Here is a 56,011-nt window from a genome sequence, read left to right on the forward strand (position 1 = left end):
ATTGCGAAAGATACCGCAGACTGCGCGGCAATTCTGGAGACGATCGCTTCCTATGATAAAAAGGACAGTACCTCTGTCAAGCGGGAGGCGTATAATTTTACCGCTGCTCTGACTGGAGAGGTAAAAGGGATGAAGATTGGAATTCCGTCCGATTATCTGGGCGAAGGACTCGATGAAGATGTAAAAAAAGCTGTTCTGGCGGCAGCTGAGGCGTTAAAAGAACGCGGGGCAGAAGTGGAGTTTTTTGATTTAGGCATGGTTGAGTATGCGATCCCAGCATATTACGTCATTGCATCGGCGGAGGCAAGCTCCAACCTGTCCCGGTTTGACGGTGTGAAGTACGGTTACCGCACACCGGAATATGAAGATTTACATGAAATGTATAAAAAGAGCCGTTCCGAGGGCTTTGGACCAGAGGTAAAACGCCGTATCATGCTCGGTTCGTTCGTTTTGAGTTCCGGCTACTACGATGCATATTATCTGAAAGCACTCCGCACAAAAGCATTGATTAAACAGGCATTTGACAAGGCGTTTGAGAAATACGATGTCATTCTGGGACCGGCAGCGCCGTCCACGGCACCGCTGCTGGGCGACAGCCTTTCCGATCCGATGAAGATGTATCTGGGCGATATTTATACTGTTTCGGTCAACCTGGCAGGTCTTCCGGGCATTTCAGTTCCGTGCGGGCTGGATTCGAAGGGACTTCCGATCGGGCTTCAGATGATTGCAGACTGCTTTCAGGAAAAGAAGCTGTTTGGCGCGGCATCTGCATACGAAAAGGCGAGAGGTGCATGGAAGCTTCCGGTTATGACAGACAAGGAGGGCAGATAAGATGAAGAAAGAATATGAGACAGTCATCGGCTTGGAGGTACACGTAGAGCTGGCGACGAAAACCAAGATTTTCTGCGGCTGCTCCACCGAATTTGGAGCAAAACCAAATACTCATACCTGCCCGGTTTGTACCGGTATGCCGGGTTCTCTGCCGGTTTTAAATAAGAAGGTTGTTGAATACGCGATGTCTGTCGGTCTGGCGGCAAACTGCGGTATCAACCAGTTCTGTAAATTTGACCGGAAAAACTATTTTTACCCGGATAACCCGCAGAACTACCAGATTTCCCAGCTGTATCTCCCGATCTGCCACGACGGCTATATCCCGATCGACACGCCTGCCGGTGAAAAGAAAATTCGTATTCATGAAATTCATATGGAGGAAGATGCCGGAAAGCTGATTCACGACGAGTGGGAAGACTGCTCGCTGGTTGATTACAACCGAAGCGGCGTGCCGCTGATCGAGATCGTTTCCGAGCCGGATATGCGGAGTGCTGATGAGGTTATTGCCTACCTCGAACGCCTGCGCCTGCTGGTACAGTATCTGGCGCATCCGATTGCAAGTTGCAGGAAGGTTCGATGCGTGCCGATGTCAACTTATCGGTTCGTGAGGTGGGAAGTGAGACATTTGGTACGAGAACCGAGATGAAGAACTTGAACTCTTTCAAGGCGATTGCCCGTGCGATCGACGGCGAGCGCGCCCGCCAGATTGAGCTGCTGGAAGAGGGCAGGAAGGTCATCCAGGAGACGAGACGCTGGGATGACAACAAGGAATACTCCTATGCGATGCGTTCCAAAGAGGATGCGAAAGATTACCGTTATTTCCCGGATCCGGATCTTCCGCCGGTCTGCATCAGCGATGAGTGGCTGGAATCTGTCCGCGCCGCCCTGCCGGAATTGCAGCCGGAAAAAATGGCACGTTACCAGAGTGAATATGGTCTGTCTGAATATGACAGCCGCATTCTGACTGAGTCTAAGAAGATGGCGGATATGTTTGAAAAGACCACCACCCTCTGCCAGAAACCGAAGAAGGTGGCAAACTGGCTGATCGGCGAGGCAAGCCGCCTGCTCAAGGAAAAAGGAGAGGACGCTGAAAGCCTGTGGTTCTCCCCGATGCATCTGGCACAGCTCATCGATCTGGTCGATGCCGGAACGATCAATAACAACACGGCAAAAGAAGTATTTACAGCTGTTTTCGAGCAAGATGTCGATCCGTCCGCCTATGTCGATGCACACGGACTTGGCATGGTCAATGACGACAGTGCCCTGGAACAGGCAGTTTCCGATGTGCTCGCCGCAAACCCGAAGACGGTGGAAGAGTACAAGAGTGGAAAGACAAAGGTACTTGGATTTCTGGTTGGTCAGGTGATGAAAGCGATGAAGGGCAAGGCAAATCCGGGTAAAGTGAATGAAATGATGACGGAGAAGCTGAACGCGTAAAAACGCCTTTTTATAAATGAAAATTATAATTAGCTTTTAAAGAAAACTAAAAAGAAACTGTCTACAGATGCTGGCTTTCTGGATGATTCGTGATTTGTAATCGGAATTACCAGAAATACCATCTGTAACAGTTTCTTTTTTATAATCGTGTTATAAATGATGCGATGTGATTACTCTACAATATCCAGCTCCTTGCTGAAGGAGTTCAGAATCTCGCATCCATCCTCAGTAATCAGCACCAGATCCTCGATTCTCACGCCAACTTCGCCTTCTACATAAATACCTGGTTCGATGGAGAAGATATTGCCAACCTCAGCGACCTTGGTGTTCGCAGAAGAAACATCGCCGTACTCATGTACTTCCAGACCGATGAAATGTCCCAGCCGATGGGTAAAGTTCGGACCATATCCGGCATCCTCGATGATCTGGCGGGCAGCTTTATCGACTTCGCAGAGCGGAACGCCCGGTTTCAGAATTGCTTCTGCGGCAGCATTTGCACGGCGGACGGTCTCATAAATAGCGCGGTGCTTCTCAGACAGTACTTTTTTATAGAAGAAAGTACGTGTCATATCGGCACAATAGCCATCCTTCCTGCATCCAACATCAAACAGGACGGTGTCGCCCTCTTTCAGAACAGTATTGTCCGGACCGTGGTGTCCAAGCGCGCAGTTTGCACCGAAGCCAACCAGTGGTTCAAAGGAATATCCGTCTGCACCGAGACTCTTATAAATATCTAACATCTTGGAAGCGATCTCTTCCTCAGTCACGCCCTCATGGATCAGACCTCGGAACTGTGCCATCGCCTTATCATTGATTGCGGAAACCGCACGCATTTTTTCACGTTCTTCGTCATCCTTGCACGCACGGACCTCATCGATGCAGATGGAGCTGACCTTGTAGGAGGAAGCGCCCGAATGATCGATGACCGGAATCAGGAAACGGGCAGCAAATGTTTTATCAATACCGAGCGGTTTGCCTGCCTCAACACAGTCGCACAGAGGAGTCAGGTAATCGTCTGTATCCGAGAAGCGGAATTTCTCTACGCCCAGATCTTCCGGAACGGTAAAGAGGTTATTGATAAAGATCTTATTCTTGCCGGACTGGTTAATGTAAAGCGCCAGCAGACGTTCACCCGGATCAATAAAACGACCCGTCAGATAATAGATCGCATAAGGATCGGAAATAATCATCTGCTCGAGTCCCTCTGTTTCCATTTTCTTTAAAACTTTCTCAAGTCGCTGTGTGTTCATCATGATGTCCTCCTTATAAGTAAAGTGGCTGTAACTGTGAAGATGCCAGACAGTTTACGCCGTAAATTATCTACCCTTATTATAAAACGCGCCGGGAAAAAGTCAACGATTAAAAGAACGCTTGAAAAGCGCATGGAAAGGGGGTAGAATAGTATCAACTGACCAGCCTTCGAAAAATGAAAGGACTTTTATTTTTAAGATACGAAAGGATGAAAAACATGGCGAAATCCTATGAAATGGATATGTGCAATGGTCCGATTCTCGGAAAGGTACTTACATACTCCATTCCGCTGATGCTTTCCGGTGTGCTTCAGCTTCTTTTCAATGCGGCAGATGTGATCGTGGTGGGGCGTTTTGCAGGCAGCCAGTCTCTGGCTGCAGTCGGCTCGACCAGTTCCCTTATTAATCTTCTCATTAACGTCTTTATCGGTCTGTCGATCGGTGCGAACGTCCTGGTGGCACGCTATTATGGCGCGAAGAATGACCGCGACATGAGCGAGACAATCCATACGGCGATCACGGTCAGCCTGATAAGCGGGCTGTTTCTGGTCTTTTTGGGTTTGTTTACCTCACGTTTCTGGCTGGAACTGATGGGGACGCCGGACGATGTCATCGATAAATCGACGATCTACATGCGGATTTATTTTGCCGGTATGCCGGCAACGATGGTGTACAATTTCGGAAGTGCAATCCTGCGCGCGATCGGCGATACGAAACGTCCGCTGTATTTCCTGACCGTGGCAGGTGTTATCAATGCGGCACTGAACGTATTCTTTGTTACCCAGCTCCAGATGGATGTAGCAGGTGTCGCGCTGGCAACCGTGATTTCCCAGTGTATTTCCGCATTTCTGGTTATCCGCTGCCTGATGCGTTCAGATGGCGCGATGAAACTGTCGCTTTCCAAGCTGGGAGTCAACCGGAGAAAACTTCTTCTTATTATAAAGGTAGGGCTTCCGGCTGGTATTCAGGGAGCGATTTTTGCTATCTCCAACGTACTGATTCAGTCGTCTGTCAATTCCTTCGGTTCGATCGCGATGGCAGGCAACACGGCATCGCAGAATATCGAGGGATTTGTGTATACCTCGATGAATGCGCTGTACCAGACCAATTTAAGCTTTACGAGCCAGAATATCGGAGCGGAGAAATACACGCGGATCAAAAAGATCCTTGCCACCTGCCAGGGCGTCGTTGTGACAGTAGGACTGGTGCTTGGATTTGCAGCATACCTCGGCGGTCCGTGGCTGTTGCAGATATATTCAGAAGACGCCGACGTTATTTCCTATGGACTGCTCCGGATGTCGATCATCTGTACGACGTATTTCCTGTGCGGCGTGATGGATACGATGGTCGGAAGCATCCGCGGACTTGGGTATTCGATCCTGCCGACGCTAGTCTCTCTGACCGGCGCCTGCGGACTGCGAGTGATTTGGATCTTTACCATATTTGCAGCGCAGCGGTCGCTGGCGATCCTGTATCTGTCGTACCCAATCTCCTGGGCGGTCACTGCGACGGCACATATGATCTGCTTCTGGCGGGCGGCGAAGAAGATGCCGAAGGAAGATGGCCATCCGGTGCGGGGATAGAATTTGAAAAACATAAACAGAACGTCATTAAAAAATAATTCGATTGATAATCTGATTGGTGTAAAGAAAAAATACTTGACACCAATTAGATTATCGTGTATGATAACACAGGTGATGAGGAATGGAAAAAATTGTTGAACAGGGTCTTTTGTATGATTTCTACGGAGAACTCCTGACAAAGCATCAGCAAAGTGTATATGAGGATGTGGTATTTAACGATCTATCCCTCAGTGAGATTGCAGATGAACAGGGCATTACCCGTCAGGGTGTGCATGATCTGATCCGGCGTTGTGACCGTACACTTCTTGGTTATGAGGAAAAGCTTGGGCTGATTGCCAAGTTCCAGAAAACCAAGGAAAAAGTAACTGAGATTCATCGGTTGACGGAAGAATTCAGCCGGACTCGGAATCAGGCGCTGATTGAGGCAATCGGGCGAATCTCAAACGAGATATTGGATTTATAATGCGGGAGGTTTTTGATGGCATTTGAAAGCTTGGCAGACAAACTGCAGAATGTGTTTAAAAACCTGACAGGCAAGGGACGACTCAGCGAGAGCGACGTAAAAGCCGGGCTCAAAGAAGTCAAGATGGCCCTTCTGGAAGCGGATGTAAGCTTCAAGGTAGTAAAACAGTTTATCAGTTCTGTACAGGAACGGGCGATTGGAACAGACGTTTTAAATGGCCTGAATCCTGGACAGATGGTAATAAAGATTGTCAACGACGAGCTGGTCAAGCTGATGGGCTCCGAGATGACAGAGATTGCGTTAAAACCGGGCAATGAGATTACCGTCATCATGATGGCAGGTCTCCAGGGTGCTGGTAAGACGACCACGACGGCAAAGATTGCCGGAAAGCTCAAGGCAAAGGGAAGAAATCCATTGCTGGTAGCATGTGATGTCTACCGACCGGCGGCAATCGAACAGCTGCAGAAAAATGGTGAAAAACAGGGTGTTCCCGTATTTGCGATGGGAACGAACCACAAACCGGTCAATATCGCAAAGGCAGCGCTTGAGCACGCAGCGAAAAATGGCAACAATGTGGTTATCATCGATACAGCCGGTCGTCTCCACATCGATGAAGCGATGATGGATGAGCTGGTTGAGATTAAAGAGAATGTGGATGTTTATCAGACACTTCTCGTTGTAGATGCCATGACTGGTCAGGATGCAGTCAATGTAGCGAGCATGTTTAACGACAAAATCGGCATTGACGGTGTGGTTCTGACAAAGATGGATGGCGATACGCGAGGCGGTGCGGCCCTTTCTATCAAGGCGGTAACCGGAAAACCGATTCTCTATGTCGGTATGGGCGAGAAACTTTCCGATTTGGAACAGTTTTACCCGGACCGTATGGCTTCCCGGATCTTGGGCATGGGCGATGTCCTTTCCATCATCGACAAAGCATCTGCTGTGATCGACGAGGAGAAGGCAAAAGAACTCGGTCGCAAGATTAAGAAGGCAGAATTTGATTACAATGACTTCCTCGATCAGATGAACCAGATCAAGAAAATGGGCGGTATGGCGAGCATCATGAGCATGATGCCGGGTATGGGACAGCTTAAAGGTCTGGATTTAGATGAAAATGAGAAGACGATGGGACGCGTGGAGGCGATCATCCTTTCGATGACAGCCGAAGAGCGGCGCAACCCGGATCTGATGAATCCGTCCCGCAAGAAACGAATCGCACAGGGCGCAGGCGTGGACATCGCAGAAGTCAACCGCCTGGTAAAACAGTTCGGAGATATGAAAAAGCTGATGAAACAGCTTCCGGGTATGGCAGGCGGCGGAAAACGCAAGGGTCTTGGCGGACTCGGCGGTATGCTTGGAAAGATGAAGCTGCCGTTTTAAACAAGTGTTAGTAGATGCAGTGTGCATTAGCTATATTTTATAATTTAAGGAAATAAGGAAAATTTCAGGAGGTAATTTAAAATGGTAAAGATGAGATTAAGAAGAATGGGTCAGAAGAAAGCTCCTTTCTATAGAATCGTTGTTGCAGATTCCAGATCCCCGAGAGATGGCAGATTCATCGAGGAGATCGGTATCTACGATCCGAACACAGAGCCGAGCACTCTGAAATTCGATGAGGAAGCTGCTAAGAAATGGTTAGCAACAGGCGCTCAGCCGACAGAGACTGTTGGTAAACTCTTAAAGATCGCTGGTATCCAGTAAATCAAGCATACTGACCTGTGAGGTGCAAAGGTATGAAAGAATTAGTAGAAGTTATCGCGAAAGCACTTGTTGAGAACCCGGACGAGGTAGTGGTTACAGAATCGGTCAAAGACGACGAGACTGTAATCGAGCTTTCCGTTGCACCGGCCGATATGGGTAAGGTAATTGGAAAACAGGGTCGTATCGCGAAAGCGATTCGCTCGGTTGTCAAGGCGGCTTCATCCAAGGAAGACAAGAAAGTTATTGTAGAGATTCAGTAATACAGACGAAGCTGAAAAGCCGGCTGCCTGAAAGGGTGTCCGGCTTTTTTATTTCATAGGAAATTGCGTCCTATGAAATAAAAAAACGCTCCGCGAGGATGCGCACTCGCGCGAAGCAGAAACATGTCGCAAGCGACCGCGCTCGGCGCGAGAATGTGCCAAGGCACATTCTTTTTCATGTATTTTATACAGGAGGATTACAGAATGGTTGATTATCTGAGAGTTGGTGTGATTACGTCCCCGCATGGCCTGCGAGGAGATGTGAAAGTATTTCCTACCACCGATGATGTGAATCGTTTTAAAAAATTAAAAAAAGCGTATATCGACACTGGAAAAGAAAAAATGCCGGTGACCGTGGAACAGGTGCGTTTTTTCAAAAATATGGTCATTCTTAAATTTAAAGAGATGAATCGGATTGAGGACTGCGAGCCGTTCCGTAATAAGGATATTCTGATCACCCGCGATCAGGCGGTGAAACTGAATCCGGATGAGAATTTCATTGCCGATCTGATAGGTCTGAAAGTGCTGACGGACGAGGGTGAGGAGTTCGGTACGGTGAAGGATATCCTTCAGACAGCGGCTAACGACGTATACGTGATCGAAGGACCTGAGGGCAAAGAATACCTTTTCCCATCCATCAAGGAATGCATCCTGAATGTTGATCTGGAGGCTGGCACTGTAACGGTTCATATCATGGACGGTCTGCTGGATCTGTAAATGGAATGAAAATCCTAAAATGAAAGTACCGTTGTGAAAGTGCTGTATAAATATAGGAGAAACGGATGAATTTTCATATTCTGACCCTGTTTCCGGAGATGGTAATGGGGGGACTGAACACAAGTATTACGGGGCGTGCGATTGACAAAGGGCTGATCTCGGTTGAGGCGGTCAATATCCGCGATTACTCGAAGGACAAACACCATCATGTAGACGATGCGCCCTATGGCGGCGGCGCCGGTATGGTGATGCAGCCGGAACCGATTTACGATGCATATGAAGACCTGGCGGCGCGCACCGGAAAACGTCCGCGCGTGATCTATCTGACTCCGCAGGGGCAGGTTTTCAACCAGAAAATCGCGGAAGAACTGGCGGAAGAAGAGGATCTGGTGTTCCTCTGCGGGCATTATGAGGGGATCGATGAGCGCGCGTTAGAGCTGGTTGTAACTGACTATCTCTCCATCGGCGATTATGTCCTGACGGGCGGTGAGCTTCCGGCGATGGTTATGATCGACTGCATTTCCCGTCTGGTGCCTGGTGTGTTAAATAATGACGTATCCGCGGAATTTGAGTCATTTCACGACAATCTGCTGGAATATCCACAATACACCCGCCCGGTTGTATTTATGGATAAGGCGGTCCCGGACGTACTTCTGACCGGGCATCACAAAAATATCGAGACCTGGCGCCGTCAGAAATCGATCGAACGGACGCTGGAACGCCGCCCGGATCTTTTAAAAGATGCGGTTCTGGATAAGAAAGAGAAGAAATATCTGGAAGAGCTGATTCGTCAGAAAGAGGAAAAAGAAACAAAAAAACTCTAAAAAAGAGAGCAGAAAGTCCTTGCAAATCAAGGATTTCTATGATAAAATCATATTCTGTGAAATAAAGAGATGTTCCGCTGTTACAGAAAGCACGTTTTTACGGGATAAAAGATCGTATTAAGAACATCAAAGATTTTAAAGGAGGTTCACAAAGATGAACGAGATTATTAAGAACATTGAAGCAGCTCAGTTAAAGGAAACCGTTCCGAGTTTCAACGTAGGCGATACAGTACGTGTATCTGCTAAGATCAAAGAGGGAAACCGCGAGAGAATTCAGGTTTTCGAGGGAACTGTTATTAAAAGACAGAACGGCGGCGTTCGCGAGACTTTCACTGTTAGAAAGAGCTCCAACGGTGTTGGTGTAGAGAAGACCTGGCCGTTACATTCTCCGTCTGTAGAGAACGTTGAAGTAGTAAGAAGAGGTAAAGTAAGAAGAGCAAAACTGAACTACCTGAGATCCAGAATCGGCAAGGCAGCGAAGGTAAAAGAGTTAGTAAAATAATTTCTGAAGCGGATGGGGCTGCTGTACAGGTCAGCCCGCTGTGCATCCGGATATGCGGTTATGTGTGTCCGGCGCGGCGGGAGGAGCTGTGCAGCAGCTTTTTTCGTATAATAGGAAATTCCTTGTGATTTCCTATTATAAAAAAGAATGTGTCCTGGCACATTCTCGCGCCGAGCGCGGTCGCTTGCGACATGAGCGATGATTCATGGGGAACGGATAGAGAGGGAGTGACATATGGAGCTGAAAGAGGATAAAAACCGCATCCGTCTGGTGGTTGGATGGATCGTGGATATCGCGGTGGTAATTTCGATCGCGTGGTTCGCCGTGTTTGCGATGGGGACACAGATACGGGTGAGCGGTCAATCAATGGAACCGGTGTTGTCGCAGAACGAAAAGGTTCTGATGAACCGCCTGAGTTACCGCGTGATGCGCCCAAAGCGCTATGACATTATTGTATTTGAAAAAGAAACGGGAAATTACAATATAAAACGCGTCATTGGACTGCCAGGTGAGACGGTGCAGATCAAGGACGGTTATATTTACATTAATAATGAAAAATCAGACGCCCCGAACGACTTGGGTAAGGCGGCTTTGGCTGGACTGGCGGAATATCCGATTAGTCTGGATAAAAACGAATATTTTCTGCTGGGTGACAACCGCTCCGGCAGTGAGGACAGCCGCTTTTCCAATGTGGGAAATGTGAAGTTCCGGCAGATCAAAGGAAAGGTCTGGCTGCGGATCCAGCCGGTTAGCCGGTTTGGGTTGATTTCGTCGAGATAGGTTCTAAGAAAGGAAGAAAATTTCATGCAGATACAATGGTACCCTGGACATATGACAAAGGCAAAAAGAGCCATGAAGGAAGATATCAAGCTGATCGATCTGGTGATTGAGCTGGTGGATGCGCGCGTGCCGCTCGGCAGCCGCAACCCGGATATTGATGAGCTTGCGAAGGGAAAGGGACGGATTGTCCTTTTAAATAAGGCGGATCTGGCGGACGACGGCTGTACAGAGCGCTGGATCGCATGGTTTAAGGAGCAGGGCATCCATGCACTCCGCATCAACGCGCGCAGCGGCATGGGAATGAAGCAGATCCAGCCGCTGGTGCAGGAGGCATGCAAGGAAAAAATTGAGCGTGACCGCCGCCGCGGTATCAAAAACCGCCCGGTGCGGACGATGGTAGTCGGCATTCCGAATGTCGGAAAATCGACCTTTATCAATTCCTTTGCCGGAAAAGCCTGCGCCAAGACTGGAAATAAACCGGGTGTTACTAAGGGAAACCAGTGGATCCGCTTAAATAAGACACTGGAACTTCTCGATACGCCGGGAATCCTCTGGCCGAAATTTGAAGATCCGAATGTGGGACTGTGCCTTGCATTTATCGGCTCGATCAACGATGAGATTCTGGATAAGGAAGAGCTGGCAGCCGAGCTGATCAAAAATATGTCCGGACGTTACGGAAAGCGCCTGGAAGAGCGGTATGGTGTGACGCTGGTTGAGAATACGGCTGGGGACGGCGAAGATACAAAAAAAGCCTGGGAAATTCTGCGTGAAATCGCAAGGGCACGTTCCTGTCTTTTAAAGGGCAGCGAGCTGGATACGAAAAAAGCGGCTGGCTTCCTATTAGATGACTTCCGCAGCGGCAAACTGGGGCGCGTGACGCTGGAAGTGCCGGAGGTATAGGAAAACATGAGAAAACTAACAGGAGAAAAACTGGAAGCAGAACTGGCGCGTCTCGAAGGAATGCGCGCCTATGAACATCAGTACGAAAGTGCAGGGATCGTCTGCGGCATTGATGAGGCGGGCAGAGGTCCATTAGCCGGTCCGGTGGTGGCGGCGGTCGCGGTACTTCCGAAAGACTGTACGATTCTGCGGCTGAACGATTCCAAAAAATTGTCGGAAAAATGCCGGGAAGAATTATTTCTGGAAATCAAAGAAAAGGCAGCTGCCTACGGAATTGGAATTGTAAGCCCGGAGGTGATCGATTCCATCAATATTTTGCAGGCGACCTATGAAGCAATGCGTCAGGCAGTCGCACAGCTTCCGCAGGAGCCGGATATCTTTTTAAATGACGCGGTCATCATTCCGGGGATTTCGGAGGAAAAGCAGATTAAGATTATCAAGGGCGATGCAAAAAGTGTCTCGATCGCGGCAGCCAGTATCCTGGCAAAAGTGACGAGGGATCATATGATGATGGAGTACGATAAAATCTATCCGGAATACGGGTTTGCGAAGCATAAAGGATACGGAACCAAGATGCATAACGAGGCAATTTTAACCTATGGTCCATGCCCGATCCACCGGAGAACCTTTTTGAAGAAGCTGCTGGGCGAGAAAGCCGCGATGCAGGGGATGAAATAACAGAAAGGGAGCTGAATGGGAGAAAGAAACTTTCATCTTCATGGAAATTCATTCAACCGCCGTGCCATCGGAACTGAATATGAAACTCTGGCGTGTGAATATCTCACCCGGCACGGTTATCAGATTCTCTGCCGGAATTTCCGCTGTCGCCAGGGTGAAATTGATATTATCGCAAGAGATAGAGACTACCTGGTTTTTATCGAGGTCAAATACCGCCGCGATGAACACGAAGGCGATCCGGCGGAGGCAGTGGATGCCCGCAAGCAGGCGAGGATTCTTCGTACCGCCCGGTATTATATGACGCGTTATCATATTTCCGAGGACACGCCGTGCCGGTTTGATGTGGTGGCGGTGCTTGGCAGTAACGTGAGATTAATTCGGGACGCGTTCTGGTGCGGATAATTACAAATGAGAGAATTCAAAAACTGCACAACGAGATTTGAGCAAGAGACAGAAAAAGGATGTGACAATCATGGCGCTTACCTATATACAAAAAACAGTTCATCCGGCACCAATTACCCTTCATGAGTCAAAGGGAGTGGCTTATTTTACCTTTCCGCTCTTAGAGCAGACCAGGATGGTGCGCCACGCATTTTCTACCCGGCTTGGCGGGGCGAGCAAGGGATATTTCGGGACGATGAACTTTTCGCTGACGCGTGGCGACAACCGGGACGATGTGCTTGAAAATTACCGGAAAATGGCGCGGATTTTGGGAACGGATGTGTCAAAGATGGTGCTCAGCCATCAGACGCACACGACGAATATCCGTCTTGTTACGGAAGCGGACGCTGGAAAAGGAATCTGGCGGGAACGCGATTATGAAAACATCGACGGGCTTATCACAAACGTGCCGGGGATGACGCTGGTTACATTTTTTGCGGACTGTGTACCATTATATTTTGTAGATCCGGTGCATCATGCCATCGGACTGTCGCATTCCGGCTGGAAGGGAACCGTTCACCGGATGGGACAGAAAACGATCGAGGCGATGGGAGAGGCGTTCGGCACGAAGCCGAAGGATCTGTGCGTCTGCATCGGACCGAGCATCTGCCGGGACTGTTATGAGGTCAGTGAGGATGTGGCAGACGCATTTAAAGAAGAATTTGGAGCAGAAATCAGTCAGGATGATTCAACATCCTGTTATTCCTGGAATGGGAAATCGATTCTCATGAATAAGGGGAATGGCAAGTACCAGCTTGACCTCTGGGGCGCGAACCGCCTGGTGCTCCTGGATGCCGGAATTTTGCCGGAGCATCTGGCTGTGACGAATGTATGTACGAAATGCAATCCGGATCTTTTATATTCACACCGCGTGATGGGAGATAAGAGGGGGAATCTGGCGGCATTTTTATCGCTAAAGTAAGTATACAATCTGTCTGTCAAACAAGTGAATGAATGTTTTGCAGAAAAGAACAGCAGCATGATTGAAAATCGGTCGTTCAAGTCCGGTTTTGTCAATCATGCTGCTGCCGTTTTTTCCGCCGTTTCAGCGAAGATTCAGAAGAGCCCTACGATGCCTTATTTACCAGCCATCTTTTTTTCCTGTTCCTCAATCATCTTTTTGACCATATAGCCGCCGACGGAACCAGCCTGTGCGGAGGTCAGGTTACCATTGTAGCCCTCGCTTAACGGAACGCCAATCTCATTGGCAACCTCCATCTTAAAGCGGTTCATCGCTTCCTTGGCTTCCGGTACATTGGTTTTGTTAGTGTTGTTGGAACTAGACATAACAGACGCCTCCTTTTTTGCGTGTGCCCCTTCAAACTTTCGTTTGTCCGGGTGTCTCTTTTTGTTACATTCTCAGTATGCGGATCTTAAAAGTGAAATACACTAGAAGGTTTTGTGCAAATTGACATTTTGGGGCAAAACACCCACAATGTAGGGAAAAAAGTTAGTATTGATCCGATTTTATGCTTGTATATCAGTAAAACTCATACTATAATAGAACAGATGTAGTGTTAAAAAATACGCAAACTGTTTGGTGAATTTTACGGTTGCAGTTCAAAATACATTAATATTTCTAGTAAGATGGAGAAAAATCCATGCGGGTAATAGCAGGAAGTGCCAGAAGGCTTACTTTAAAGACGATCGAGGGAATGGATACGAGACCGACGACGGACCGTATCAAAGAAACTCTTTTTAATATGATTCAGAATGATATCTATGGATGCACATTTCTCGATTTATTCAGCGGAAGCGGGGCGATCGGGATCGAAGCTTTAAGCCGCGGGGCAAAAGAAGCTGTTTTTGTGGAGAAGAATCCGAAAGCGGCGGACTGCATCCGTGACAATCTGAAAGCGGCCCGCCTAGCTGATAAGGCGACGCTGTTAAACTGTGATATTTCGGATGCATTGAAACGGATAGAAAACCGGAAGAGTGCGTTTGATTTCATTTTTATGGATCCTCCGTACAACCATCTCTGGGAGAAAGAAGTGCTTACTTATCTGGCGCATTCGTCCCTGGCAGATGAACATACGATGATCATCACAGAGGCATCGAAAGAGACCGGGTGCGGCTACCTTTCAGAACTGGGATACCATCTCGAAAAAGAGAAGATATATAAGACGAATAAACATCTGTTTATCCGAAAAGCTTGAATACCAAAGGAGAAAAAAAGATGAAAACAGCCATTTATCCGGGCAGCTTTGATCCGGTGACGCTCGGACATTTTGATATTATAAAGCGATCCTCCGAAATTTTTGATCAGGTCATCGTGGGAGTTTTGTGTAATAACGCAAAATCTCCGTTGTTTTCTGTCGAAGAACGTGTTAAGATGTTAGAGGAAGTGACAAAAGACATTCCTAACGTGGAGGTGCAGTCGTTTGACGGACTTCTGGTCGATTTCATGCGCCAGAATCACGCAAAGGTCATCGTGCGTGGTCTGCGTGCGATCACGGATTTCGAATATGAGCTGCAGCTCGCGCAGATGAACCGGGTGATTGCACCCGAAATAGATACCCTGTTTCTGACAACGAACCTTAAATACGCGTATTTAAGTTCCAGTATGGCAAAAGAGGTTGCGATGTACGGCGGAGACATTTCCGAATTTCTCGATCCGGTCATTGCAAAACAAGTACAGGAGAAATACCAGGCGCTTCAGGAAGACAGGGAATGTAAGTAAGGAGAAAAGCTATGAGCAGAATTGAACAGATCATCACAGAAATTGAAGATTATATCGACAGCTGCAAGTTTCAGCCGCTGTCCAACACGAAGATTTTAGTAAATAAAGAAGAGATTGAAGAACTGCTCGTGGAACTGCGTCTTCGCATTCCGGAGGAGATCAAGAAATATCAGAAGATCATCAGCAACCAGGATGCGATTCTGCAGGAGGCACGTTCCCAGGCAGACGCGATGGTAGCCGAGGCGACCGCCCAGACCAATGAGCTGGTTAATGAGCATGAGATCATGCAGCGTGCATATGCAGAAGCAAACAGCATTATTGAGCAGGCAAATGCACAGGCACAGCAGATCGTAGACAACGCTGTCACAGAGGCAAACAATATCCGCCAGGGTTCCGTTCAGTACACGGACGACATGCTCCGCAGCCTGCAGACCATCATCAAGCATTCGATGGAGGGCGCGCAGAGCCGTTTCGAGTCTTACATGAGTTCGATGCAGTCCAGCTACGATGTCGTATCTTCCAACCGTAATGAGCTGGCTGGCAGTGTCGTGACCGAGCCGGAGGAGAACACAGGCGCCGAGGCAGCAGCGGCCGCTACACAGGCGGCATCCGGCGAAGCAGCAGAATAAAGAGAACGAACGAGAGACTGGCGTGAACCAGTTTCCACAGTACATAATGCCGGATGGAAAGTCCGGCATTTTTTTCTCTGTCTTTTCGGCTGTCCCGTATGACTGAATTTGTCTGGGCGATCCCGGATAACCCGCCGAACGCAGCACATGCCGCCATCGCGCCGGATTGAACCGGGATACTGAATATGGCACCAGAACGGGCGATCGCATCGATGCCGGTTGTCATTTCAGCCGTCCCGATCAGAACCAGACGCAGCGTGCCGGAACAGAAGGCGTCGACAAAGGCAGCGAGGATCGAATACAGCATGATCAAACCGCCGATGCGGACCTGCAGTTCGATGCAGTCCATCAGGATGGTGTCGAAGGAAGCGGGAACGGAGACAGATGTGGATTTTGTGCGGGCAGGCTTGACAGAGCCGGTTTCTTTCGAAAAAAATCGGTTTTGAAGGCTAAAAGAAGTTACTTTATTATAAATGCATAGGAGACTTCCAACCAATAAAAGCGGCGTATATAGTGCCAGAACCAGATAGTTTGACGGAACTGCCGGGTTCAGCCTAGGTGCAGCATATCCGGCGATAAACATGGGGCTTGGCGAAGCGCTGATGGCGGTCAGAAGCCGTTTTTCATGTGCCGAAAGCAGCGATTTCCGGTTAAAATCGGCGGCAGTTTTCATTCCCATCGGGTAACCGCAGAGCAGCCCGGCAAGCAGGGCATAGCCGCTGTAGACAGACATCCCAAGATGTTTCAAAACCGGGTGAAATGGCGCTAGAAGCAGCCGGACGCCGCCGTGTTCAGCTAAAAGCTTGAGAAGAGCATAAAGGGAAATAACGTCGGAAAGACCGTATTGAACCATAAAAGAAGTCCTTTCTGTGCCCCATCCGCAGAGAGACGCGGATGCGAGAGCAGAAGCGACAGGATAAGTGCTGGGAACAGGGCGGATAATATTTTTTTTATATATGGCATGGGAGCGCCTTTCTATCATTAAAAAGTAATATAAAGATAGATTATATATATGTAGACAGAAAATGGCTCATTCCTTTTGGAAGCCTGAAAACCGGCATACCGAACAAAGAAAGAACGAATGAGCGCGAAGAAAAAGTCTTTAGAATCACGATTATAAATGGATATACAGAGCAATAGACAAAAACAGGAGGAAAACGATTGGATTACCGAGAACTGCCGGAAGAATTTCTTGAAAAAATGAAACAATTTCTGGGGGAGGAATACCCGGAGTATCTGGCTTCGTATGAGGAAGAGCCGCGTTCAGGGCTGCGCGTCAACACGGGCAGGCTGACACCGGAACAGTTTTTAGAGATGGCACAGACGGCGGACTGGAATTTGAAACCAGTGCCGTGGACGAAGAACGGTTTTTATTATCAGGGCGAACGCCCATCCAGGCATCCGTGGTACTACGCGGGACTCTACTATTTGCAGGAACCGAGTGCGATGTCACCAGCGGCATGGCTGCCGATCAAGCCGGGCGACCGGGTTCTGGATTTGTGCGCGGCACCGGGCGGTAAAAGTACGGAACTGGCGGCGAAATTAGCCGGTACAGGTGTCCTGTTTTCCAATGATATCAGCAATTCGCGCGCAAAAGCGCTTCTTAAAAATCTGGAAATGTTCGGAGCGGGAAATATCTGTGTAACGAGCGAGGCACCGGAAAAAATGGCTGGCATCCTGCCGGAGTTTTTTGATAAGATTCTGGTCGATGCGCCGTGCTCCGGCGAAGGTATGTTCCGCCGCGATCCGTCGATGGTAAAGAGCTGGAACGAAAAAGGTCCCGATTATTATGCGCCGCTGCAGCGCCAGATTCTCGACTGTGCCGTGCAGATGCTTGCGCCGGGCGGGAAACTGGTTTATTCGACCTGTACCTTTGACAGGGACGAGGACGAGGGAACGATCGAGTATATTCTGGAGAAATATCCGCAGATGGCGGTCGTGCCGCAGAAACCGGAATATGGCTTTGAGGGAAGCCGTGGCATTGAGGGCTGTCTGAGATTGTTTCCGCACCGTCTGGAGGGCGAAGGACATTTTGTTGCGCTGTTGGAGAAGCGGACGGAGAAACCAGACGCAAATGTCAAGAATTTGGAAAATGCCGGTGAGAAAGCATTGAGCGATCCACTTTTGGTAGAGAAAATAGAAGCGCGGTTGTGCCGTGTGGCGGAAGACGGTAAGTCCAGACAGATGGCTTCCGGAAAAGCGAAAGGGAAAATGTTTGGAAAGGGAAAAAACGTGGCGCAAAACCAGACCGCCGAGGATTTTTCCCCCCTGTTTGAGCTTCTGCGCCAGCTTCCGGTAAGAACCTGGAATCCGGAGCAATTCTACCGTGACGGCGAGCGCATCTATTACCTCCCGGCAGCGCTGGCAGGCGACAATACACGTTATTTTAAGCCGCTCCGCTGTCTGCGTACCGGACTTCTGCTCGGAGAACTGAAAAAAGGGCGGTTTGAACCATCCCAGGCGCTGGCAATGAACCTGCGGATGCAGGAATTTGTAAATTACTTAAATTTTAATGCCTCGGATGAGCGCACGATCCGCTATTTAAAGGGCGAGACATTGACAGCCGCAGAGGAAGAGGCAGCAGATGGTCTTGTACTAATCTGTGTGGATGGATTTCCGCTTGGCTGGGCGCAGAAACGGGGCGGTCAGCTTAAAAATAAATACAATCCCGGATGGAGGTGGCAGTGATGGGACAAGGTAAAAGTATACGTTTAGACCGTTTCCTGGCAGAGATGAAGCAGGGAACACGCAGTCAGGTAAAAGAGATGATCCGCAAAGGGCGGGTTCTGGTCGATGGAACCGTCTGCCGCGAGTCTGACCGAAAAATATTCCCGGACGAAACCCGGGTTACACTGGATGGACAGCCGGTTGGCTGGGCAGACACGGAATATTATATGTTAAATAAACCGCAGGGCGTCGTTTCCGCAACGGAAGACGGGCGCTATCAGACTGTCATTGACCTTATTGATGAAGCAAAGCGAAAAGACCTCTTCCCGGTCGGACGCCTCGATATTGATACGGAAGGACTGCTTCTCATCACAAACGACGGTGCGCTGGCGCATGAGCTTCTGGCACCGAAAAAACACGTGGATAAGGTCTATTTTGCACGCGTAAAGGGAACACTGAAAGAAGGAATCGAAGCGCGCTTTCAGGCAGGACTGACGCTGAAGGATGGCACACCGGTACGGCCGGCAGAGCTTGTGATCGAGAAAAAATGGAACGACGCAGGAGAAGACCTCTGCGAGGCGCGCCTGACCATCCATGAAGGAAAATTTCATCAGGTAAAGCGGATGTTTGAGGCAGAGGGCGGCGAAGTCATTTACCTGAAACGCCTTTCGATGGGACTGCTTGCCCTGGATGAGGCACTGGCGACGGGAGAGTACCGGGCGCTGACGGAAGATGAAATTAGAGCGTTAAAAGAAAGAATGCTAACCTCACAAAATTGTGTATCGAATGACGAAAATTTGTCAGACACCCAAAATAACACACCTCCTGAAATCAACTGGAACACAGTAGACGCCGTCCTCTTCGATCTCGACGGCACCCTGGTCGATTCCATGTGGATGTGGAAAGCGATCGATGTGGATTTTTTAAAGCGTTACGGCTATGACTGTCCGGAAGATCTTGAGAAGGTGATCGAGGGCATGAGCTTTTCCGAGACAGCAATCTATTTTAAAGATCGCTTCCAGCTGCCGATGACCCTGGATGAGATCAAGGCGATCTGGATTGAAATGTCGATCGATAAATACCGCCATGAGGTACCGCTGAAATCAGGTGTTGCGGAATTTCTTTCATTTTTAAAGAAAAAAGGAATCCGCATGGGAATTGCAACGAGCAATGCACAGGATATGGTAGCAGCCGTGCTGGATTCTCTGGATATCCGTTCCTATTTCGGTGTGGTGGCAACTGCCTGTGAGGTGGCAGCAGGAAAACCGGCGCCGGATATCTATCTGAAAGTAGCGGCGGATCTGGGCGTACAGCCGGAAAAATGTCTGGTATTTGAGGACGTCCCGGCGGGGATTCTGGCTGGAAAACGGGCTGGTATGCGCGTTGGCGCGGTCGAGGACGTATTTTCACTTTCCATGACCGAAGAAAAGAAAGAATTAGCTGATTTTTATATCCGGGACTACCGGGAAGTGATACAGGGGGCAAGATAAAATGATACATGATTTTTTACCGATCTGCCGGGCGGATATGGACAAGCGCGGCTGGGAGAGCTGCGATTTTGTCTACGTGTGCGGGGATGCGTATGTCGATCACCCGTCATTCGGCCACGCGATCATCAGCCGTATGCTCGAAGCGCACGGCTATAAAGTAGGCATCATCGCCCAGCCGGACTGGAAGAATCAGAAATCCATCCAGATTTTGGGTGAGCCGCGTCTAGGATGGCTGGTCAGTGCCGGAAATATGGATTCGATGGTGAATCATTACTCTGTTTCCAAAAAGCGCCGCGCAAAGGATTCCTACACACCGGGCGGCGAGATGGGAAAACGTCCGGATTATGCGACGATCGTCTATTCTAACCTGATCCGCACCTGGTCGAAAAAGCCGATCATTCTCGGCGGTATCGAAGCCAGCCTGCGGCGTCTGGCACATTATGATTACTGGTCCGGAAAAATGAAACGGTCCATTCTGCTGGATTCCCAGGCAGATCTGATTTCCTACGGAATGGGTGAGCGCTCGATCGTGGAGATCGCGGATGCACTGGCCAGCGGCATCGAGGCGAAGGATATCACCTTCATTGAAGGAACCGTTTATAAGGCAGACAATCTGAATTCCGTTTACGATGAAATCCGTCTGCCGTCTTACCGCGAGGTTTCCTCTGATAAAAAGACGTATGCGGAAAGTTTTTACACCCAGTACAGCAATACGGATCCATTTTCAGGAAAACGTCTCGTTGAGCCGTACAGCGACCGCCTCTATGTGGTCCAGAATCCGGCGGCGAAGCCGTTGACGCAGGAAGAGATGGACGATGTCTACGCACTTCCATACATGAGAACCTGGCATCCGTGTTACGATGCAGCGGGTGGTATTCCGGCGATTACGGAAGTAAAATTCAGCCTGATCAGCAACCGTGGATGTTTCGGCGGATGCAGCTTCTGTGCGCTGACCTTCCATCAGGGACGCATCGTGCAGACCCGCAGCCATGAATCAATTATTCAGGAAGCAGAACTTTTGACCCAGGAACCAGATTTCAAGGGGTATATCCACGATGTCGGCGGTCCGACGGCAAACTTCCGTCACCCGGCATGCGAAAAACAGATGACCTACGGCGCCTGTCCGCACAAACAGTGCCTGTTCCCGCAGCCGTGCAAAAATATGAATGCCGATCACAGCGATTATATTTCCCTGTTAAAGAAACTGCGGGCGATTCCGAAGGTGAAGAAAGTTTTTATCCGTTCGGGCATCCGTTTCGATTATCTGCTGGCGGAGAAAAACCGGGCATTTTTGCGGGAACTTTGTCGGTACCATGTCAGTGGACAGCTCAAGGTAGCGCCGGAACATATATCGGATAATGTATTAAAACGGATGGGAAAACCGGAGAATAAGGTCTACCGCCAGTTCATGAAGGAATATACTGCAATGAATGACTCGCTGGGAATGAAGCAGTACCTTGTTCCGTACCTGATGTCCTCCCATCCGGGTTCCACGCTCAAGGAGGCGATCGAACTGGCAGAATATCTGCGGGACCTCGGCTACATGCCGGAGCAGGTGCAGGATTTCTATCCGACACCATCCACACTGTCTACGTGTATGTATTACACGGGATATGATCCGCGCACGATGGAAAAGGTGTACGTGCCGACCAACCCGCATGAGAAAGCGATGCAGCGTGCGCTGATCCAGTACCGCAACCCGAAAAACTATGATCTGGTGCTGGAAGCACTCCGTCTGGCAGGCAGAACGGATCTGATCGGTTTTGATAAGAAATGCCTGATCCGTCCGCGGCAGATCAAAGGACGCGATTTCGCGGCTGGCGGATATAAAGGGACGCATCATGGCAGCCAGACGACAAAACCGGCTGCTGCCAATCGTGCAAAAGACGCCAAAAGACCGGCTGTGGGCGGTATGACCGGGCACAAACAGACCGGCGTAAATGAAAATGGACGAAATGCGGGGGGATTTGGCGGCGCTGTAGGTGGAAAGAGCAGCGGAAGCGGAAAGAAAAAAACCATCCGGAACGTGCACAAGAAGAAATAAAACGTATGTACGCTCGGAATGCAGGAACGACTCCGAGCGTACATACTTGAGACGGGAGGAATTTCTCATGAAAATTGCGATAATTACAGGTGCCTCTTCCGGCATGGGGCGCGAGGCAGCCAGACAGCTGGCGGATCGCTTTTCGGGACTTCAGGAAGTCTGGCTGATTGCCCGCCGGATGGACCGGATGCAGGAGCTGGAACGGACGCTGCCCATCCCGGCGCGGTGTTTCGCCATCGATCTGACGGATGCATCCCAGCGGGAGACGCTGGAAAACGAGCTGGCGGCGCGCAAGCCCAACGTAAAGCTTTTGGTAAATGCTTCCGGCTTTGGTAAAATCGGAACGGTCGGGAACCTGCCGCTTGACGATGAAACGGGAATGGTAGAGCTCAACTGCGAGGCGCTGTGCGCGGTCACGCATATGGTGCTTCCCTATATGAGCGAAAACAGCCGGATTCTCCAGTTCGCGTCAGCAGCCTCCTTTCTGCCGCAGCCGGGATTTGCCATCTATGCGGCAACCAAGGCATTTGTCTTAAGCTACAGCCGCGCCCTGCGGGAAGAACTCCGCCCGCGCAGAATCGGCGTGACGGCGGTCTGCCCCGGACCGGTCAAAACCGAATTTTTCGACATTGCCGAGACAACCGGGGAGATTCCTCTTTATAAGCGTCTGGTGATGGCAGATCCGCACAAAGTTGTAAAACTTGCCATCCGCGACTGTATGGCGGGAAAAAGCGTGTCGATTTACGGTGTATGGATGAAGGCATTCTTTGTGCTCTGCAAGATAGTTCCGCATGAGTGGATTCTGCGCGCGATGCAGGCGTTAAACCATTAAATCAGACAAAAAGCTAGTATCATTCAATAAAAACATGATAGAAAGGATTTTTACACCGTGAAAAAGATAAAAAAAGGCGATTACGGCTACCGCAATCATTTCAAGCGGAAACAGCTTTTTATCATCGCACTTCTGGCGTTATTTATCATCGCACAGCTGGTTGGGCGATCTTTTACAGACAATGATTCCATCAAAAAAATTCTGACGGTCATGGCGATCGTCACGGTACTTCCGGCGGCGAATCTCGCTTCCCCGCTGATTGCCATTTTCAAATACCATACGCCGGAGCAGGCGTTTCATGAGGCATATATGCCGTATGAGGAAAAATTTGAAGTTCTCTATGATCTGGTTCTGACGACACCGGAAGATGTGATTCCGTCCGATGTGACCGTCGTTCACCCGACCGGCATCTATGTGTACTGCATTAATCCAAAGCTGAATGTAAAGCGCGCGGAGGCAGGTTTAAATGAACTGTTAAAGGCTAACAAACTGGATCCGAACCTGAAAATCGTGACCTCACGCAGCACCTTTGACAAGCGGATTCACAGCCTGAAACCGGCGTCAGAGTATGAGGACGATGGAACTGTAGAGTACGGTGTGCGCGTAATAAAAGGATTATCGATGTAAAAAAGGGAGGCGGCAGCCATGCGGATGCTGACAGTATCTAAAAATGAGGCGGGGCAGCGCCTGGACAAGCTGCTGGCAAAATATCTGAATCTGGCGGGAAAAAGCTTCATTTATAAAATGATGCGGAAGAAAAATATTACCCTGAACGGAAAAAAATGCGACGGTTCCGAACATCTGACCGAGGGCGATGAGATCAAGCTGTTTCTGGCAGAGGAGACGATCGAGAAGTTTTCGGAAGTGAAGATTCAGAAGGTTCAAAAGAAAAAGCTCGATATCGTCTATGAGGACGAACATATTTTACTGATCAATAAGCCATCTGGAATGCTGTCCCAGAAAGCGAAAGAGACGGATGAATCGCTGGTCGAATACCTGATCGACTATCTGCTGGATTCCGGCAAATTAAAGAAAGAGGACCTGGCGTGCTTCCGTCCGTCCGTCTGCAACCGCCTCGACCGCAACACAAGCGGCATCGTGGCAGCTGGACGTTCCCTGCCGGGACTGCAGATCATGTCCGAAGTCATCAAGGATCGGAGTCTGGGAAAATATTATGTCTGCGTCGTGCGGGGAATCGTAAAAGGCGAAGCCCGCATCGAGGGATGGCTGACGAAAAATGAAAAGACGAATCAGGTGTCGATCCGAAAAGAGGAGACCCCTGGAAGTCTGCCGATCCGGACTGCATACAGACCGCTGATATCTGGAAATGGATATACCCTTCTGGAGGTTCATCTGATCACCGGACGATCCCACCAGATCCGCGCCCACCTGGCTTCCATCGGACACCCGATCGCCGGGGATCCAAAGTACGGCGATCCCCGGGTCAATGAGGAAGTGAAAAAACGCTTCGGCGTCCGTTCGCAGATGCTTCACGCATGGCGGCTGGTAATGCCGGAAACGATCTCCGGGCCGCTTTCATATCTGGCGGGCAAAGAATTTACCGCGCCTATGCCGGCGGAGATGAAGCGGATGGAAGAGATGATGAAATCAGCTCCAAAACGCCCAGCCAATCATCGCCTATAAATTTTAAATTGTGCGAAAAATCAAAAAAATAAGTGGAGGAGCAACAACATGGGGACTTGGAACAGCCGGGGACTTCGTGGTTCAACCCTGGAGGATATGATAAACCACACAAACGATCTTTACCGTGAGAAAAAGCTGGCATTGATCCAGAAAATCCCGACGCCGATCACGCCCGTCTCGATCGATAAAACCAGCCGCCATATCACGCTGGCGTATTTCGACCAGAAGAGTACCGTCGATTACATCGGTGCGATTCAGGGCGTCCCGGTCTGCTTTGATGCGAAAGAATGCGCGGCAGATACATTTCCACTGCAGAACGTCCATCCGCATCAGGTCGCATTTATGCGGGAATTTGAAGAGCAGGGCGGGATTGCTTTCTTAATTATGTATTTTTCACAGAGGGATGAACTTTACTACCTGCCATTTTTCCACCTGGACGCATACTGGGAGCGGATGCAGCAGGGCGGACGAAAGAGTTTTACATATGAGGAAATGGATAAAACGTGGCGCATCAAAAGCCACCGGGATATATTAGTCCATTATCTGGAACCGCTGAGCCGGGATTTAGGAGAAAGAGAGGATGATTTTTCATGACAACAGTCGTAGAACGTTTTTTGAAATATGTATCATATGATACGCAGTCAGACGAGGCATATGACACCTGCCCGAGCACGGAAAAACAGCTTCTGTTAGCCAATGAGCTGAAACGCGAGCTGGAAGAAATGGGTGCATCCGATGTGCGGATGAGCGAGTACGGATACTTGTTTGCACGCATTCCGGATAATACAGGCAGTACCTCTGCACCGCAAGAAGCGGAAGCTTCTTTTAGCACTGCGTCTGCTCACGGTGCATCCGGCGTTGGACAGAAAACCACCATCCCGGCACTTGGCTTCATTTCCCACATGGACACCGCGCCGTCCTTAACCGGAACAAATGTAAAGCCGCGCATCGTCCAGGCATATGACGGCAAAGATATCGTATTAAATGCAGAAAAACAGATTGTCATGAAAGTTTCAGAATTTCCGTTTTTAGCCGACTTAAAAGGTCAGGATCTGATCGTAACCGACGGAACCACGCTTCTGGGCGCCGACGATAAGGCAGGCGTGGCGGAGATCATGACGATGGCAGAATATTTCCTGAGCCACCCGGAGATCCCGCACGGCGAGATCTGCATTGGATTTACGCCGGACGAGGAGATCGGACGCGGCGCGGATCGTTTCGATGTGAAAGACTTCGGTGCAGCGGTTGCTTATACGGTAGACGGCGGTCCGATCGGCGAGATCGAATATGAAAATTTCAATGCCGCTTCCGGCAAAGTCCGGATTCAGGGAGCCAGCATCCATCCGGGTGATGCGAAGCTCAAGATGAAAAATGCCCTTCTCATCGGCATGGAATTTCAGAGCCTGCTGCCGGTCTTCGAAAATCCGATGTACACAGAAGGTTACGAGGGATTCTATCACCTGGATGAAATGAGCGGAAATGTAGAAGAGGCGCAGTTAAATTATATCATCCGCGATCACGACCATGAAAAATTTGAACAGAAAAAGAAATTTTTCGCCGAAGCCGCCGATTTCCTGAACCGCAAATACGGTAAGGGCACCGTGATCGCCGAAGTAACGGACAGCTACTACAACATGAAAGAAAAAATTGAGCCGTGCATGTACCTGATCGATACCGCCAAAGAGGCGATGACAGCCTGCGGTATCGAGCCGGAGGTCGTTCCGATCCGCGGCGGCACCGACGGCGCCCGCCTCTCCTACATGGGGCTCCCGTGCCCGAACCTCTGCACCGGCGGATATAACTATCATGGAAAATATGAATTTATTCCGGTGGCGTCATTGGAGAAGACGTCCAGGGTTCTAGTGGAGATTGGGAAAAAGTTTGCTGTCATAAGAAGCAGTGTAGAGTGATTATGAAATAAAGACAATCCTTTAAACAGGCAAATTGCCCTTATATAATAGTGCAAATTGCCTGTTTACTTTCATGACTGGTAAGTCAATATCAATTTTTCTGTTAAATGGAATCCATTTCATTATTTCTATTATAAAATTTATTATGGAAACAGGATGAGCTTCATACTGGATATTTTATATTTTTTAGACTTCTATGGAATCGGATATTTTTGTGCTAAAAAGCTAACGAAAAAAACGGATACAATTCCGCTTGATTTTTCGCTCTCAAACAAAGCATTTCTGTTTGGTCTGGGTGGTGCGTTTGCTGGGGTGTGTTTGAATCTATTTTTTAATCGGAATTTTCATGTAAACTTTTTCAGATGGCAGTCGTTTATGATTTGTTTTGGTGGATTCACTCTCATGTACCTTATTACCAGTCATACCAGTAAAAATAGAAGCGTCAGCGCAAATGAAACATTGTCACAAAAAGCGTTATCCAATATGCAGCCTATAAACAATGTATCCGCAGCAGAGGAAACGGAGCAGCCACTAACCAGAGCAGCGACAGAAATACCCATCAATCTGGAACATTTTTTTGTTGCAGACATTGATAACGAACTAGATTATGTTTTTTTAGATGAAATTTTATATCAATCATTTAATGGAACTGGCTTAAAGATAGTTGCTATTTTCCCCTTCCCCCGCTACCAGGTTTAAAATCTCCAAGTGTATACAAATATGTTTATGCATAATATGGTTTTGAAAAATATTTCCTTATTTTTGCACAAATATATAGAATCGCTTTTAGCTATATTGTATGTATCATTTCACATACAGGAAATACACCCGTTATATGTTTGTGCGTATTTACAGAATAAATAGTTGCAAAATTCGTACTTGCATATCCGAACCAGATGTGTTACATTTGACTCATCAAGCATATATATTTCTTTATCTGCAATTCAAGCAATCTTATATTCTAATTATTAATCTGAGAAATCTTATGCTTATCCAAATTGGCAATACGAAAGAGCAGGGGATTCTCAGAAAAGCCAGATTCTCCTGTCAGAAAGGGGAGAATTATGGGGAATTTAATGAGGGTGCGGAGAAATCACAAGGACACGCTGTTCCGGATGCTGTTCAGCACAAGGGAGAATCTGCTGAGTCTGTACAATGCAGTGAATCATTCGCATTATACAGATCCGAAAGAATTGGAGATTGTGACGCTGAAAAATGCTGTATATATGAATATGAAAAACGATCAGGCATTTTTGCTGGATATGCAGTTAAACTTATATGAACATCAATCGACATGGAATCCGAATATGCCACTGCGTTTTCTGTTCTATGTGGCAAAAGAGTACCAGATGCTGGTCCGGAACCAGACCTTGTACGCATCGGCATTGGTGGAATTGCCGACACCGCATTTTGTAGTATTCTACAATGGAGAAAAAGAGCGGGAGGCGGAGGGTCTGCTTAAATTGTCACATTCGTTCATGCAGAAGACAGAACATCCTGAGCTGGAATTGCTTGTGAAGGTTTTAAATATCAATCTGGATAAAAATCTGGAGATCCTGGGACCTGCCGGTTGTTGAAAGAGTATATGCTGTTGGTTCATAAAATACGGCGGTATGCGATTGAATACAAAGATATCAATCAGGCAGCTGAAAAGGCTGTGACGGAATGTATTGATGAAAATATATTGGCAGAGTTTCTGAGGAAGAATCGAGCGGAGGCGATAGAGGTGTGTATTTTTGAGTATGACGAGAAGAGGGAAACGGAATTGATACGGAAGGCGGAGTTTGCAGAAGGGGAGAAGGTTGGTGAGGCTAAAATACTTTTAAACCTGATTGAAAAAGGCATACTAACAAAGGAACAAGCCCTTGAACAATTTGGTGGTACTTATGAGGACTTGGAAAAAGCAGCTTTATCCGTAACACTGGTTTAAAATTTTCTCCTAAATTCAAGAAAAAACCGTTGACAGATCCATATTCCGATGCTAGAATATCTAAGTGTGCCGCACAGCGAGGCTAAAAGTGCGTAAGCCGCCATAGCTGGCGAGTAATGATAATAGGAGGTGCCATCAGATGTACGCGATTATTGCAACAGGTGGTAAGCAGTATAAGGTTGCCGAGGGCGATGTAATCAAAGTTGAGAGACTCGGTGCTGCTGCAGGTGAAGCTGTTACTTTCGATCAGGTTCTGGCTGTTAACAACGGTGAGATGAAGATCGGATGCCCGACCGTTGAGGGTGCTACTGTATCCGCAACAGTTGTTAAAGAAGGCAAAGGCAAAAAAGTTATCGTTTACAAGTATAAGAGAAAAACTGGCTACCATAAGAAAAATGGTCACAGACAGCTCTTTACAGAAGTTAAGATCGAAAAGATCAACGCTTAATTGAAATGATTCAAGTAGACGTATACTCCGATTCCAAAGGATGTACCACGGGAGTGGAAGTAAAGGGACATGCTGGATATGATGAGTACGGCAAAGATATTGTCTGTGCGGCTGTATCCGTTCTGACTGTCAATATGGCTAATTCGGTGGAGAAATTTACCGATGACAGTTTTAAGGGCAGTGTGGATGAAAAGACAGGTCAGTTTATTTTTCATTTTACCGGTACTGTAAGTGCGGAATCAAAACTCCTGATGGATTCGCTGATACTTGGACTTACCGATATCGCGGAGAGTTATGGAGATAAATACATTAAAATTCGATTCAGGGAGGTGTAACGCATGTTTAAAATGAACCTTCAGTTATTCGCTCATAAAAAAGGTGTTGGTTCCACAAAGAACGGTCGTGATTCTGAGTCCAAGAGACTTGGTGCGAAGAGAGCAGACGGACAGTTCGTATTAGCTGGCAACATTCTTTACAGACAGCGCGGAACCAAGATTCATCCAGGTGTGAACGTAGGACGCGGTGGAGATGATACATTATTCGCTATGGTTGACGGCGTCGTAAAGTTTGAAAGAAAGGGCAGAGACAAAAAGCAGGTTTCTGTTTACCCGAGAACAATTAACGAATAATTATAAAGAAGCTCCATACGGATTGTATGGAGCTTTTTTCAGATCAGAAGGAGGTATTTATGTTTGCCGACAGTGCAAAAATTTATATCAGATCCGGAAAAGGCGGCGACGGTCATGTCAGCTTCCGCCGGGAACTTTTCGTAGCTGCTGGCGGTCCGGACGGCGGCGATGGCGGTCGCGGCGGCGATGTCATTTTTGAAGTGGACGACGGACTGAATACCCTGACCGATTTCCGTCATGTCCGCAAATATGTGGCTGGCGACGGAGAGCAGGGCGGAAAGCGCCGCTGTCACGGAGCAGACGGCGAGGATCTGATTGTCAAGGTTCCGGAAGGAACCGTTATCAAGGATTTTGAATCCGGTAAGGTAATCGCGGATATGTCCGGCGAGAACCGCCGAGAAGTGATTTTAAAAGGTGGCAAGGGCGGTCTTGGAAATATGCACTTTGCGACCTCGACGATGCAGGTTCCGAAGTATGCACAGCCGGGACAGCCGGCACAGGAACTCTGGATACAGCTGGAATTAAAGGTAATCGCAGATGTTGGTCTGGTTGGTTTCCCGAACGTCGGTAAATCGACCTTGCTTTCACGCGTTTCCAATGCACGTCCGAAGATTGCCAATTATCATTTCACGACGCTGAACCCGCATCTTGGCGTGGTTGATCTGCAGGATGGACAAGGCTTTGTCATGGCAGATATTCCGGGGCTCATCGAGGGTGCTTCCCAGGGAATCGGTCTGGGACATGATTTCCTGCGCCATATCGAGAGAACCAAGGTTCTCGTTCATGTTGTGGATGCGGCATCCGTCGAGGGACGTGATCCGGTTGAAGATATCCGTACCATCAATGCGGAGTTAAAAGCATATAATCCGTCGCTTTTAGAGCGTCCGCAGGTGATTGCTGCCAACAAGGTAGATTCGATTTACAATACCGGCGAAGAGAACTGGGAAGACCCGGTAGAGCGCTTAAAACGCGAATTTGAGCCGGAAGGCATCCAGGTATTTGCCATTTCTGCAGTTACCGGACAGGGTGTAAAAGAGCTCCTTTACCATGTAAATGATCTGCTGAAAACGGTTGACCGCAAGCCAGTTATTTTCGAAAAAGAATTTGAGTACCAGTATCAGGGCGAGAATCTTCCGTATACCGTGGAACGCAATGAAGATGGTATTTATGTGGTAGAAGGACCGAAGATCGAGAAGATGCTTGGTTACACAAACCTTGATTCTGAGAAGGGCTTCCAGTTCTTCCAGAAATTCTTAAAGGACAGCGGTATTCTGGCTGAGCTGGAAGAGGCTGGCATCGAAGAGGGCGATACAGTTCGTATGTATGGTCTTGAATTTGATTACTATAAATAATTGACATTTACGTAACTGTTCAGTACCTTCACAGTCACGCGCAAAAATCCATTAAAAATTGCCTACGGCAATGGGATTTTTGCCTGCTGGTCCATGTTTTCGTACGGTCAGCGCAGTAAATGCGCAGACCTACTGAATAGTTACACATTTACAATATTTCAAACTCAGAAATCCACACTGGATCTGAGTTTGAATTTTAACAGGAGATAGATTTTATGACAAGCAAACAGAGAGCTTATTTAAAAGGTCTCGCGATGACCATGGATCCGATCTTCCAGATCGGCAAATCCAGCCTGACGCCAGAACTGACCGCTGCTGTGGCAGAGGCGCTGGAGGCCCGCGAGTTAATTAAACTGAATATTCTGAAGAACTGCGTCGATGACGGCAATGAGCTGGCAGCCGTTCTGGCTGAGCGTACCCACGCACAGGTAGTACAGGTAATCGGCAAGAAAATTGTTCTTTATAAAGAGGCAAAGGACGAGAAGAAACGTAAGATCGTTCTGCCAAAATAAAGGAGCTGCATTCTGCGAATGAATCTCTGACAGAAAGGATACGGATGACGATGAAAAAGATCGGTATTATGGGGGGAACATTTGACCCGATCCATAATGGACATATCATGTTGGGAAGACAGGCGTATGAAGAATATGATCTTGACTGCATCTGGTATATGCCCTCCAGGATCCCGCCGCATAAAAAGGATCATACGATCACAGCGGCAAAGGACCGTTTGGCAATGACTGCAGCTGCGATCGCGCCGTATCCTTATTTTAAGCTGTCTGATTTTGAACTTCGCAGATCGGCGGAAATACCTACACAGCAGACACGCTTCGCTTATTGAAAGAAGAATATCCGGATGTTGAATTTTTCTTTATCGCGGGCGCAGACTCAATTATGGACATTGAAAAATGGTATCATCCCGAATATGTTCTTCCAGCCGTCACATTTTTGGCGGCAGCAAGAGAGCATGAGGAGGCGGATCGTTCGCTGGATGAGCAGATTTCCTATTTAAACCAGAAATATCAGGCGCATATTCTGCGTCTTCACTGCCGTGAAATGGATGTCGCTTCGGCGGAGATCCGCGCGGCTTTCCGGGCAGGACACGCAGCAGACGTTCGTTCCCTGGTGCCGAAGGAAGTCTGTCAATATATCGAACAGCACGGCTTGTATCAGGAGGTAAATGTGTAATGGACGAAAGAATTACAGAGATACGGAAGCATTTGAAAAAGAAATTGAACCCGATGCGCTATGAACATACGCTGGGTGTTTCATACACATGCATGGCTCTGGCAATGCGTTACAGTGCCAATCTGGATCAGGCGGAGATGGCTGGACTTCTCCACGACTGTGCAAAGCGCTATGATGATGCGACTATCATCTGCAAATGCCAGGAGCACGGCATTGAACTGACTGAAGGCGAACTGCGGGCTCCGGCTGTGATTCATGCAAAATTAGGCGCATGGATGGCAGAACACAAGTATGGTATTACCGATCCAGAGGTCTTATCTGCAATCGCCTGCCATACGACCGGAAAACCGGCGATGTCCCTGTTAGACAAGATCCTGTACGTAGCCGATTACATCGAACCGCGCCGTGATAAGGCGCCAAATCTGCCGAAGCTCCGCCGTCTTGCATTTGAAGATCTGGACGAAGCGCTGTATCAGATTCTGGACAGCACTCGCAATTATTTAAAGGAAACGGGCACGGCAGAGGATGATACAACCGAACAGACCTGGGAATACTATCATGAACGTCATGTTCATCAATAGACACATTAACAGGATTTAAATAAAATAATGAGGAGGATAATCCCCGTGGAAGCAAAAGAGCTGACCAAACTTGCCGTAAAGGCGCTGGAAGATAAAAAAGGCGAAGATATTCGCGTCATTGATATTCATGGAGTATCTGTACTGGCTGATTACTTTGTCATCGCAGACGGAAGCAACGCCAGCCAGGTAAAGGCAATGGCAGATAATGTAGAGGAAGAACTCGGCAAAGCCGGTCATGAGTGCCGTCAGATCGAGGGCTATCAGACTGCCGGATGGATCCTGATGGATTACGGCGATCTGATCGTACACATTTTCTCCCGCGATGACAGACTGTTTTATGATCTGGAGCGCATCTGGAGAGACGGAAAAGTAGTTGAGAATGTGGAGGAATTGTAATAGATTTTTGTTTCATTCCTTTTATATCACGAACAGAAAGGGAAAAACCTGCAAATGGTTTTTCCCTTTTATCGCGAATAAGAGAGAAAAACTTGAAATCTGTGTTTTCCCATCTATCGTGAACAAGGCTGATAAAGTGTTTTCCTTTCAACTCAAAACTTACTTTTTAAAAGCGCTCCATTTTGTAAATTTCAAAAATAGTGAAATAAAACGAGTTACAAGGTTGGAATACGCTAATTGCAACGAACGCAATTTGTTTATTGAGAAGTGTTGTATCAAAGCAATAAGTATATATATTGATATTTTTTTAAAAGATCATATAATAGTGGTAGGAAAAACCCTACATTCCCTACTGCTATAGTATGATTGGTACTGGTGGGTCTGTCCTTTCCGTGGTAGAATATTTACGTTATCAAGAAACACGGTCCTGAATCATGGAGGTGCAAAGTATGGAACCAATGTATTTGTCAATCCAGCCGGAAGAGACAGGGGAACGCATAAGAAGACTGCTTTTGGAACAAGGGTATACGATTCGGGAAATCCAGGGAGCTTTCGGGTTTGAAAATCCGCAGGCCATTTACAAATGGCTGTCCGGTAAATCGTTACCCAGCATCGACAACTTCATTATTTTAAGTAGATTATTGCATACTACGATTGAAGATATCCTCGTCATTGACGGGGATATTCCTCGTTTATGGGGAATTTTAAACCGATGGTTGAATGACATCCGTTGCCGTATGATTTACAATCGGATCAGAAACAAATGATAGCGGAGAGGACGGTGAAACATGGAATCGGAACATAAATTTATGTTAAATGATATTCTGCGAAAGAAACGGAAACGTAAGATGCGCAAACCGGAATGTCCTGTTTTTCTTACTTACGGACCGATTCACGTTTTCCCCTTGGAATGGATAAAACGTTGGAAAGAAGATATCATCTGCATCTGTCAGAGATTGCGTTACGGATACTGCTACCGTGATGCCTGGGCGATTGACCAGTGGTTTCTTGTTATCATCCCCAACATGCTCAACGATCTACGTATCAACGGTCATGGATATCCGGGATCTTTCACAGGAACCGAAGAAGAGAATGTGCGGAAATGGAACCGGATCCTAGAACATATGGAATTTCTATTTCGGGAGGCAAACGAGGAAACCTGTCACCGGAAAAATCCATATGAAGAAGCATATGATCAGGCAAGAGAGGCTTTCACCCGGAAATACGGGATGTTTGGTGAAAAGCTGAAAACCGAAGAAGAAAAAGAGCAGGAAAAAGATAAAGGTTATTACTGTGTGCATACCATGTCCGATGTGCCGGAATACAAGGAAATATTGGACCAATGGTTTGCAGCGGAGAAGGAACTGGCAGCATACCGAGATCGGTGTATGAAAGAAGGAATGAAGCTTTTTACCAGATATCTCTGGGAGCTGTGGGACTGAGATCATTTTTATTTATATTGATAAGAACATTGTGGGAGGCGAAAATCATGCATAAAATTACATCGGCTTATGCAAATAAGATGCTGAGAAGCCTAGAAGAAGACAAGGCATTCTGGGTAAACAAGGAATCGACATCCAGTACTTACGTGGCTGCGGTCAACGAGGAACCAGTCGTTCCGGAATATGATTACATGACTGTTGCGAATACGATTGATGAGATTGACAGGAAGATCCTTACTATCAAGCACACATTGAATCTGACCAATGCCACCGCAAAAGTGCAGGTCGGCGCTCAGGAAATGAGCATTGACGGCATCCTAATCCGGATGGCGCAGCTCAACAAGAGAAAGACGGTGCTTGACGATATGCGCAAGAGACTTCCAAAAACGCGAGTCTATGGCAACTCCTTCGGTTCTTCTGGTTCGGCACCGGAGTATAAGTATATCAACTACGATCCGGAACTGATCCGGCAGGAATATGACCGCATCTCCAATACGATCATGGAAATGCAGATTGCACTGGATCGTTATAATCAGACGGTGCTGTTTGAGGTGGATATCTAAGTAGAATTTCCGTACAGGGCATACTTCTAACAAAAAATTACGAGTGGTTACGGTTCATTGTCATCGCTTATCGGTTATTTGTTATCGGGTTATGTGTTTCGGTTCATGGAGACGGCTTTGGAAAAGCATATCATGCAGATTTTCAAATCACCCTGTAAAAAACCTGTGAGGGATCACGGTGCCAAGGTACGGTTTTCAGGCACAACGGCTGCGGAAGCAATTCCGTAGCCATTTTTCATGGTAAGAAGGATTTCGGTCTGAAAGAGTTCAAAACCTAACTCAAAACTTACTTTTTAAAATCGCTCCATTTTGGAAATTTCAAAAATAGTGTACTGAAGTGGGTTATAAACACGGAATGGATTGGGTCACAAGAATTCCAAAACCGGAATTATGATAAAGCGCTTTATGATTTCAGGCAGGAACGTCTGAGCGAAAATTTGACTCAAAACGTTATCCGCAGAAACCGCTAATTGGAAATTCGAATTCGATGATGATATAGTTGGGCAGAAAAAATCGAAAGGAGATCAGACTATGGGAAGACTTTACAAAATCAACCAGCCGTGTCCCAAGTGCCATGAGGAACATAATTGGTGGCATATTCAGCTGACGGATGAGGAACAGGCGAAGATGGATGCGTATGTGGCAGCCAGTGAGGGAAAATCATCCTTGGAGTTACTTCTGGGCGAGCCGGGAATTGTTGTTATGCGAAAGCTTAAGTGTTGTTGCTACGGTCACGTATTTGAAGTGAAACAGTACATTATTCAAGGGTATATCAGCATATGAAGCATAAAACAACTTGTTTCTAATAGTAAATTCCAGTTTTGAAGAACTTTGCAAAACTAACGTCCATAAAAATCATGATATTTTGATTTGCCAGAATTTACTTTTGCAAGTGATTAGCTAAATCAGAACTTAAACTTGCAAACTGGAAGCTCGGATTCCAATTCAGCTCTCCTAGAAAGATCCCTTCGATTTTTCGGGGGATCTTTTTGTGACATAGAAAACCTCATCCTATGGTGAAAAAACAAAACAAAAAACAGAAAAACAAAGAAAAAGAAAGATTAGTACTTGCTTTTCCTATAAAAGGTGCTTATAATGTATGTAAATAAATCAGCTGCTAGTTAGTAGCAAAACTAATAAATACATATAAGAGGAGAAGAAGAGATGAGAAAAAAACTTGCAGTAATGATGGCTGCTATGGCCGCAACCGCGATGGTAGGGGGCTGTGGTGCAAAGGATGCAGCACCGACCGGCGCAGAGACCAAACCGGCTGAGACTTCTGCTGCTCAGGAGACAGAAGCAGCTCAGGAAGAAACCAAAGAGGCTGATGCCCATGAGGCAGAATACCTGGCAGAGTTTTTCGATGTACAGATCAAAGAAGATCCGGACAGTGCTGCTTTTTCCGCTGACCTGAAAAAGGTAGCAGGAGATGAGGCACCGGCTGTCGAGGGGGACATGACCTGGTTTTCTGCTGTGAAGCTGCTGTGGCTGCTGCTGATTATGAAGAGCTTGCTCTTAGCTATCCGGAAGATAAGATTAAAGATCGTCTTGAACAATATGGGGTAAAGATGGATGAGACGAATGAATATGCCAGATACGTTGCTGCTGCTCTGGATACCAGCCTCATCACTTCCGAAACTGCGAAAAAAGTCGTTGCAGAAGATGCCTTTACAGCTGAGGATGAAATCAGTCTTCTGATGGCAATTGCCAATGCAAATGGAGACGCAAGAAACTACCTTGGCATGTCAAATGATCCAGACATTTACGCGAAACTGGACCAGGCATGGAATTCCTTTATCTTATTTGATGACAGCAAACTGGCAGAGATTGGAAAAGAAGCTGTACAGAACAAGGTAACCACCGGATATGGATTAAAATCTGCTGCATACAGTGCCCGCTTTTTACCGGAACTGACCTTACAGTACGGTCATTCTGATATCAAACATGTACATCAGCTGATGGGGCTCCTGAACAGCGAGAATATCACAGCAAAGGTTCAGCTTGAGCCGAAGATTAGTATTTACCAGTATCTGCCGGAGTGGGGTCCGATCCCGGAGGCTACTCCAACCTACGAAGTAAAAGAATATGAAGATCTTGCACTGGTATATGCAGTAGAATATGACCTTGAGCTTGAGTTCGACAATCTTGAGGATATGAATCGTTTTGACGAAGTAATCAAGACGTACGCAAAGAAAAATGAAGGAAATGAAGAAGCAAAGGGCCTGATCTATGCATCCTGGTGGCAGCCGCTTTATTCTTCAACCAGAACAGATATGCCGGAGACTGATTATCATCAGATCTATGATTGCGTAATCACGAACGATACGTATTCCATTCATCCATTTACCTTACCGGAAGATAAAGATGAGGTTGTTGAAAAACTGACGGAAATCTCCGACGGTCTGGAAGTTGTACCGGTTGAACGCTTCTGCAATACCGCTTTCTATAATTACCTGGAAGGTGAGGACTATCAATAATATGCATGCAATCGAACGTGCAGAATACATCTTGTCCATGCTGGAGAAGAATAAAGTAGTCATGGTGACGGATCTGAGCCGTGAAATGGGAGTTACGGAAGAAACGGTTCGAAAGGATCTGGAAAAACTGGAAAAACAGGAGAAATTAAACCGTGTTCACGGAGGTGCCTACTTAAACGAAGGTTTTGGCAATGAAACTCCCATCTCGGTTCGCAGCAAGGTGATGCAGGAAGAGAAAAAGCTTCTTGCATCTCTCTGCATGCAATGGATCCACGAAAAGAGTTCCATTTTTCTGGATTGCAGTACCACGGCTCTTCATATTGCAAAGCAATTAGCGGATTTTCCCGGCAAGCTGACCGTCATGACCAATTCTCTGGCAGTGGCAAAGGAGATTGATGCGAATCCGCAGATTCGTCTTATTTTATTTGGCGGTGAGCTGAATCGCGATCGGGAAGCGTTTGAAGGACAGACCGTACTGGAACAGATGAAAACCTGCTTTATCAATTATGCATTTGTCAGCAGTGCCGGCTGCAGTCTGGAGGCAGGTATTACAGATTCCACCCGTGAAGAAGCAGATATCCGTCGTCAGGTATTAAAGCAGGCGAAACATAAGATCCTGGTGGTGGACAATACGAAGATCGGACGCAACGAGGTGTATGTGATCGGAGAGTTGGAGCAGCTCAGTCAGGTGGTTGTGGATCATTCCATCCGAAAAACCAATCCGGACCTATGGGAATGGTTCCAGGCACATCAGATCCCTGTCCTGGAAGGGAAAGCGGAAAGAAAATCAAAAACCAAAGGAGATGAGCGATAAGATTATGACAGATTTGAAGGAACTGAAACAAAATGTGCTGATGACAGCGAAAAAGGCCTATGATGAAAAGCTGATGGCCGGAACAAGCGGCAATATCAGTGCTTACTTTCGTGAGAAGCAGTGGATCGTAATTACTCCCAGCTCCTATGATTACAGTTTGATGGCGGAAGAGGATATCGTAGTGATTGATCTGGATGGCAATCTGGTCGAAGGAAGACACAAGCCATCTTCCGAGTGGAAAATGCATGCTGAGATTTACCGTCACCTGTCCCATGCTAATGCGGTGGTGCATACACATTCTCCTTATGCAAGCAGTTTTGCGGTAAACCATCAGGAAATTCCAGTTGTACTGATTGAAATGATTCCTTTCTTAAAAGGGAAACTGGAGGTAAGTCCTTATGCACAGCAGGGAAGTGCAGAGGTTGGTCTGAATGCAGTTCCAATCCTGGAACGGAAAAATGCCTGTCTGATGGCCAATCACGGTGTCGTGGCTATCGGCGGAACATTACCGGAAGCATATACAAACAGTGTTTATGTGGAGGATGCTGCAAAGATCTATCATCTTGCACTCTGTTCAGGACATCCGGTTGTGATCAAAGAATACGAGGAGGTCTGATATGACAAAGGCGTATGAACGATTATTAAAATGCTATCAGTGCTTTAAAGACAAAATTAATTTTAAGCCGGAGGTGGCACTGGTGCTGGGATCCGGACTCGGTGATTATGCAGATACCATTCGGGTAGAAGCTGTTTTGGATTATCATGATATTGAGGGTTTTCCTGTGTCCACAGTCAGCGGACATAAGGGCAGATTTGTCTTTGGATACGTAGGAGGTGTCCCGGTCGTAATCATGCAGGGACGTGTCCACTACTATGAAGGATATTCCATGGAGGATGTAGTTCTTCCCACCCGTCTCATGAAGATGATGGGGGCCCGGATCTTGTTTCTGACCAATGCTTCCGGCAGTGTGAATTATGATTACAAAGCCGGTGATTTTATGATGATCACCGACCAGATCAGTAATTTTGTACCGTCTCCTCTCATCGGACCCAATGAGGAGATGCTGGGAGAGCGTTTCAGCGATATGTCTGAGATTTACCGTAAGGACCTTTGTGAGATCATCCGGGGTGCTGCTGCAGACCTTCAGATTCCGCTTCAGGAGGGAACCTATATCCAGCTGTCCGGTCCGAATTTTGAAACTCCCCATGAAGTAAAAATGTGCCGGATACTTGGAGGAGATGCAGTAGGAATGAGCACCGCATGCGAGGCCATAGCTGCCAATCATATGGGCATGAAGGTCTGCGGTATTTCCTGCATTTCCAATCTGGGATGCGGAATGACTGATCAGCCTTTGAGTGCGGAGGAAGTGAAGGAAACAGCTGACCGTGTTGCACCGTTATTTAAACAGCTGATTACGGAATCCATAGTTCGAATCGGTAAAATGATCTGAGTGATGAATAAAAAACAAAGGAGATGATAAAGTGGACAATCAGTCAGAAGCAATCAAAAATGTGTACTTGCATGAAGACGGCAAAGCTGTGATCATCATTGATCAGACTAAGCTTCCAACGGTTACCGAATACCTGACCCTTGGAACGGCGAAGGATCTGTATGATGCCATTTTTGAATTGAAAGTCCGGGGAGCACCGGCAATCGGAATTTGTGCGGCATTTGGAATGTATGTTCTGGCCGGAACGATTGAAACCGGGGATTACGATGAGTTTTTAAAGAAATTCAGAGAGTATAAGGATTATCTGAACTCTTCCCGTCCAACGGCAGTGAACCTGAGCTGGGCATTAAACCGCATGGAGCAGGTAGTGACAAGCCACAGCGATGCTTCTGTACCAGAGATTCTTGGATATCTGAAGAAAGAGTGCATGGATATTCAGGAAGAGGACAGCCAGATGTGCAGAGCGATTTCTGAATATGGTTTAAGCCTTATTAAGGACGGAGACGGAATTCTGACACATTGCAATGCCGGACCCTTAGCCACCTCCCGCTATGGAACTGCCTTAGGACCTCTCTTCCTTGGAAAAGAGCAGGGCATGAATTTCCATGTATTTGCAGATGAGACAAGGCCGCTTCTTCAGGGAGCAAGACTTACCTCATATGAGTTAGATCAGGCAGGAATCGATGTAACATTGATTTGTGATAACATGGCCAGCATTGTAATGAAAAACGGCTGGATCCAGGCCTGCTTCGTAGGCTGTGATCGTATCGCTGCCAACGGTGATGCGGCCAATAAGATTGGAACCAGTGGTGTTGCAATCCTTGCAAAACATTACGGAATTCCGTTCTATGTATTAGGACCGAGTTCAACCATCGATCTTGACTGTGCAACTGGCGATGATATCCAGATCGAACTTCGAAGTCCGGAAGAGATCAAAAGCAAATTTTATGAAAAACCGATGGCACCGGAGGGTGTCAAATGTTATAATCCGGCATTTGATGTAACCGATCACACGCTGCTCGCCGGAATTGTAACGGAAAAAGGAATCTGCAGACCACCGTATACGGAGAGTCTTGCAAATATGTTTGGCAAAAACAAAAAATAGGAGGAAAAGATTGATGAAAAAATTATTTGGTATTGTAGCAGGTGTAGCAGTATCCGCAGCGTTAATGACAGGATGCGGTGGAAACAATAATACAGCCGAGACAAAGGAAAATACGGCTGAAACAGCAGCAGCTTCTGCTGAGAACGCTGATGGAGATTTAAAGATCGCCATCGTGACCAGTCCATCCGGTGTAGATGACGGCTCCTTTAACCAGGATAACTACAACGGTATCCTGAAATTTATCGAGTCTCATCCGGGAGCAACCGTAACTCCGGTTCGCGAGGAAACCGGTGATCCGGCTGCAGTTATTCAGGCAGTTGCTGATATCGTTGCAGACTACAATGTGATCGTATGCCCGGGCTTCCAATTCTCCGGAATCGGAACCATCGCAACCGATAACCCAGATGTAGATTTTATCCTTGTAGATACGAATCCGACCGATTCTGAGGGTAATGACATCGAATGTGATAATATTTATGCAATGACTTTCAAGGAGCAGGAAGGAGGTTTCTTCGCGGGAATGGCAGCTGCACTGGAGTCTGAAAGCAAAAAGGTAGCTGTAGTAACCGGTATTGCATACCCAAGCAATGTAAACTATCAGTACGGTTTTGAGAGTGGTGTCAATTACGCAAATGAGAAATATGATACCGGTGTTGAGATCGTAGAGATCCCATCTTACGCAGGCGTTGACGTTACCAATAAAAATGTAGGTGGAAACTATGTTGGAAGCTTTGCAGATGAAGCAACCGGTAAAGTTGTTGGAAAAGCTCTCATCGATGAGGGCTGTGATATTCTGTTCGTAGCTGCAGGCGGTTCTGGAAACGGTGTATTTACTGCTGCTAAAGAAGCTGGCAATGTAAAAGTAGTAGGCTGTGACGTAGACCAGTATGATGATGGTGCTAACGGTTCTGATAACATTATTCTGACTTCTGTACTGAAAGTTATGAGCATGAACGTAGAGAAACAATTAAATGCTATCGCAGACGGAGGTTTCCAGGGAGCAAACGCTCTGTTAGGTGCAGATTCTGATTCTGTTGGTTATGTAACAGAGGAAGGACGTCAAAGCATGTCTGAGGATACCGTGAAGAAGATGGACGAAGCATATGAACTTGTAAAAGATGGAACTATCGTTCCGGCAGCAAACTTTAACGGAATTGAGCCGGAAAATTTCCCAGGATTGAAATAATACGTTCTGTACCAGAAAATGAGGAGGCTTAAATGTCGGAATATATCATTGAAATGAAGCACATCACAAAACGTTTCCCAGGTATCGTGGCAAACGATGATGTGACGCTTCAAATTAAAAAAGGTGAGATCTTCGCACTGCTTGGCGAAAACGGTGCCGGAAAATCAACTTTGATGAGCATGATATTTGGTATGTATGAACCGGATGAAGGTGAGATCTTCATCCGGGATAAGAAAGAACAGATTCATTCTCCAAGCTACGCAACAAAACTCAATATTGGTATGGTCCATCAGCATTTTAAGCTGGTACAGAATTACACGATTACAGAAAACATTATTCTGGGTTTAAAGAAGAAAGACAAACTGTTTGGAATCCTTCCCTATGTTGATTTAAAAAAAGCAGATCAGGAGATCGAGGCGCTTTCTAAGAAGTACGGTCTGGAAGTCAATCCGATCGATGTGATCGAAAATACAAGTGTATCGACACAGCAGCGTGTCGAGATCCTGAAAATGCTGTACCGGGAAGCTGAAATTCTGATCTTTGATGAGCCGACAGCAGTGCTGACGCCTCAGGAGATTGAATCCCTGCTGACGATCATCCGCAACCTCAGAGATGATGGAAAAACCATCATCCTGATCACCCATAAGCTGGAGGAAATCAAAAAAAATTGCAGATAGATGTGCGATTTTAAACAGAGGAAAGCTCATCGATGTTCTAGATGTCGCCACGACCTCTACAAAGCAGATGGCCAATTTGATGGTTGGACGGGAAGTTTCTTTTGAAGTAGAGAAATCAGAGCCTCATTACCGGGAGACTGTGTTAGAGGTAAAGAATCTCACTGTAAAAAATCAGGATCATTTTGAAGTAGTAAAAAATGTATCCTTTTCTGTCCACGGCGGAGAAGTATTTGCCATTGCCGGAGTATCCGGCAATGGTCAAATTGAGATTGCAGATGCGATTGCAGGAGTTGAGAAGGCAGCTTCAGGTAGTATTCTTCTGAATGGAGTCGATATCACCAATTACTCCATCCGCAAACGAACCCTGGAAGGAATCTCTTATATTCCGGAGGATCGGCAGAGCTGCGGCCTGGTCATGGATTTTACCCTGGAGGAAAATCTGGGACTGAAAAACTACTTCCGAGAACCATTTTCCCATAAAGGTGTACTGGATAAAGCAGAATTTTCCCAGTACGGAAATGAACTGATTGACCGGTATGACATCCGGAGCAGTCAGGGAAACAAGACCATTGTCCGCTCCATGAGCGGCGGTAATCAGCAGAAGGCCATCATTGGAAGAGAGATTGAACTTCAGTCTCCTCTGATGATCTTTGTGCAGCCAACCAGAGGTCTGGATATCGGAGCCATCGAAAATATCCATAAGCAGATTATCCGACAGAGAGATGCAGGAAAGGCAATCCTGCTGATTTCGTTAGAGCTGGATGAGATCATGAATTGTGCAGATACCATCGGAGTAATATATAATGGAGAAATCCAGAAAATAGCAGCTGCAAAAACGCTTACATCAAATGAAGTGGGAGAATTTATGATGGGGGTGCACCAAAATGCTGAAAATTAAACACAGATTGAAAAAGATGCTTGTCAGACTCCTGGGAAATGAAAAATACCAGGGTATCACCATTCCCATGTCGGCCATTTTCTTAAGCCTTCTGGCTGGAGCTGTGATCATTCTTTCGCTTGGCAAGAATCCTCTGTCGGCCTATGGTAACCTTCTTCAGGGGGCTGGATTCCTCCCGAAACCGAGTTATGCCGGATATAAGAATATGCTGACCGACTTCACCAGTTATATGAATGCCTGGACTCCGATGCTTTTTGCGTCTCTGGCAGTAGCAGTCGGTATGTGTGCCGGACTCTTTAATATCGGTGTCTCCGGTCAGATGCTTACCTCTGGTTTTATCACAACTCTGGTGATCGGATATAGTTCCCTTCCGGCAGCGGTGGCTAAGCCATGCGTACTGATTGTCGGAGCAGTCGTTGGTGCACTCATCGGTGCACTTATTGGCTGGTTAAAATACAAATTTAATATCAATGAAGTCGTATCTTCGATCATGATAAACTATACGGCCCAGTATGTGATCAGCTTTTTCATCAACACGTACTATATCAATCCGGTTCCAGGCAGTCCAGGCCGTCTCGAAAGCATCCCGCCTGACTCTGATGGACACACCCGTCGGAAACTTGAAAATGGATATTCCCTTAGGAATCCTTCTTGCAGTTCTGACTGCAGTCCTGGTGAAGTTCGTGTTAGATCGCACCGTATTTGGCTATGAACTCAAATGCGTGGGACTTGGAAGAAAAGCGGCCATGTATGCAGGTGTCAATGTTGGCAAAAGCATGATCATGGCGATGATGTTCTCCGGTGCATTAGGAGGCCTGGCAGGAGTGACGTACTACCTGGGGTATTTTGGTTCGATTCAGCCCCGCGTCCTTCCAAGCACCGGTTTTGATGCCATCGCAGTGGCACTTCTTGCAGGAAACCATCCCATCGGCATCATATTTTCATCTCTTCTGATCACAGTGATCAGCAAGGGCAGTACCTACATGAATTCAGCATCCGGTCTGGAATCAGAGATCGCATCCGTTATCACCGGATTGATCCTGCTGTTTTCCGCCTGCGGTGTATATATCCGTTACAAAGTGAATCGAATGAAACAAGAGTTAAATGAAGAGACAGAAAGGGGGATCAGCTGATGGAACGAATCCTGATTGATGGTTTATCCTTTGCGATCCCGCTGTTCGTAATGGCAATCGGAGGGATCTACAGCGAAAAGAGCGGCGTGACGAATCTGGCTTTGGAGGGATTGCAGGGAATGGGGGCATTTATAGGCGCCTTTGTGGCCGTTCTGGCTGCAGGCTATTTTGGAAGCAATTCCCAGGTTCCTTATTATCTCGCAATTGTATGTGCCATGGCAGGTGGAATGCTGTATTCGCTCTTATATGGACTGTTATGTATCCGTCTGAAGGCAAATCAGATCATTGGCGGAGTCGTGATCAATATCCTGGCTATGTCACTGACTGCATTTTTTACAAAACTTTTAAACCGCCTTGTGTTCGGTGCAGCTTCGGAAAAATTTGTTCTGGGTGTGTCTGCACGGTTTACAATTCCGCTGCTCTCCGGCATCCCAGTAATTGGAGCCGCATTTAAAGATGTCTATCCATTTGAGATCCTGATCCTTCTGATCGCAGTTGTTGCCTGGTATGTGCTGTATAAAACGCGTTATGGCATGAATCTTCGTGCCTGTGGAGATAATCCTCACGCAGTAGACGCAGCAGGAGAGAATGTTACCCGGATCCGTCTGATTGCAGTCCTTGTATCCGGTGCTCTGTCCGGTCTGGCTGGAATCAGCTTTGCTTATTCCATTTCAGCGAACTTTTCTTCCAACATCTATGTGGGATACGGATATCTGGCGATTGCAGCCATGATATTCGGAAACTGGAAGATCCTTCCTACACTTGGATCCTGCCTGCTGTTTGGTTTTGCCCGATCCGGAGGCTATTATCTTGTCCAGAAGATGCAGATGCCCAGCAGTTACTCGGATCTTGCCATGACGCTGCCTTATATCGTTACAATGCTGCTTTTGATTTTCTTCTCAAAATACAATCGTGCTCCTCGTGCACTTGGAGAGATTTACGACAAAGGAAAGAGGTAGAACATGAATATTCGTTTTTATAATGCCCAGATTCTTCCGATGAATGGAAATATGGATATCATCCACGGAGAGGTATGGGTCGAAGGGAACACTATTACATATGTAGGTCCTCATAAGGAATGCGGCAATGTGTGGGACCGTGAGATCGATGCAGAAAAAAATCTCATCATGCCGGGCTTTAAAAATGCACATACGCACACAGCCATGACGTTTCTTCGATCCTATGCGGATGATATGCCGCTGCAGGACTGGCTGACAAAGCAGATCTTCCCGATGGAAGCAAAATTACAGCCGGATGATATCTACTGGCTCTCCAAACTGGGAATCATGGAATACCTGACCAGCGGTATTACCTCCTGCTTTGATATGTATCTGAATACAGAAATGATGGCTAAAGCATCGGTAGAATGTGGATTCCGGAGTGTACTCGTCAGCGGAATCAATGATTTTTCCTCTTCATTGGAGGAAGTGGAGGCAGATTTTAATACCTACAACCAATATGATGAGCTGATCAGGTATTGTCTGGGATTTCATGCAGAATACACTTGTTCCGAAGAACTCTTAAAAAAGATTGCCGAGCTGTCACAGCGCTACAAGGCTCCTGTATTTGCTCATATGTCAGAAACAGAACGGGAAGTGGCAGAGTGTGTACAGCGCCATGGAACTACACCTGCAGCTTATCTGGATTCCCTGGGCTTATTTGAACATGGGGGCGGTGGATATCATTGCATTTGGTTTACCGATGAGGAAATAGAACTCTTCCGCAGGAAAGGACTGACAGCGGTAACCAATCCTGGATCCAACACAAAACTTGCAAGCGGCATCGCCAACACTACGGCATTTTTGAAACACGGAGTCAATATGGCCATCGGCACAGATGGACCAGCCAGCAACAACTGCCTGGATATGTTCCGGGAAATGTTTTTAGTGACGGGACTGGGAAAACTTCATGATCGGGATGCATCTGCAGTACCAGCAGAAGAAGTTCTGAAAATGGCAGTAACCGGCGGTGCAAAAGCAATGGGACTGACAGACTGCGACTGCCTTGCAGAAGGCAAAAAGGCGGATCTGATTATGATCGATCTGAACCAGCCGAATATGCAACCTATCAACAACCCGATGAAAAACCTGGTATACAGCGGAAGCAAACAGAATGTGAAGATGACCATGATCAACGGCAAGATCCTCTATGAAGACCAGAAATTCTTCATTGGGGTGGAGCCAAAGGAAGTTTACAAAAAGGCAAATGAGATCATAACCCGAATGAGACAATCGTAGGTAAAAGCGTTAAATTCCGTTGACAACACATTCTTTATTTGATACTATTTATCAAGTAAATTCAATATTCCATGAGGGAGTAGTTAGCGCGAAAGTGTGGTTTGTCAACATTCTGATTATAGCAACTGTATAATCTGGCAAATCTTAAATAATGAGACTCATGTATATCGATGGACGACAGTTTTTGTATCATGCATAGCTGTCAGTTGATATACATGAGTTTTTCTTTTGTGCATTGATGCAAAAAAGGGAGGACATCATAATCGACAGTGAGCGGTGAGGGAACATGCATTACATCTAGGAGGAAATGAAAAATGATGCTGTTTTTTAAAGTGTTTTTTACAGAATTTATCGCAGAGATGGGCGATAAAACCCAGCTTATGCTGATTGCTCTCACTTCAAAATATAAGTTGAGAGATATTATACTAGGAACTGCGGCGGCGATTCTTGTTCTGAATGGTCTTGCGGTTCTGGCGGGCGGACTTGTCAGTGAATTTATTCCTGACTGGCTTATTAAGATGATTGCAGCACTTGCATTTCTGTATTTCGCCGCATCGACTCTTGCCGGTGATGATGAAGAAGAAGAGGATGAGGGCGGTAAATCAAAGATTCAGTTTGCACCCTTAGCTGTTTTTTGTACATTTTTTGTGGCAGAACTGGGAGATAAGACTCAGCTTACAGCCATCACGTTCGGAGCCAATGAAGGCATGAAATCAGCCTTTGTTGTATGGATTGGGTGCTCTCTGGGACTTTTTGCAGCGGATATTCTCGGAATGCTGGTTGGATATCTTTTAAAGAGCAAAACTCCCGATGGGCTGCTGAATACACTGGCATTTGTTATTTTTTCCATATTTGGTGCTTTCACACTTCATCAGGGACTGAACATGATGAACGCAAGAGTCTGTCCGATTCCGGTATGGCCGGTATGGATTGCTGCGGCTGTTATTTTTACTGCCTTATGTGCCTGGATCTATATAAAAAGAAAGAAGGAAAATAAATGCGATATTTAAAACCACATTATTATGATAAATTTGTCTGTACAGCAGGAGATTGTCCGGATAGCTGCTGTGCCGGATGGCAGATCATGATTGATGAAACCTCTCTGGAGCGATATGGAAATGAAAAGAGCGAGTTCGGAACGCGATTACGCAATTCTATTGACTGGGATGAAGAATGTTTTTACCAGAACAATCGGCGCTGTGCATTTTTAAATGAAGAAAATCTCTGCGATCTTTATAAAGCACTGGGACCAGATTCTCTTTGTGATACCTGCCGGATGTACCCGAGACATACGGAAGAATACGAGGGACTTCGGGAATTGTCTCTTTCCCTGTCCTGTCCGGAGGCGGCTAGAATCATTCTTTCCTGTAAAGAACCGGTCCGTTTTCTGGAAGAAGAGGACGATTTGGAGGACGATTTTGAAGAATTCGATTTTATGATGTTTTCCCAGTTGGAAGATACAAGAGATGTTCTGTTTTCGATTTTACAGGATCGATCCCTTCCTCTGACACTCCGAATGTCGGCATCCGAACAGCTGACAGAACAATATCAGATCCGGGTGGAAGAGCAGAAGGAATATGAAATTGATGAACTTTTGCGAAACTGTGAAGCTCATCATCAGAGAAAAAAACTTCAGGAATTTGTATCAGAAAGTCTTGCTGAAAAAGGCATTGATGCAGCATCTCTCCATCGGTGGGCACGCCAGATAGAAGAATTGCAGGTACTACGCGGTCTGGAACGCCTGCGTCCGGAATGGGATGATGTGCTGGATGGTGCTGAAAAGTGGCTGTATCAGGGAAGTGAGGAAACCTATCATAAAATTTGCGAAGAATTTCATAAGGCATATGGAAGCTTAGGAAGTCACAAAGAAGAATGGGAAAATCTGGGCGAGCAGCTTTTAATGTTTTTTGTCTATACCTATTTTTGCGGGGCTGTCTACGACGATATGGTCTGTTCCAAGATGGAACTGGCATTGTTCTCTGTCCGCTGGATACAGGAATTTCTGATGGTCCGATGGCTGGAAAATGGAAAGAAACTTTCCATGGAGGATGTGGAAGAAATCTCCTGGAGATATGCCCGGGAAGTAGAACATTCCGATGATAACTTAAATGCACTGGAAGACTGGCTTTTTGAGCGGTATGCGCCGGTTTAATCACCGAAAGAAGCATATTGCAAAAATGAATCATACGAACAAAAAAGCTCTATTCTATAAAATTGAGCGTACCGTATCTCCGGACGTCAACGAATAGCATAGAGCTTTTGAGTTAAATTTTGCCACATAATGCTTCTGTCATTTTCATGATAATAAGCAAAAGGTAAGCGTCAGTAAATCAAGAGGTTACCGCATAAGGCGCAGCAGACCGATTACTTTGCCAAGAATCTGTACTTTATCCACAATAATCGGATCCATGGTTGCATTCTCCGGCTGGAGACGATAGTGACCGTTCTCCTTGAAGAAACGCTTAACGGTAGCTGAATCATCGATGAGTGCAACCACGATCTCGCCATTCTCTGCGACACTGGTCTGTTCCACGATAACACGATCTCCGTCATAGATGCCCACATCGATCATACTATTGCCGCGAACCTTCAGCATAAAAGTTTCGCTGTTCGGAAGCAGTTCTGCCGGAATTGGGAAATAGTTCTCCACATTCTCATCAGCCAGAATCGGCGCACCGGCTGCTACAGTACCGATAAGGGGTACATTCACCAGTTCACGGCGGGACAGGTTAAAGGTGTCATCAACGATCTCGATGGCTCTCGGTTTCGTCGGATCCCGGTGAATATATCCGTTCTTCTCAAGCTGTTCCAGATGAGAGTGGACAGAAGAGGTAGACTTAAGCTGTACCTTTTCACAAATTTCACGTACCGTCGGCGGATAACCTTTCTTTAAAATGCATGCTTTAATAAATTCCAAGATCTCTTTCTGTTTATCTGTAATACGTCCCTGTGCCATATAGATTCCTCCTGTCGATGAAGTATATAAAATGTTTTTAATATCGGATATACAGTGATTCTGGCAGGATACAAGTCGAACGCCCACCTGATGGGACCAGCAGCTGAATCACTGAAAGGTTTGGCCTATAGTAAGCCCTTATTATATTATATATAGTAACATATGTTCGGGCAAAATGCAAACTATTGTTCGTCTTTATCAATGTTTTCTTTTTTAAGCTGTTCTCTTGCCTGCTCAAGCAGCACTTCCAGACGGGCATTTTCTTTGTCCGCCTGACGAAGGAGTTCCTGCATTTCCCGTTCTTTTTTGAATAGTGCGCGCTCCATCGTAAGCTCCGCCTGGGCTTTGCATTGCTGAAGACCCATATCAGCATCTGCTTTTTGTTTTGATAATTCCTGGGTAAGCTCTGTGAGTTTCTGCTGTAGTTCTTTATTTTCAGTTTCAAGTGCCAGAATCCGATCGGATGCATGCTGATAGGACTCTGACTTTACCTCCTGTTCCTTCTGAGAGTGAGAGAGAGCAAGTACAGTATCATGAAGCTCCTGTTTGCATTGCAAAAGCTCATTCTTAAGCATTTCTTCTGATTCTTTTGAATGTTCATTTTTCTTCAGCTGATTTTGTGCCTCTTCTAGTTTCTCCTTCAGCATCTGGTTGATCTGTTCCTGGTCAGCAGCACCTTTTCTGAGCGATTCTAGCTGTTCGGTGAGTGCCTGTTCCTGCTTGGTCAGCAAAGCGGACTCCGCATCCATTTTTTTCTTTTCTGCTTGAAGTTGTTCCACTTTTTTCTGTAACTCTGTGAGGCGCAGTTCTTTTCTCTGGAGTTCAGAAGAGAACTCCTCCCGTGCTCTGGCTTCTGCATTCTGGTTCAATTCCAAGCTATACAGATATGCGGAGGTAATGGACTTAACCATGGTTTCAAACTCCTCAATCTCGACGCTTCTCCCTGGAATTGAGGATTTGGCTTGATTTAACTCAAACACCTGCATCACATGATCAAAGCCCTGGGCCTGGTTCATTCCTTTTTGTTCGCAAAATGCACGGAAAGCATCCGCTGTATCGGAATCGATTCGAAAGTTTGCCTGTTTAATTTCTCCCATATTCTATATTCTCCAATCTATTTTTTTGTAACTGTTTATGCAACTATTCAGTAGGTCTGCGCATTTACTGCGCTGACCGTACGAAAACATGGGTCAGCAGGCAAAAATCCCATTGCCGTAGGTAATTTTTAATGGATTTTTGCGTGTGACTGTGAAGGTACTGAACAATTACCTGTTTGTTTAATACCCTGACATTCTTGCTGCGAGGTGGTAACTGTTCATACTCATGTAGACAGTTACGCGATATAATACTCTGCTTATCAAACTGATTTCAAAGAAGTGCTTTGCAAAGATCATGCGCCAAGTCTTATAACGTTCGATTTAAACTGAAATTTCAAATTGCGTCATACTTTATTTTATGTATATAGATTATCATGAAACCACAAGAGCGTCAATCTGATTCCGTGATATGTTATATATATGTTATACATGATTATTGTTATACATAGATTATGGTTTCAGTAGTAAAAATAGGAATGAAACTATCAACTATTCGTGAAAGGATGCTTTCGCGAATAGTTTCATCGACTTTTGTGGTTATATTTGCCAGAAATAGCAGCGCAGTTTTATGCAATATGTATGATTCCCTATAAAAATCTATATACCTAAAGTATTTAGATTTTTATAGGGAGCAGGTGTCTGTTGCTTACGAGCAGAGCCGCGTTTTCTTACGGCACTTTTGAAACCGAAAATACCGTAAGAAAAGGTGGTGGCAACAGAAATTTGCCGTATTTAAATGCGAAGACACGGAAAATTTCGTTACTGGGCACGTATGCGTGAACAGTAGCAAGCTGCGAACAAATGTTTGCTTTTTTCTTTCGAAACCATTGACAAACATTTGTTCGTATCGTATAATGTAGCTATACAGAACAAATGTTCCTGACATTTTTATAATATTCAAATCTCTTCTCATTCTTTAAGAACAGATTTGAATACAAAAAGACGATTCCAACAAAACACGAGAGGAGAAGATTGCAAATGTATACGTTGAAAAAAGGTGTTATGGTTTTAGCTGTTGTTTTCATCATGCTGCTTTCGGGCTTTTTTGGACGGAGTCTGATGTATGTGATGGCTGAGGAAGAAGCAGATACTAGACCGGAAAAGTACTATACCAGTATTCATCTGAAAGATGGAGATACGCTCTGGAGCATTGCTCAGACATATTGTGCAGATTCGGAGGAGTCAGTTGAAGAGTATGTACGGGAGCTGCGTCAGATGAACAGTCTTTCGGATGACCATATTGACGCAGGGCATTACCTGACCATTCGTTATTATAAATAAATCGTTACCGTTCACATACACGTACACACAACCGATAACAGAGACAGAATCAAATTTATAGAATTTTCCATATTCCTGTCCGTAGTCTGTTCATTTAATCTATTTTCTGGTAGAATAAAGTTTAGCAAACAGTCTATATCTGATTAAATGACAAGCGACAGATGAACAGGAGGAAATAAGGATATGAGTATTGTATATCACGAATCATCGAAGATATTTCATTTATATAACCAGACCATCAGCTATATCATGATGGTTCTTCCAAACGGACATATGGGACAGCTGTATTATGGGAAAAAGATTCGTGACAAGGAAGATTTCTCATACCTTCTTGAATTAGCTCCCAGAGACATGGCATCTTATCTCTATGAAAACGATCGCACCTTTTCACTTGGACATATTAAGCTGGAGTACGGTACTTACGGAAGCGGTGATTACCGGCATCCGGCAGTAGAGATTCTCCAGAATGATGGAAGTACCTATTCAGATTTTCAATTTACTGGATATCAGGTTACATCCGGAAAGCCAAAACTGCCAGGACTTCCTGCTACTTATACTGAACAGGACGGGGAAGCTGAAACTCTTATTATTACGTTAAAAGATACCCATACTAATCTGGAGCTGCATCTTTTATATACAATATTTGTCGAGGGCGGTGTCATTGCCCGAAGTGCTTCTATTTCCAATCAGGGAGACATTTCTGTACAGGTTCAGACCGCGATGAGTCTTTGCCTGGATCTTCCTGACCACGATTATGAGTGGATGCAGTTTTCTGGGGCATGGGCGAGAGAGCGCGCACTCCACACACGCAGGCTTGAGTATGGCATTCAGGCGATTGACAGCACCCGGGGACATTCTTCCCATGAGCAGAATCCGTTCATTATTTTAAAACGCCCTTCGGCTGACGAATTTCAGGGAGAAGCCATTGGCTGCAGCTTGATTTACAGCGGTAATTTTCTGGCTCAGGCAGAAGTGGAGTCACATGGAACCACCCGTCTTATGATAGGAATTAATCCGTTTGGCTTTAGCTGGGAGCTGAACCCTGGTGAAACCTTCCAGACTCCGGAGGCAGTGCTTGTTTACTCCTCTCAGGGACTTAACGACATGAGCCAGACTTTTCACCGGCTGTATCGGCGCCGACTGGCAAGGGGGTACTGGCGTGATCGCGAGCGCCCAATCCTGATCAATAACTGGGAGGCAACTTACTTCAATTTTACCGAAGAAAAACTTCTACAGCTGGCTTCCAGAGCGCAGAAATGCGGCATAGAGCTGTTTGTTTTAGATGACGGCTGGTTTGGTGCCAGAAGCAGCTCAAAAGCCGGACTGGGCGACTGGGAGGCAAACCGTGACCGTCTGCCAAACGGTCTTTCCGGACTGGCACAGAAGATAGAAGCGCTCGGCATGAAGTTTGGTCTCTGGATCGAACCGGAGATGGTAAATGCCGATTCCGATTTATTCCGCACGCATCCTGATTGGATCCTCCAGGTTCCAGGGCGAACGCCTTGTCACGGACGTTACCAGTATGTATTGGATTTTTCCCGGCAGGAGATCCTTGATTACATCTATGAAAAGATTGCATCGATTCTGGAAGGCGCCTCCATTTCCTATATCAAGTGGGATATGAACCGAAGTCTCAGTGATGTATGGAGCAGAGGAGTTTCCGCCAGACAGCAGGGAGAAGTATTTCACCGCTATATTCTGGGTGTTTATCAGATGTATGAGCGGCTGACAACACGCTTTCCGGACATTCTGTTCGAATCGTGCGCCAGCGGCGGAGCGCGTTTTGATGCAGGTATGCTGTATTACGCACCGCAGGGATGGCTCAGTGATAATACAGATGCGATTGAACGCCTGCGGATTCAATACGGTACTTCCTATGGTTACCCGATCAGCTCGATGGGATCCCATGTATCTGCTTCTCCGAACCATCAGCTTCATCGTCAGACACCGCTTTGGACACGTGCCAATACCGCGTTCTTCGGAACTTTCGGCTATGAACTGGATCTGGCACAGCTCGGAGAAGATGAGCTATCTGAATTAAAAATTCAGACCGCCTTTATGAAACAGCATCGGTCCCTGATTCAGTATGGTACTTTTTACAGACTTTCCAGTCCGTTTGAAAACAATATCACTGCCTGGATGGCAGTCAGTGAAGACCGCACAGAAGCCCTGGTCGGCTGGTACCGGACACTGAATGTCGCCAATGGTCCGTTTACGCGGCTGTATTTACAGGGACTGGAAGAATCCGATCTTTACAATGTCACGGAATATACAGAAGGACATGAAAGTGCCGTAAGCACCCACTATGGTGACGAACTGATGAATTTAGGACTGATTACCAGTGACGCCTCTTCCGGACAGTATATGGATGGTAGAAGAGAGAGCTGCGACTTTGATTCTCGCCTGTTTTATGTACAAAAGCAGGCTGAATAATAAATAAGATAAAAGCATTAAAAAGGGATTCTCCCGAAGCTGGTTTTCAAAGAAGAATCCCTGTAACTGTTCAGTAGGTCTGCGCATTTACTGCGCTGACCGTACGAAAACATGGGTCAGCAGGCAAAAATCCCATTGCCGTAGGCAATTTTTAATGGATTTTTTGCGCGTGACTGTGAAGGTACTGAACAGTTACGAATCCCTTTAATTTAAATCCGGCGTTTCCCCGTATAATCCCGCTTCCGGCGTTCATTTACGATATGATTCAGAATCCCGCCACCGATAATAATAACGGCTGCCATCATCAGCACACGTTTCGCCCCTTCCTGCGGAAGTGTGCTCTTAGACGCAATCGACGTAGTATTGAATTGAAGGGTATATTCGATTTCATGAGGCGTTCCCATCGCCAGTGTATCCGCCCTGACTGTAAGTTCTTTTGTCAGATCCAAAACAGGGATCGTAAAATGAGAATTTGCGTCCTTGGCACTTTCATTCTCGTATTTTCTATTATCTACCACCATGTAATCATAATTGGAACTGCTCCATGTGATGGATATGTATGCCGTTCCATCTGTCACCGTCAGAAGAGCAGGACTCTGGATCGAAGCCTTTCCGCTTCCTCCGGTCATTGTTACCTCGATGGCATATTCACCATCCTTCAGGGAAAGCAGCGTTCCAGCACCTGCCTGCGCTGTCAACGTCCACCGGCTGCTAAATAAGATACAAATGATTCCCAAAAGAATGAAACCTATTTTTTTCATAGACAGAAAACTCCTTACCCTGTGTTTATAAATTCTTTTTCTTATACAGAAACCAGGACGCAGCAATCGAAAAACACGCCAGATACAGAAGCAGGATCCCAATCGTTGTATAAGAAAATGCCTCATGATTGGCGATGCTGCGAAGCGCCGCACTGGTCTGCGATAACGGCAGATATTCAATCACCTGGCGCAGACCATCCGGCATACTCCGGGCTGAAAAGAATGTATTGCACAGATATGCCATCGGCATAATCACGTAATTCGAAAAGCGCGGCACATCGGCATGGTTTTTGGCATAAAAAGATACCACAACTCCAATTGTGGAAAACACAGATCCGTTTAAAAACATTAGGAGAAACGACCAGCCGTTAAAACAGAGCCCCGTTCCGATCGGCAAAATCAGAAGAATAATCACGGCTCCCGCATATAATCCCCGGAGACTTCCACCGATGATCTGTCCCGCGATGAACTGCCACAGCGGGGTAGGAGAGATGATGACCTGGTCAAATGCTTTTTCGTACAATCTCTGGACGTTTAAATTCTGGGCGATAGCATTGAAACTGCCGTTCATGGTCGTCAGGGCAACCACTCCCGGAATCAGAAAGTTCAGATACGATTGTCCGTGCGACATGGTCTGGATTCCAAGACCAAACACCAGAATATATAAAAGAGGGGCAATCATGGCAGCCAGCGTGATTTTATAAAAATCC

65 protein-coding genes and 1 pseudogene (2 of these 66 only partly in view) are annotated in these 56,011 nt (G+C 46.6%); 59 read left to right on the forward strand and 7 right to left on the reverse strand.

Going from position 1 to position 56,011, the window contains the following annotated elements:
* Both gatA and gatB read left to right on the forward strand, forming a co-directional pair.
* Positions 1–831, forward strand: the 3' portion of a protein-coding gene (gene gatA / locus DWX91_RS01650; RefSeq protein WP_118293516.1) for an Asp-tRNA(Asn)/Glu-tRNA(Gln) amidotransferase subunit GatA. 645 nt of this gene lie to the left of the window's left edge; only the last 831 of its 1,476 coding nucleotides appear in the window; its start codon lies off the left edge, out of view; its stop codon occupies positions 829–831.
* A 1-nt stretch (position 832) separates the two neighbouring features.
* A pseudogene (gene gatB / locus DWX91_RS01655) lies at positions 833–2,268 on the forward strand (Asp-tRNA(Asn)/Glu-tRNA(Gln) amidotransferase subunit GatB).
* A gap of 170 nt (positions 2,269–2,438) precedes the next feature.
* On the opposite strand, the gene DWX91_RS01660 reads toward gatB, so the two are convergent.
* Positions 2,439–3,518, reverse strand: coding sequence for a M24 family metallopeptidase (locus DWX91_RS01660; protein ID WP_118472372.1), 1,080 nt, complete (start codon positions 3,516–3,518; stop codon positions 2,439–2,441).
* A 218-nt stretch (positions 3,519–3,736) separates the two neighbouring features.
* Between DWX91_RS01660 and DWX91_RS01665 the strand changes: the two genes are divergently transcribed.
* The 13 genes from DWX91_RS01665 to pgeF all read left to right on the forward strand — a co-directional run bounded on the left by DWX91_RS01665 (position 3,737) and on the right by pgeF (position 13,292).
* A complete protein-coding gene (locus DWX91_RS01665; protein WP_118472410.1) occupies positions 3,737–5,101 on the forward strand; it encodes an MATE family efflux transporter in 1,365 nt (454 codons plus the stop codon).
* 121 nt (positions 5,102–5,222) lie between these two features.
* Positions 5,223–5,564, forward strand: coding sequence for a YlxM family DNA-binding protein (gene ylxM, locus DWX91_RS01670; protein WP_118472371.1), 342 nt, complete (start codon positions 5,223–5,225; stop codon positions 5,562–5,564).
* Between the two features lie 15 nt (positions 5,565–5,579).
* Positions 5,580–6,947, forward strand: coding sequence for a signal recognition particle protein (gene ffh, locus DWX91_RS01675; RefSeq protein ID WP_118472370.1), 1,368 nt, complete (start codon positions 5,580–5,582; stop codon positions 6,945–6,947).
* Between the two features lie 81 nt (positions 6,948–7,028).
* The gene (rpsP, locus tag DWX91_RS01680) at positions 7,029–7,268 is read left to right on the forward strand and encodes a 30S ribosomal protein S16 (RefSeq protein WP_106999919.1); all 240 of its coding nucleotides are present in this window, start codon (positions 7,029–7,031) and stop codon (positions 7,266–7,268) included.
* Positions 7,269–7,300: 32 nt separating this feature from the next.
* The gene (locus DWX91_RS01685; RefSeq protein WP_022360235.1) at positions 7,301–7,528 is read left to right on the forward strand and encodes a KH domain-containing protein; all 228 of its coding nucleotides are present in this window, start codon (positions 7,301–7,303) and stop codon (positions 7,526–7,528) included.
* 204 nt (positions 7,529–7,732) lie between these two features.
* The gene (gene rimM, locus DWX91_RS01690) at positions 7,733–8,245 is read left to right on the forward strand and encodes a ribosome maturation factor RimM (RefSeq protein ID WP_106999918.1); all 513 of its coding nucleotides are present in this window, start codon (positions 7,733–7,735) and stop codon (positions 8,243–8,245) included.
* 65 nt (positions 8,246–8,310) lie between these two features.
* Positions 8,311–9,069 (forward strand): tRNA (guanosine(37)-N1)-methyltransferase TrmD, encoded by a 759-nt coding sequence (gene trmD, locus DWX91_RS01695; protein WP_118472369.1) that lies wholly within the window; start codon positions 8,311–8,313, stop codon positions 9,067–9,069.
* 154 nt (positions 9,070–9,223) lie between these two features.
* A complete protein-coding gene (rplS, locus tag DWX91_RS01700) occupies positions 9,224–9,571 on the forward strand; it encodes a 50S ribosomal protein L19 (RefSeq protein ID WP_022360232.1) in 348 nt (115 codons plus the stop codon).
* 234 nt (positions 9,572–9,805) lie between these two features.
* Complete coding sequence (lepB, locus tag DWX91_RS01705) at positions 9,806–10,351, forward strand: signal peptidase I (protein ID WP_118472368.1); 546 nt, start codon at positions 9,806–9,808, stop codon at positions 10,349–10,351.
* A gap of 24 nt (positions 10,352–10,375) precedes the next feature.
* Complete coding sequence (ylqF, locus tag DWX91_RS01710) at positions 10,376–11,251, forward strand: ribosome biogenesis GTPase YlqF (RefSeq protein ID WP_022358769.1); 876 nt, start codon at positions 10,376–10,378, stop codon at positions 11,249–11,251.
* A 6-nt stretch (positions 11,252–11,257) separates the two neighbouring features.
* Positions 11,258–11,929 carry a ribonuclease HII gene (locus DWX91_RS01715; RefSeq protein WP_118472367.1) on the forward strand — a complete coding sequence of 224 codons (672 nt, stop codon included), beginning with the start codon at positions 11,258–11,260 and terminating at the stop codon, positions 11,927–11,929.
* 15 nt (positions 11,930–11,944) lie between these two features.
* Positions 11,945–12,331 carry a YraN family protein gene (locus DWX91_RS01720; protein WP_106999914.1) on the forward strand — a complete coding sequence of 129 codons (387 nt, stop codon included), beginning with the start codon at positions 11,945–11,947 and terminating at the stop codon, positions 12,329–12,331.
* Positions 12,332–12,401: 70 nt separating this feature from the next.
* Positions 12,402–13,292: a peptidoglycan editing factor PgeF gene (pgeF, locus tag DWX91_RS01725; RefSeq protein ID WP_118472366.1), complete on the forward strand. Its 891-nt coding sequence runs from the start codon at positions 12,402–12,404 to the stop codon at positions 13,290–13,292.
* 155 nt (positions 13,293–13,447) lie between these two features.
* On the opposite strand, the gene DWX91_RS01730 is transcribed toward pgeF, so the two are convergent.
* Positions 13,448–13,657, reverse strand: a complete 210-nt coding sequence (locus DWX91_RS01730) for an alpha/beta-type small acid-soluble spore protein (RefSeq protein WP_022358773.1) — start codon at positions 13,655–13,657, stop codon at positions 13,448–13,450.
* Positions 13,658–13,971: 314 nt separating this feature from the next.
* Here DWX91_RS01730 and rsmD point away from each other — a divergent pair, with 314 nt between their 5' ends.
* The 3 genes from rsmD to DWX91_RS01745 are packed head-to-tail and all read left to right on the forward strand — an operon-like array spanning position 13,972 to position 15,679.
* Positions 13,972–14,526, forward strand: a complete 555-nt coding sequence (rsmD, locus tag DWX91_RS01735; protein WP_118467715.1) for a 16S rRNA (guanine(966)-N(2))-methyltransferase RsmD — start codon at positions 13,972–13,974, stop codon at positions 14,524–14,526.
* Between the two features lie 20 nt (positions 14,527–14,546).
* Positions 14,547–15,050, forward strand: coding sequence for a pantetheine-phosphate adenylyltransferase (gene coaD, locus DWX91_RS01740; protein ID WP_022358775.1), 504 nt, complete (start codon positions 14,547–14,549; stop codon positions 15,048–15,050).
* 11 nt (positions 15,051–15,061) lie between these two features.
* Positions 15,062–15,679, forward strand: a complete 618-nt coding sequence (locus DWX91_RS01745) for a hypothetical protein (protein ID WP_022358776.1) — start codon at positions 15,062–15,064, stop codon at positions 15,677–15,679.
* On the opposite strand, the gene DWX91_RS01750 is transcribed toward DWX91_RS01745, so the two are convergent.
* The gene (locus DWX91_RS01750) at positions 15,645–16,532 is read right to left on the reverse strand and encodes a nucleoside recognition protein (protein WP_243098946.1); all 888 of its coding nucleotides are present in this window, start codon (positions 16,530–16,532) and stop codon (positions 15,645–15,647) included. The genes DWX91_RS01745 and DWX91_RS01750 overlap by 35 nt on opposite strands.
* 308 nt (positions 16,533–16,840) lie before the next feature.
* On the opposite strand from DWX91_RS01750, the gene DWX91_RS01755 reads away from it, so the two are divergent.
* The 39 genes from DWX91_RS01755 to fliB all read left to right on the forward strand — a co-directional run bounded on the left by DWX91_RS01755 (position 16,841) and on the right by fliB (position 48,925).
* Positions 16,841–18,367: an RsmB/NOP family class I SAM-dependent RNA methyltransferase gene (locus DWX91_RS01755; RefSeq protein WP_270497365.1), complete on the forward strand. Its 1,527-nt coding sequence runs from the start codon at positions 16,841–16,843 to the stop codon at positions 18,365–18,367.
* Positions 18,367–19,836 carry a pseudouridine synthase gene (locus DWX91_RS17785; RefSeq protein WP_118472365.1) on the forward strand — a complete coding sequence of 490 codons (1,470 nt, stop codon included), beginning with the start codon at positions 18,367–18,369 and terminating at the stop codon, positions 19,834–19,836. Before DWX91_RS01755 ends, DWX91_RS17785 begins: the two co-directional genes overlap by 1 nt.
* A 1-nt stretch (position 19,837) precedes the next feature.
* Positions 19,838–21,880, forward strand: a complete 2,043-nt coding sequence (locus tag DWX91_RS01765; protein ID WP_118472364.1) for a YgiQ family radical SAM protein — start codon at positions 19,838–19,840, stop codon at positions 21,878–21,880.
* Positions 21,881–21,947: 67 nt separating this feature from the next.
* A complete protein-coding gene (locus tag DWX91_RS01770) occupies positions 21,948–22,712 on the forward strand; it encodes an SDR family NAD(P)-dependent oxidoreductase (protein WP_118293503.1) in 765 nt (254 codons plus the stop codon).
* A gap of 57 nt (positions 22,713–22,769) precedes the next feature.
* Complete coding sequence (locus tag DWX91_RS01775) at positions 22,770–23,339, forward strand: O-linked GlcNAc transferase-like protein (protein ID WP_118472363.1); 570 nt, start codon at positions 22,770–22,772, stop codon at positions 23,337–23,339.
* A gap of 18 nt (positions 23,340–23,357) precedes the next feature.
* Complete coding sequence (locus DWX91_RS01780) at positions 23,358–24,356, forward strand: RluA family pseudouridine synthase (protein ID WP_118538213.1); 999 nt, start codon at positions 23,358–23,360, stop codon at positions 24,354–24,356.
* A 48-nt stretch (positions 24,357–24,404) separates the two neighbouring features.
* A complete protein-coding gene (locus DWX91_RS01785; protein WP_118538215.1) occupies positions 24,405–24,950 on the forward strand; it encodes a Holliday junction resolvase RecU in 546 nt (181 codons plus the stop codon).
* Positions 24,947–26,266 (forward strand): peptidase T, encoded by a 1,320-nt coding sequence (pepT, locus tag DWX91_RS01790; protein WP_118538217.1) that lies wholly within the window; start codon positions 24,947–24,949, stop codon positions 26,264–26,266. Before DWX91_RS01785 ends, pepT begins: the two co-directional genes overlap by 4 nt.
* A gap of 156 nt (positions 26,267–26,422) precedes the next feature.
* Positions 26,423–26,965, forward strand: a complete 543-nt coding sequence (locus tag DWX91_RS01795) for a hypothetical protein (RefSeq protein ID WP_118472360.1) — start codon at positions 26,423–26,425, stop codon at positions 26,963–26,965.
* 365 nt (positions 26,966–27,330) lie between these two features.
* Positions 27,331–27,843, forward strand: coding sequence for a hypothetical protein (locus tag DWX91_RS17040; protein WP_243098947.1), 513 nt, complete (start codon positions 27,331–27,333; stop codon positions 27,841–27,843).
* A gap of 14 nt (positions 27,844–27,857) precedes the next feature.
* Positions 27,858–28,196, forward strand: coding sequence for a hypothetical protein (locus DWX91_RS17045; RefSeq protein WP_243098948.1), 339 nt, complete (start codon positions 27,858–27,860; stop codon positions 28,194–28,196).
* 139 nt (positions 28,197–28,335) lie between these two features.
* Complete coding sequence (gene rplU, locus DWX91_RS01805) at positions 28,336–28,644, forward strand: 50S ribosomal protein L21 (protein ID WP_106999905.1); 309 nt, start codon at positions 28,336–28,338, stop codon at positions 28,642–28,644.
* 5 nt (positions 28,645–28,649) lie between these two features.
* A complete protein-coding gene (locus tag DWX91_RS01810) occupies positions 28,650–28,979 on the forward strand; it encodes a ribosomal-processing cysteine protease Prp (RefSeq protein ID WP_118472358.1) in 330 nt (109 codons plus the stop codon).
* Between the two features lie 3 nt (positions 28,980–28,982).
* Positions 28,983–29,273, forward strand: a complete 291-nt coding sequence (gene rpmA / locus DWX91_RS01815; RefSeq protein WP_022359433.1) for a 50S ribosomal protein L27 — start codon at positions 28,983–28,985, stop codon at positions 29,271–29,273.
* A 59-nt stretch (positions 29,274–29,332) separates the two neighbouring features.
* Positions 29,333–30,625, forward strand: coding sequence for a GTPase ObgE (obgE, locus tag DWX91_RS01820; protein WP_118538219.1), 1,293 nt, complete (start codon positions 29,333–29,335; stop codon positions 30,623–30,625).
* A gap of 215 nt (positions 30,626–30,840) precedes the next feature.
* On the forward strand, positions 30,841–31,137 hold the full coding sequence (gene yhbY / locus DWX91_RS01825) for a ribosome assembly RNA-binding protein YhbY (RefSeq protein WP_022359431.1): 297 nt from the start codon (positions 30,841–30,843) through the stop codon (positions 31,135–31,137).
* Between the two features lie 50 nt (positions 31,138–31,187).
* Positions 31,188–31,466 (forward strand): adenylyltransferase/cytidyltransferase family protein, encoded by a 279-nt coding sequence (locus DWX91_RS17790; RefSeq protein ID WP_412693805.1) that lies wholly within the window; start codon positions 31,188–31,190, stop codon positions 31,464–31,466.
* Positions 31,463–31,813 carry a hypothetical protein gene (locus DWX91_RS17795; RefSeq protein ID WP_412693806.1) on the forward strand — a complete coding sequence of 117 codons (351 nt, stop codon included), beginning with the start codon at positions 31,463–31,465 and terminating at the stop codon, positions 31,811–31,813. The genes DWX91_RS17790 and DWX91_RS17795 overlap by 4 nt, the downstream gene beginning before the upstream one ends.
* Positions 31,813–32,394 carry a bis(5'-nucleosyl)-tetraphosphatase (symmetrical) YqeK gene (yqeK, locus tag DWX91_RS01835; protein WP_022359429.1) on the forward strand — a complete coding sequence of 194 codons (582 nt, stop codon included), beginning with the start codon at positions 31,813–31,815 and terminating at the stop codon, positions 32,392–32,394. The genes DWX91_RS17795 and yqeK overlap by 1 nt, the downstream gene beginning before the upstream one ends.
* Positions 32,395–32,421: 27 nt before the next feature.
* Positions 32,422–32,790 carry a ribosome silencing factor gene (gene rsfS / locus DWX91_RS01840; protein ID WP_106999903.1) on the forward strand — a complete coding sequence of 123 codons (369 nt, stop codon included), beginning with the start codon at positions 32,422–32,424 and terminating at the stop codon, positions 32,788–32,790.
* Positions 32,791–33,239: 449 nt separating this feature from the next.
* Complete coding sequence (locus DWX91_RS01850; protein WP_106999901.1) at positions 33,240–33,557, forward strand: helix-turn-helix domain-containing protein; 318 nt, start codon at positions 33,240–33,242, stop codon at positions 33,555–33,557.
* A 21-nt stretch (positions 33,558–33,578) separates the two neighbouring features.
* Positions 33,579–34,232 carry a hypothetical protein gene (locus tag DWX91_RS01855; RefSeq protein ID WP_118472355.1) on the forward strand — a complete coding sequence of 218 codons (654 nt, stop codon included), beginning with the start codon at positions 33,579–33,581 and terminating at the stop codon, positions 34,230–34,232.
* Positions 34,233–34,279: 47 nt separating this feature from the next.
* Positions 34,280–34,795, forward strand: a complete 516-nt coding sequence (locus DWX91_RS01860; RefSeq protein WP_118472354.1) for a hypothetical protein — start codon at positions 34,280–34,282, stop codon at positions 34,793–34,795.
* A 531-nt stretch (positions 34,796–35,326) separates the two neighbouring features.
* Entirely contained in the window at positions 35,327–35,578 is a 252-nt protein-coding gene (locus tag DWX91_RS01865; protein WP_118472353.1) for a hypothetical protein, read from the forward strand.
* Positions 35,579–35,959: 381 nt separating this feature from the next.
* The gene (locus DWX91_RS01870) at positions 35,960–36,361 is read left to right on the forward strand and encodes a hypothetical protein (protein WP_118482378.1); all 402 of its coding nucleotides are present in this window, start codon (positions 35,960–35,962) and stop codon (positions 36,359–36,361) included.
* A gap of 2 nt (positions 36,362–36,363) precedes the next feature.
* Complete coding sequence (locus DWX91_RS01875; RefSeq protein WP_118538221.1) at positions 36,364–37,272, forward strand: hypothetical protein; 909 nt, start codon at positions 36,364–36,366, stop codon at positions 37,270–37,272.
* Position 37,273: 1 nt separating this feature from the next.
* Complete coding sequence (locus DWX91_RS01880) at positions 37,274–38,086, forward strand: DeoR/GlpR family DNA-binding transcription regulator (RefSeq protein WP_106999897.1); 813 nt, start codon at positions 37,274–37,276, stop codon at positions 38,084–38,086.
* 4 nt (positions 38,087–38,090) lie between these two features.
* Entirely contained in the window at positions 38,091–38,702 is a 612-nt protein-coding gene (locus DWX91_RS01885) for a class II aldolase/adducin family protein (RefSeq protein WP_107000398.1), read from the forward strand.
* A 1-nt stretch (position 38,703) separates the two neighbouring features.
* Positions 38,704–39,537, forward strand: a complete 834-nt coding sequence (locus DWX91_RS01890; protein WP_118472352.1) for a purine-nucleoside phosphorylase — start codon at positions 38,704–38,706, stop codon at positions 39,535–39,537.
* Positions 39,538–39,568: 31 nt separating this feature from the next.
* Positions 39,569–40,642, forward strand: coding sequence for an S-methyl-5-thioribose-1-phosphate isomerase (gene mtnA, locus DWX91_RS01895; RefSeq protein WP_243017792.1), 1,074 nt, complete (start codon positions 39,569–39,571; stop codon positions 40,640–40,642).
* 13 nt (positions 40,643–40,655) lie between these two features.
* A complete protein-coding gene (locus tag DWX91_RS01900) occupies positions 40,656–41,828 on the forward strand; it encodes a BMP family lipoprotein (protein ID WP_118472351.1) in 1,173 nt (390 codons plus the stop codon).
* A 32-nt stretch (positions 41,829–41,860) separates the two neighbouring features.
* On the forward strand, positions 41,861–42,505 hold the full coding sequence (locus DWX91_RS17800; protein ID WP_412693807.1) for an ATP-binding cassette domain-containing protein: 645 nt from the start codon (positions 41,861–41,863) through the stop codon (positions 42,503–42,505).
* Between the two features lie 79 nt (positions 42,506–42,584).
* Positions 42,585–43,403 carry an ATP-binding cassette domain-containing protein gene (locus tag DWX91_RS17805; protein ID WP_243015351.1) on the forward strand — a complete coding sequence of 273 codons (819 nt, stop codon included), beginning with the start codon at positions 42,585–42,587 and terminating at the stop codon, positions 43,401–43,403.
* On the forward strand, positions 43,390–44,115 hold the full coding sequence (locus tag DWX91_RS17810; protein WP_412693808.1) for a hypothetical protein: 726 nt from the start codon (positions 43,390–43,392) through the stop codon (positions 44,113–44,115). The genes DWX91_RS17805 and DWX91_RS17810 overlap by 14 nt, the downstream gene beginning before the upstream one ends.
* Positions 44,030–44,536 (forward strand): ABC transporter permease, encoded by a 507-nt coding sequence (locus DWX91_RS17815; protein ID WP_284525704.1) that lies wholly within the window; start codon positions 44,030–44,032, stop codon positions 44,534–44,536. Before DWX91_RS17810 ends, DWX91_RS17815 begins: the two co-directional genes overlap by 86 nt.
* On the forward strand, positions 44,536–45,495 hold the full coding sequence (locus DWX91_RS01915) for an ABC transporter permease (protein ID WP_106999892.1): 960 nt from the start codon (positions 44,536–44,538) through the stop codon (positions 45,493–45,495). The genes DWX91_RS17815 and DWX91_RS01915 overlap by 1 nt, the downstream gene beginning before the upstream one ends.
* Before the next feature lie 3 nt (positions 45,496–45,498).
* On the forward strand, positions 45,499–46,773 hold the full coding sequence (locus tag DWX91_RS01920) for an amidohydrolase family protein (RefSeq protein WP_118472349.1): 1,275 nt from the start codon (positions 45,499–45,501) through the stop codon (positions 46,771–46,773).
* 314 nt (positions 46,774–47,087) lie between these two features.
* Complete coding sequence (locus tag DWX91_RS01925; RefSeq protein ID WP_118467698.1) at positions 47,088–47,783, forward strand: TMEM165/GDT1 family protein; 696 nt, start codon at positions 47,088–47,090, stop codon at positions 47,781–47,783.
* Complete coding sequence (gene fliB / locus DWX91_RS01930; RefSeq protein ID WP_118472348.1) at positions 47,771–48,925, forward strand: flagellin lysine-N-methylase; 1,155 nt, start codon at positions 47,771–47,773, stop codon at positions 48,923–48,925. Before DWX91_RS01925 ends, fliB begins: the two co-directional genes overlap by 13 nt.
* Positions 48,926–49,111: 186 nt before the next feature.
* Here the strand turns inward: fliB and lexA are convergent, their stop codons facing one another.
* Positions 49,112–49,729 (reverse strand): transcriptional repressor LexA, encoded by a 618-nt coding sequence (lexA, locus tag DWX91_RS01935; RefSeq protein WP_022359416.1) that lies wholly within the window; start codon positions 49,727–49,729, stop codon positions 49,112–49,114.
* A 182-nt stretch (positions 49,730–49,911) separates the two neighbouring features.
* The gene (locus DWX91_RS01940) at positions 49,912–50,826 is read right to left on the reverse strand and encodes a hypothetical protein (protein ID WP_118472347.1); all 915 of its coding nucleotides are present in this window, start codon (positions 50,824–50,826) and stop codon (positions 49,912–49,914) included.
* Between the two features lie 978 nt (positions 50,827–51,804).
* Here DWX91_RS01940 and DWX91_RS01945 point away from each other — a divergent pair.
* On the forward strand, positions 51,805–52,107 hold the full coding sequence (locus DWX91_RS01945) for a LysM peptidoglycan-binding domain-containing protein (protein WP_022359414.1): 303 nt from the start codon (positions 51,805–51,807) through the stop codon (positions 52,105–52,107).
* A 183-nt stretch (positions 52,108–52,290) separates the two neighbouring features.
* Positions 52,291–54,540 (forward strand): alpha-galactosidase, encoded by a 2,250-nt coding sequence (locus DWX91_RS01950; RefSeq protein WP_118472346.1) that lies wholly within the window; start codon positions 52,291–52,293, stop codon positions 54,538–54,540.
* Between the two features lie 209 nt (positions 54,541–54,749).
* Here the strand turns inward: DWX91_RS01950 and DWX91_RS01955 are convergent, their stop codons facing one another.
* Complete coding sequence (locus DWX91_RS01955; RefSeq protein ID WP_118467691.1) at positions 54,750–55,301, reverse strand: hypothetical protein; 552 nt, start codon at positions 55,299–55,301, stop codon at positions 54,750–54,752.
* A gap of 25 nt (positions 55,302–55,326) precedes the next feature.
* Positions 55,327–56,011: the 3' portion of an ABC transporter permease gene (locus tag DWX91_RS01960; protein WP_233430146.1), read on the reverse strand. Its footprint extends 59 nt past the window's final position; the window shows 685 of its 744 coding nt (coding positions 60–744); its start codon lies off the right edge, out of view — the gene reads right to left on this strand; the stop codon is at positions 55,327–55,329.

It is taken from the genome of Clostridium sp. AF22-10 (genome assembly GCF_003478725.1).
GTDB lineage: Bacteria > Bacillota > Clostridia > Lachnospirales > Lachnospiraceae > Otoolea > Otoolea fessa.

Excerpts from the sequence above, each read along its gene's own strand:
- rimM (WP_106999918.1), top strand. The coding sequence starts at position 7,733 with ATGGTTGATTATCTGAGAGTTGGTGTGATTACGTCCCCGCATGGCCTG.
- ffh (WP_118472370.1), top strand. The coding sequence starts at position 5,580 with ATGGCATTTGAAAGCTTGGCAGACAAACTGCAGAATGTGTTTAAAAAC.
- fliB (WP_118472348.1), top strand. The coding sequence starts at position 47,771 with ATGCGATATTTAAAACCACATTATTATGATAAATTTGTCTGTACAGCA.
- DWX91_RS01750 (WP_243098946.1), bottom strand. The coding sequence starts at position 16,532 with ATGGTTCAATACGGTCTTTCCGACGTTATTTCCCTTTATGCTCTTCTC.
- DWX91_RS01915 (WP_106999892.1), top strand. The coding sequence starts at position 44,536 with ATGGAACGAATCCTGATTGATGGTTTATCCTTTGCGATCCCGCTGTTC.
- DWX91_RS01810 (WP_118472358.1), top strand. The coding sequence starts at position 28,650 with ATGATTCAAGTAGACGTATACTCCGATTCCAAAGGATGTACCACGGGA.
- DWX91_RS01715 (WP_118472367.1), top strand. The coding sequence starts at position 11,258 with ATGAGAAAACTAACAGGAGAAAAACTGGAAGCAGAACTGGCGCGTCTC.
- DWX91_RS01865 (WP_118472353.1), top strand. The coding sequence starts at position 35,327 with ATGGGAAGACTTTACAAAATCAACCAGCCGTGTCCCAAGTGCCATGAG.
- lexA (WP_022359416.1), bottom strand. The coding sequence starts at position 49,729 with ATGGCACAGGGACGTATTACAGATAAACAGAAAGAGATCTTGGAATTT.
- DWX91_RS01945 (WP_022359414.1), top strand. The coding sequence starts at position 51,805 with ATGTATACGTTGAAAAAAGGTGTTATGGTTTTAGCTGTTGTTTTCATC.
- DWX91_RS01855 (WP_118472355.1), top strand. The coding sequence starts at position 33,579 with ATGGAATCGGAACATAAATTTATGTTAAATGATATTCTGCGAAAGAAA.
- DWX91_RS01850 (WP_106999901.1), top strand. The coding sequence starts at position 33,240 with ATGGAACCAATGTATTTGTCAATCCAGCCGGAAGAGACAGGGGAACGC.
- DWX91_RS17805 (WP_243015351.1), top strand. The coding sequence starts at position 42,585 with ATGGTTGGACGGGAAGTTTCTTTTGAAGTAGAGAAATCAGAGCCTCAT.
- DWX91_RS17790 (WP_412693805.1), top strand. The coding sequence starts at position 31,188 with ATGAAAAAGATCGGTATTATGGGGGGAACATTTGACCCGATCCATAAT.
- yqeK (WP_022359429.1), top strand. The coding sequence starts at position 31,813 with ATGGACGAAAGAATTACAGAGATACGGAAGCATTTGAAAAAGAAATTG.
- DWX91_RS17815 (WP_284525704.1), top strand. The coding sequence starts at position 44,030 with ATGGATATTCCCTTAGGAATCCTTCTTGCAGTTCTGACTGCAGTCCTG.
- DWX91_RS01950 (WP_118472346.1), top strand. The coding sequence starts at position 52,291 with ATGAGTATTGTATATCACGAATCATCGAAGATATTTCATTTATATAAC.
- DWX91_RS17785 (WP_118472365.1), top strand. The coding sequence starts at position 18,367 with ATGGGACAAGGTAAAAGTATACGTTTAGACCGTTTCCTGGCAGAGATG.
- DWX91_RS17800 (WP_412693807.1), top strand. The coding sequence starts at position 41,861 with ATGTCGGAATATATCATTGAAATGAAGCACATCACAAAACGTTTCCCA.
- ylqF (WP_022358769.1), top strand. The coding sequence starts at position 10,376 with ATGCAGATACAATGGTACCCTGGACATATGACAAAGGCAAAAAGAGCC.
- DWX91_RS01745 (WP_022358776.1), top strand. The coding sequence starts at position 15,062 with ATGAGCAGAATTGAACAGATCATCACAGAAATTGAAGATTATATCGAC.
- DWX91_RS01660 (WP_118472372.1), bottom strand. The coding sequence starts at position 3,518 with ATGAACACACAGCGACTTGAGAAAGTTTTAAAGAAAATGGAAACAGAG.
- rplU (WP_106999905.1), top strand. The coding sequence starts at position 28,336 with ATGTACGCGATTATTGCAACAGGTGGTAAGCAGTATAAGGTTGCCGAG.
- DWX91_RS01780 (WP_118538213.1), top strand. The coding sequence starts at position 23,358 with ATGCGGATGCTGACAGTATCTAAAAATGAGGCGGGGCAGCGCCTGGAC.
- DWX91_RS01925 (WP_118467698.1), top strand. The coding sequence starts at position 47,088 with ATGATGCTGTTTTTTAAAGTGTTTTTTACAGAATTTATCGCAGAGATG.
- DWX91_RS01720 (WP_106999914.1), top strand. The coding sequence starts at position 11,945 with ATGGGAGAAAGAAACTTTCATCTTCATGGAAATTCATTCAACCGCCGT.
- rpsP (WP_106999919.1), top strand. The coding sequence starts at position 7,029 with ATGGTAAAGATGAGATTAAGAAGAATGGGTCAGAAGAAAGCTCCTTTC.
- DWX91_RS17040 (WP_243098947.1), top strand. The coding sequence starts at position 27,331 with ATGGGGAATTTAATGAGGGTGCGGAGAAATCACAAGGACACGCTGTTC.
- DWX91_RS01785 (WP_118538215.1), top strand. The coding sequence starts at position 24,405 with ATGGGGACTTGGAACAGCCGGGGACTTCGTGGTTCAACCCTGGAGGAT.
- DWX91_RS01940 (WP_118472347.1), bottom strand. The coding sequence starts at position 50,826 with ATGGGAGAAATTAAACAGGCAAACTTTCGAATCGATTCCGATACAGCG.
- rplS (WP_022360232.1), top strand. The coding sequence starts at position 9,224 with ATGAACGAGATTATTAAGAACATTGAAGCAGCTCAGTTAAAGGAAACC.
- DWX91_RS01890 (WP_118472352.1), top strand. The coding sequence starts at position 38,704 with ATGACAAAGGCGTATGAACGATTATTAAAATGCTATCAGTGCTTTAAA.
- DWX91_RS01955 (WP_118467691.1), bottom strand. The coding sequence starts at position 55,301 with ATGAAAAAAATAGGTTTCATTCTTTTGGGAATCATTTGTATCTTATTT.
- lepB (WP_118472368.1), top strand. The coding sequence starts at position 9,806 with ATGGAGCTGAAAGAGGATAAAAACCGCATCCGTCTGGTGGTTGGATGG.
- pepT (WP_118538217.1), top strand. The coding sequence starts at position 24,947 with ATGACAACAGTCGTAGAACGTTTTTTGAAATATGTATCATATGATACG.
- DWX91_RS01665 (WP_118472410.1), top strand. The coding sequence starts at position 3,737 with ATGGCGAAATCCTATGAAATGGATATGTGCAATGGTCCGATTCTCGGA.
- DWX91_RS01765 (WP_118472364.1), top strand. The coding sequence starts at position 19,838 with ATGATACATGATTTTTTACCGATCTGCCGGGCGGATATGGACAAGCGC.
- DWX91_RS01795 (WP_118472360.1), top strand. The coding sequence starts at position 26,423 with ATGAGCTTCATACTGGATATTTTATATTTTTTAGACTTCTATGGAATC.
- rsfS (WP_106999903.1), top strand. The coding sequence starts at position 32,422 with ATGAGGAGGATAATCCCCGTGGAAGCAAAAGAGCTGACCAAACTTGCC.
- ylxM (WP_118472371.1), top strand. The coding sequence starts at position 5,223 with ATGGAAAAAATTGTTGAACAGGGTCTTTTGTATGATTTCTACGGAGAA.
- obgE (WP_118538219.1), top strand. The coding sequence starts at position 29,333 with ATGTTTGCCGACAGTGCAAAAATTTATATCAGATCCGGAAAAGGCGGC.
- DWX91_RS01875 (WP_118538221.1), top strand. The coding sequence starts at position 36,364 with ATGGATGAGACGAATGAATATGCCAGATACGTTGCTGCTGCTCTGGAT.
- DWX91_RS01860 (WP_118472354.1), top strand. The coding sequence starts at position 34,280 with ATGCATAAAATTACATCGGCTTATGCAAATAAGATGCTGAGAAGCCTA.
- DWX91_RS01880 (WP_106999897.1), top strand. The coding sequence starts at position 37,274 with ATGCATGCAATCGAACGTGCAGAATACATCTTGTCCATGCTGGAGAAG.
- DWX91_RS01920 (WP_118472349.1), top strand. The coding sequence starts at position 45,499 with ATGAATATTCGTTTTTATAATGCCCAGATTCTTCCGATGAATGGAAAT.
- rsmD (WP_118467715.1), top strand. The coding sequence starts at position 13,972 with ATGCGGGTAATAGCAGGAAGTGCCAGAAGGCTTACTTTAAAGACGATC.
- DWX91_RS17810 (WP_412693808.1), top strand. The coding sequence starts at position 43,390 with ATGCTGAAAATTAAACACAGATTGAAAAAGATGCTTGTCAGACTCCTG.
- DWX91_RS01730 (WP_022358773.1), bottom strand. The coding sequence starts at position 13,657 with ATGTCTAGTTCCAACAACACTAACAAAACCAATGTACCGGAAGCCAAG.
- DWX91_RS01885 (WP_107000398.1), top strand. The coding sequence starts at position 38,091 with ATGACAGATTTGAAGGAACTGAAACAAAATGTGCTGATGACAGCGAAA.
- yhbY (WP_022359431.1), top strand. The coding sequence starts at position 30,841 with ATGACAAGCAAACAGAGAGCTTATTTAAAAGGTCTCGCGATGACCATG.
- DWX91_RS01770 (WP_118293503.1), top strand. The coding sequence starts at position 21,948 with ATGAAAATTGCGATAATTACAGGTGCCTCTTCCGGCATGGGGCGCGAG.
- DWX91_RS01870 (WP_118482378.1), top strand. The coding sequence starts at position 35,960 with ATGAGAAAAAAACTTGCAGTAATGATGGCTGCTATGGCCGCAACCGCG.
- trmD (WP_118472369.1), top strand. The coding sequence starts at position 8,311 with ATGAATTTTCATATTCTGACCCTGTTTCCGGAGATGGTAATGGGGGGA.
- pgeF (WP_118472366.1), top strand. The coding sequence starts at position 12,402 with ATGGCGCTTACCTATATACAAAAAACAGTTCATCCGGCACCAATTACC.
- coaD (WP_022358775.1), top strand. The coding sequence starts at position 14,547 with ATGAAAACAGCCATTTATCCGGGCAGCTTTGATCCGGTGACGCTCGGA.
- DWX91_RS01685 (WP_022360235.1), top strand. The coding sequence starts at position 7,301 with ATGAAAGAATTAGTAGAAGTTATCGCGAAAGCACTTGTTGAGAACCCG.
- rpmA (WP_022359433.1), top strand. The coding sequence starts at position 28,983 with ATGTTTAAAATGAACCTTCAGTTATTCGCTCATAAAAAAGGTGTTGGT.
- DWX91_RS01900 (WP_118472351.1), top strand. The coding sequence starts at position 40,656 with ATGAAAAAATTATTTGGTATTGTAGCAGGTGTAGCAGTATCCGCAGCG.